The organism is Shewanella sp. KX20019 (assembly GCF_016757755.1).
Lineage (GTDB): Bacteria > Pseudomonadota > Gammaproteobacteria > Enterobacterales > Shewanellaceae > Shewanella.
Genome location: NZ_CP068437.1, coordinates 2,076,173 through 2,133,843 on the forward strand (window position 1 = coordinate 2,076,173; position 57,671 = coordinate 2,133,843).

Below are 57,671 nucleotides of genomic sequence, written 5' to 3' on the forward strand. Positions count from 1 at the left end.
TATGCCAAAAAAGGTCCTGTCACTAAGATGATCCGCATCGCGGTGATTAATTTAGCGGGCGTGCCATCAATCGTCTACGGCGTGTTTGGTTTAGGTTTCTTTGTTTACATGTTTGGTGGCACGATTGACCAACTGTTTTATCCTGAAGCACTACCTGCACCGACTTTTGGCTCACCGGGTGTTATCTGGTCTGCATTAACCTTAGCCATTTTAACGCTGCCAGTCGTGATTGTATCGACAGAGGAGGGCTTGAGCCGCATCCCAATTTCGGTACGCCAAGGTAGCTTGGCACTGGGCGCGACTAAAGCGGAAACCTTGTGGCGGATTATTATCCCAATGGCCAGCCCAGCGATAATGACAGGTTTGATTTTGGCTGTCGCACGCGCAGCAGGCGAGGTTGCTCCCTTGATGTTGGTGGGTGTAGTAAAGCTTGCGCCAACGCTACCAGTTGATTTGAACTTCCCATTTGTGCATTTAGAGCGAAAGTTCATGCACCTAGGTTTCCACATCTATGATGTTGGTTTCCAAAGCCCTAACGTAGAAGCTGCGCGCCCGTTGGTATACGCGACTTCGTTCCTTTTGGTCTCGGTGATCGTGACGTTAAATTTAACGGCCATTGGTGTACGAAACCACTTACGCGAAAAATATCGTTCGCTTGAGCATTAATTGACGATTATCCTAAGTGATAGGAAATAACATGATTTCAATAGATCAATCGGTAATGAAGACTGAAATGCTAGACCTAGAAAACTTAAGCAAAGAAGACACGGCGCTAGAGATCCGTAACTTAAACCTTAAATATGGCGATAAACAGGCACTGTTTGATGTGTCTATGCATATCCCTAAGAAAAAGGTGACGGCTTTTATTGGGCCAAGTGGTTGCGGTAAATCAACCCTATTGCGTTGCATTAACCGCATGAATGACTTAGTTGATAACTGTCATACCAGTGGCGAGATTTTGCTGCATGGGCAAGACATATACGACAAAAAAGTCGATGTCGCTGCATTGCGTCGTAATGTCGGTATGGTATTTCAACGCCCAAACCCATTCCCGAAATCAATTTACGAGAATGTGGTGTATGGCTTACGTCTGCAAGGCGTCAACAATCGTCGTGATCTCGATGATGCCGCAGAACGTTCTTTGCGCGGCGCGGCGATTTGGGACGAAGTTAAAGACAGATTACATGACAATGCCTTTGGCCTCTCTGGTGGACAGCAGCAGCGTCTAGTGATTGCTCGTGCTATTGCCATTGAGCCAGAAGTATTGCTGCTCGATGAACCCACATCAGCACTGGATCCAATCTCTACCTTGACGATTGAAGAGCTGATCACTGAGCTTAAATCCAAATATACCGTGGTTATCGTGACACATAATATGCAGCAGGCCGCTCGCGTGTCTGATCAAACCGCCTTTATGTATATGGGGGAGCTGGTTGAATATGCTGACACCAATACCATATTCACCACGCCACGTAAGAAAAAGACCGAAGATTACATTACCGGTCGTTACGGCTAAATTGAACTGATAGAGGTTTATTACAATGGAAAACATGAACTTAAATAAACATATCTCTGGTCAGTTTAATGCTGAACTGGATGATATTCGTAACCGTGTATTAACGATGGGCGGCCTTGTTGAGCGTCAACTTGAGCAATCTCTAGATGCATTAGCGGCACTTGATTCCGAGCTGGCTCAAAAAGTGATTGAAGGCGACCATAAAGTGAATGGCATGGAAGTGGCCATTGACGAAGAGTGCACCCGTATCATTGCTAAGCGTCAACCCGCCGCCAGTGATTTGCGCTTAGTACTGGCGATCTCTAAAACCATCACCGATTTAGAACGTATCGGTGATGCGTGTGTAAAAATTGCAAAAGCCGCGTTAGATAAACGCTCTAAGAATCAGCAGCCTCTGCTGGTGAGTATCGAGAACATGGGCCGTCATGCGACGCGTACTCTGCACGCAACACTCGATGCGTTAGCGCGCATGGATGCAGATGTCGCACTTGAGCTACATAAAGAGGACGCCAAACTTGATAAAGAGTATGAAGGTATTATTCGTCAGCTGATGACCTATATGATGGCAGATCCTCGCTCTATTCCTGAAGTGCTAGACGTACTTTGGGCTGCGCGTGCAGTAGAGCGTGTCGGCGATCGTTGTCAGAACATCTGTGAATACATTATCTACTACGTCAAAGGTAAGGATGTGCGCCATGTCTCCTATGAAGAGATGGAAAAAGACCTTAAGTTTTAAATGACGAATTTGGCAAGCAAACCTGTAGCTAATATGACTCACTAAATAATGAGATCAGCACCACAGATTGATTGTGGTCGCTGGTTTTTTAATCTAAAAAACAGCTATTTGCTGTTTTTTTTGTATTTGGGATCTAGACGAAAACCTCAAGTCAGGAAATAATATATTATCGTTGATGAATTTTGTGCCGTAAGTCATCAAAGACAAATTCTATTAAATAGCTGGATCAGGCCATAAAGGCAGATTTCAGGTTGAGCTATTCAATGCGATTTGCATATGTTTGTTAATCAAAAGCTGAACTCCTATAGCGTCAGTATATTGATCAATAAGCATTACTTTGGTGAGTACAACTCACGGGCCTAACCACAAAATGATAATCCCGCCAGTGTATTCTTATATTAACCTATAAGCTCCTTATCTCTGGCTGGCCATGTATGCGCTGAGCTAGAAGGAAGCGTGTACTTCATTAATTTCGGTAACTATATGTCGATTAAATCGAGTATTAACCCCCCTGTTTTTTTCTCTTCTGTTTTCCTCATCAGCATAATGGTACTGATCAGTGCTATTTGGCCAACACAAGCACAAGATGTTTTTAAAACTGTGCAATCATGGTTTGAACTGAAATTGGGATGGTTATACATCCTCGGCGTTGCAGTATTTTTAATTTTTATTATCTTTGTCATGGTCAGCCGTTTTGGTGATATAAAGCTTGGACCTGACCATTCCGAACCCGATTATAGCTATAAAAGCTGGATAGCGATGTTATTCTCTGCGGGCATGGGTATTGGTTTAATGTTTTTTGGTGTCGCAGAACCGGTTATGCATTACCTTGCGCCGCCAGATGCCGACCCTCAGACGATACAAGCTGCCAAAGATGCGATGAAGATAACCTTCTTCCATTGGGGGATCCATGCTTGGGCTATTTACGCTGTGGTGGCGCTAAGTCTGGCATATTTCTCTTATCGCCATAAACTTCCACTGCTGCCTCGAAGTGCGCTTTATCCACTCTTTGGTGAGCGTATATACGGTCCCATCGGTCATGCAGTAGACACATTTGCAGTGATCGGTACCATGTTTGGTGTGGCTACATCACTTGGCTTTGGTGTGCTTCAGGTTAACTCGGGTCTTAATTATCTGCTCGGCGTCCCCGTGAATGCGATGGTGCAAGTCGGTCTTATTATTGTGATCTCCATTATCGCAACAGTGTCGGTTTTCTCTGGACTAGATAAAGGCGTTAAACGCTTAAGTGAACTTAACTTAGGTCTAGCGTTGCTATTGATGATATCGGTGTTGATCTTTGGACCAACAGTTGAGTTATTACAAGCCTTTGTACAGAATACCGGCGGTTATTTAAGTGATATCGTTGGCAAGACATTCAACCTTTATGCTTATGAGCAAAAGAACGACTGGATTGGCGGTTGGACGCTACTTTATTGGGGCTGGTGGATCTCATGGTCCCCATTTGTAGGTACCTTTATTGCGCGTGTTTCACGTGGACGAACCATTCGTGAGTTTTTAATTGGTGTGCTTTTGGTGCCATCGGCACTGACTTTCTTATGGATGACCGTGTTTGGAAATACGGCGATAAACGCCATTATGAATCATGGTGCAACTTACCTTGCTGATGCGGTGTCATCTGATGTTTCTGTGGCGCTGTTCGTGTTCTTTGAGCATATGCCATTCTCCACATTACTGTCGACTATCGCGTTGTGTCTAGTGGTGACCTTCTTTGTAACCTCGTCAGACTCAGGTTCGTTAGTGATCGATAACTTGACCTCAGGTGGCGATCATAACGCTCCCGTTTGGCAGCGTATTTTCTGGGCGCTACTGCAAGGTGTAGTAGCATCTGTGTTACTACTGGCGGGTGGCTTACAAGCGTTACAAACTGCGGCTATTGCCAGTGCGTTACCTTTTCTACTTGTGATGCTGTTGATGTGCTTTGGTCTATTCAAAGCGCTGCAAGACGATTGGTTGAAAATCAACAGTGTGCAGTCCCATAACACCAGTGTGCAGTTCTCTAAAACCAACGTAAGCTGGGAAGACCATATTGACGTCTTAGTTTCTCATCCTAGTGAATCGATGGCGCTTGGCTTCTTTGAAGAAGTGGCAAAACCTGCATTAAACAAGGTATGTGATACGTTCAATAGCAAGGGTGTTGCGGCGGAGGTGATGAATTTTGAAAACCGTCTTCGATTCGTCATTGCTAACGAAGAACATGATGACTTTGTTTACGGATTACGGATCCGTGCTTTTAGTATTACAAATCCTATTGAAAGTGAAGTGGCAGAAGGCGACTCTGAGTATTACCGTGTTGAAGTCTTTTTAGAACACGGCAGCCAGCATTACGACGTCATGGGCTTCACTCAAGAGCAAGTATTGGCGGATGTAGTGACCCAGTATGAGAAGTATTTGCACTATCTGCACCTTTCTGGATCTGAGTATTTGGGTGAGGAGATAAAGTAGCCTTAATCATTTAACAGCTGGTGATGGGCACTTAGACTCGATCTTGGTTGCTCATCACTTTTCAATTTTGACTTTATTTTAGATCTGCTTGCGATAGATGACTCAAGCTATTTGAAAAGATGTCGCCAAATTTCCCCCAACATTGGCTTCAATGGTAGTATTGAAACCAATGAGTATTAAATCAACATGAGATAAACTGAATGTCAGTACAATCAGGCCAAAGTAAATTAGATAGAGTGTTAGCAGAAGCTCGGGACTACAAGGCTAAACGCGAGACCGGTTATCGCGAGCAAGCACTTAAGCTCTACCCTTGGGTTTGTGGTCGTTGTACTCGCGAGTTTAACAATGCAAACTTGCGTGAATTAACGGTTCATCATCGTGATCATAATCATGACAACAATCCATCAGACGGGTCGAATTGGGAGTTGTTATGCCTATACTGTCATGACAATGAGCATTCTAAGTTTGAAGAGTTGATCCAATACGGCGCAACCACTGAAACTAAAGTCGATGCGGCAACCTATAATCCATTCGCTGATCTAAAAAGCATGTTAAAGAAATAATCGAGTTTATTCTAAATCGATTAAACATGAAAAAAGCCGCGATGAGCGGCTTTTTAGTTTAAGTCGAACTGTCATCGAAGGCGTTAAGTCTCGCTTCGGCTTTTAATACCAATTGCATTAAGTATCTGTTCATTCAGTGGGAATTCAAAGCGCTGAAGGCAAGTCGGAAACATGAAGCTAATAGTTATTCTATATCGAGAGTTTTCGGCGCAGCATACAGGGCTTTGAAACCCACCCTGCGGGAAGCGCTCATGCATTCCACTTCTGCTTTGCATTGACTTACAAGGGAATAACCATTCTCTCGTCAATGCGCATTGAATTGAAAAGCGTGAGCGCTTCTGAATTGACTACTTACTTAATGCAATTGGTATAACCATTTAGCCCGACTTAAAATGGCGCTATTCTCCCCATCGACCATTTCAGCTTTGCGTTGTTCGAGCTTGGCCCAAATCTGTGCTTTTTTCTCCTCTGCGGCGCTACTCCAACCGACAATTTCGTCAATGTGGCGATAGCATCCCATACAGTAATCATCTTCATTAAGCCCACAGCGAGCCACGCACGGTGATTGCATTTTATTGTGCACCTGTTTGAATTTGCGTCGAAGTGTAATATCAATGGCAGAGAATTTATAGTTAATCTCGAAATACTTAGGTATTTTCAATGCAGTGACGTTGCCGAGTGTTTGCTCTGATATTTAATGAGAAAATTATTAATGCATTGAGTACAAATTAGCTAGAATTGACTGACAGGGTAATCAGCTTTGTTGGTCTTTTAGTGTTGTTACTTTGCCTAAACAGATAGCTGTATCGATTGCTAGAGAATACGCCTGTCTAATATTTGATTTTAGTTGTAGAACGACCCGATAACGAATGCTAGAATCTCGGCACAATTCTTTATTAGTTGAATATATTCAGTATGTTGCATCTTAACGGAGGCTTTATGACGGCGATGTTTCGCTTTTGCTTTATCGTTGTTACTGGGGTGTTGGTTGCAGGGTGTTCCCTGTTGGAGATCAAGTTAGAAAGCGGCATTGATCCCTTGCCTAAAGATCAGTTGAACATGCGCGTTTTTAGCCGCGATTTTAGTACCGTTTTCTATAGCCAGGTGGAAAGTGCTGCCGATTTGATTGAACGAAACAGCGATAGCGTGCCGATTAAATCGAACTCTTTGATGTGGAAAATTAATGCTGAGCAGAATCTGCAACACACCATATTTCAAGCATCGCCTACTGCCGCCATGGTTGATACTTGGGTGTTTACTGCACAGATGGCACAGTTCTTTGAATTCGGCGCAGGTAAAAATGTGTTTGGTGAGCAGCAGCAAACAGCTATCGATGTCAGTAACCATCTGAGAGATCAGTTTGAACGCACGATTAAAAATTTTGCTGTAGCAAGTTTTCAAAAAAACCAGGATTTCGTTACGCAGTATGTAGCTAAGCATCCCATCAAGGATATGTCGTTTACCCGGCAGTCGGCCTTTACTGATTGGCTTGCGTACAATGAACTGAGTGAGTTTGATGCAGTAACGACCTTTGGTACAGTGCCCGAGGTGATGAGTGATATCTCTGACCGCATGGCAATGATAGCCGAGCAGATGCCAAAAATATTGGGCTGGAAAGCCGAACTTTATGCGCTACATTCCAATATTAACGCCGAGGAAGTACAGGCCACCTTGGTGAGTATTAGTGATACCTCTGCCAAATTTCAACAGCTGATGGCGCAAAGTCCACAGATGATGCAGGCATTGGCAGTCGATATGCGCAGAGAGTTAACGCCACTGTTGACGCAGCTAAGTGCAGCAACCGATGACAAACTTAGCCAGTTATCTGTCGAGAGGCAAGCGTTGGAACTGATGGTTAAAAATGAGCGTGTTTCATTAGAAGCCATGGTGAGCAGAGAGCGAGCTGCTGCTGCGGTTGATTTAGAGAAAATCTCAGAGCAAACCGTTAAAGTGGTTTTCGAAGAGGTCAGTAAAACGCTCAAAAGCCTAATACTCTATTTTGTGTTGTTCTTGCTGGTGGTCTTTTTTGCGCCGCTGGGACTGGGTGTATGGTTGGGTAAGAGAATGCAGAGATCAGCAGGCAATTCAATAGACAATAAAGTTTAGTGTTTTTGTCTAGTTTAGGTATCTTTTATTGGCTTGAATGAGCGTTATCGAGTGCTTAGGTTCATGAGTGGTGTTTAATGTTGGAGAGGTGAAAGTGGGAGCTTGATGGGTCAGAGTGAAATTCAATGAATGGGAACTTTGGTGTTTCCTCCTTCCTTGGAGGTCAGATGTGCTTGCGGCGAATCTCAGCAGTATCTGCACATATGCCGACCGCAGTTCATTGGAACCACTAGTGCCTAAAGGTAACTCACATCAGCCCCAAAGTGTGCTAGCAGCTATATCAGCTGTCGCTTTTTTAAAATCTAAAGCCAAATCAAAGTCGTGGCGCTTCGCCCACACCAGAGTCAAGGGTCAAAGCGCTTGTGCCCCTTGACAATCCCTCAGCGCCCCGGCGAAATTTAAACTGCGAAATTTCCAACGGGGAAGATTGCTGTCTGCAAATTTGGCTACTTAAATGTAAATTCTGATGTTCACTGATGTGGAGGTTTATCTAACTTTAAAAATTTTTATTGGTAAGCCTAATGCTGAGAGTTTGAGCTTTTCAAACCCAGTGTAAATGCGGCTGAGGCCTTCGGAAACAGGACGTTTTCGTTGAGCCTACAAGGCCAATTCTATTCCAGACAGAATTTGGCATTTCCTCCGTTCATGGCGGTCAGAGGTACTTGCTGCGAGCCTCAGTAGCGTCTGTACATACGCTTGCCGCAGGCCATTGGAACCACAATTGTTGAAAGTTAACTAATGTGTTGTTTGATAACTATCAAGCTGCGGCCTTACGGCCTAGAACGTCGTGGTGCTTCGCCCATTCTTGTCATTAAGAGTCGAGCCAAAGGATAAAGCGCATGTACCCGCTGTTGATTTCATAAGAGTCAATCCCTTTGCGCCCCGGCGAAATATAAACAGCAAAATTCCAACGGGGGAGATAAGCTTCTCAAGCTTGTGGTAAACTATTTGCCTAAACCTAAAAGGAGACTCTAACTCCTTTTTTTGATCTAGTCGTTAAAGGTTGCAGCCTTCAACGGCACTAAATAGTTAAAACAGAACTTATCAACCAATCATGCCAAAGCACACTTTTTCCATATACCGATCTCCAGTTAAGGCTTTTGCTGCGAACAGTGGAGAGGGCTTTTGAATGTCTAATTTTTTAGCCGAGTTTAGTTGTATCGATACTCTGCTGACTCAAAGCCGAAGCCTGTGGCAGAACCGTAGTTTTGAATGCACAGATCTGCCTTGGAAGGATGATTTTCCGCAATTGGCAAACGTTGTGTGGCAACTTAATGATAATGACCTCGATATGATTGATGCGTCACAATCTCATCTTGTGGATACTTTATTACCGGCCCTTAAAAATGATTTGGCGAATAACAATCAAGACTGGGAGCTTAGCCTGTTGGCGCCTAATCGTGGCAATCTAGCCAATGACAAGCAGCAAACACTAGCCGCTGAAGCATCTTTGAGCTTAGCAGGAGGCATTACTGCTGCTGAACGCCCCCATTTTAGTGCGCATATAAAAGGCCGTAAGTGGCAACAGATCACGGCTTTTATTGAACATTTGCCGGATACTACCTTGCCTGTTCTAGAGTGGTGTGCAGGAAAAGGGCATTTAGGGCGCTTGATCGCAAAAACGACTGGACGCAGTGTGGTGAGTTTGGAGTGGCAACAGAGCCTGTGCGCTGCCGGTCAGCAGTTTGCAGATAAATGGCTATTACCACAACGTTTTGTCTGTGCAGATGCGTTTGCGGGCCAGGATGAGCAGTTAGTGCAGCAACAGTTAGCCGTGGCGCTGCATGCATGCGGCGATCTGCATGTCACTCTGTTAAAGCATGCTGCAGACGCAGGTACCCAGCAGGTAGTGATATCACCGTGCTGTTATCACCTTATTCAAGCTCAACATTACCAGCCACTTTCAATGGCGGCTAAGACAAGTGACTTACTACTGACTCGAGCCGATCTGCAACTGCCTTTGCAACAAAGCATGGTAGCCAGTGCTAAACAGGGCCAATATCGATTGCAAGAGATTGCTTGGCGATTAGGATTTGATTCTTTGCAACGAGAGATGCGTCATGTGGATGAGTATTTACCTATCCCATCGATTAAGCAAAGCCAGTTGAATGGCGAATTTGAAGCTTTCTGTCGTTGGGCAGCGGACTGCAAACAAGTGCCCTTGATTGCAACGATTGACTGGGTGCATTATCACGCCATTGGGCGTGAACGACAGCGACTGACTCGCCGCATTGATTTAGTGGCACACCTTTTTAGAGCGGTATTAGAAAAATGGCTATTAGTTGACCGAGTTTGCTTTTTAGAAGAGTGTGGATACCAGGTTGAGCTGAGTGAATTTTGTGCAAACAGTATAACACCCCGAAATGCACTAATTAGCGCATTTAAATAGAGAAATTACAGATTAATGATTTAATAAGTGCGTAACAAATTGTTTATTAAGTTGTAATTGAGTCAGCTATGATTGAATCTGACGTTAAATAAGTGTCATTTTAATAGCAATGCCGATGATCGAGTGGATTAAAAGATCTCAGTTATGAGGTTTTTTATTGAATCATCAGCTTTTTCTTGCTCAAATGGCTGGTTAATAATAAATAATTATCTACATTGGTCGAAAATTGACCCGTTTAGTGAGCGATAAAATACAGTTTCATGAAATATTCCCGCGTTTTTATCAATAGCATGGCCTACGAATTAGCGCCTGAAGTTGTTTCGACTTCGGAGCTTGAATCTCGTTTAGCGCCGTTATACAAAAAGTTTCGTATTCCGATGGGGCAACTTGCTGCATTGACTGGGATCCATGAACGACGTTGGTGGCCAAAAGGGCACAGGTTGTCTGACGGAGCATTAGCTGCGGCGCACAAGGCGATTGATGAAACCGATGTCCAGATAAGCGATTTAGGTGCGGTGGTTTACACTGGCGTTTGTCGTGATCAACATGAACCCGCAACAGCATGTCGTATCGCCGCTGAGCTTGGCGTATCTAAAGATACGGCGATTTACGATATCAGTAATGCGTGTTTAGGCGTGTTGTCCGGTATTTTAGATATCGCAAACCGTATCGAATTAGGTCAAATCAAAGCCGGCCTTGTCGTTTCATGTGAATCCGCTCGTCACATTGTAGATATCACCATCGACAAAATGCTTGCCGAACCGACAATGCAAAATTTTGCACAGTCGCTAGCCACATTAACGGGTGGTTCTGGTGCGGTAGCGGTTTTATTGACCGATGGAAGCTTAAACCTAAAAGGTGCGCGTCAGCATCAGTTGTTAGGAGCTAGTCATCTGTCAGCGCCGCAACATTACGACTTATGCCAATGGGGGCTTGAAGAAGCGGGTCCTCAGTTATACCGAGAATATATGCGCACTAATGGTGTCGCTTTACTGAAAGAGGGTGTTGAACTCGCGCGCCATACCTGGAGCCATTTCTTAGATCAGCGTAGTTGGTTAGTTGAGCAAGTTGATAAAGTCATTTGTCATCAAGTGGGCTCATCAAACCGCCGTAATGTGCTTCAAGCGTTGAATATTCCGGAAGAAAAAGAGTTTCCAACCTATAAACTACTGGGCAACATGGGCACAGTATCATTGCCTGTTACTGCTGCAATGGCCCACGATCAAGGCTTTTTGAAAAGCGGCGATCAAGTAAGCTTTTTAGGGATTGGTAGTGGCTTAAACTGCATGATGTTAGGCCTTAAGTGGTAAATCTACCGGCCAGTAGCGCTCGTTGCTGGCTACCCTTACGCCTTTATTACGCATCATCGCTTATACATAGCCCAGCATAAAAATTATAGGAAGCGTCATGTTAGACACTCTGCACCCATTTAAACGTAATTATTTAGATAGAAACGGCAATAAACTTCAGTACGTGAATGAAGGTTCTGGCGAACCTGTGGTTATGGTTCACGGAAATCCAAGTTGGTCGTTTTACTATCGTAATCTGATTAGCGCGTTAAGCGGTAAGCATCAATGTATTGTGCCTGACCATATTGGTTGTGGCCTTTCTGATAAGCCTGATGATAGCTGCTATGATTACACCTTAAAAAGCCGCATAGATGACCTTGAAGCACTGCTTGAGCATCTAGACGTTAAAGAGAATATTACTCTAGTCGTCCACGACTGGGGCGGCATGATAGGTATGGGCTATGCAGCTCGTTATCCAGAGCGCATAAAGCGTTTAGTTATTCTCAACACGGGTGCGTTTCATCTTCCTAAGACAAAACCTTTCCCATGGGCACTTTCAATCTGCCGCAATACCTTTGTTGGTACTTGCTTAGTGCGTGGCTTTAATGCTTTTGCATCGGCAGCATCTTATGTAGGTGTAAAGCGTAAGCCTATGCATAAAGACATTCGTGCAGCTTACGTTGCACCATTTAACTCTTGGGCCAATCGTATCTCTACCTTACGTTTTGTGCAGGATATTCCGTTAAAGCCAGGCGATCGTAATTACGACATGGTGTCAGATATTGCCGCAAGCCTAGATAAGTTTGCCAAAGTACCTACCGTCATTTGCTGGGGACTGCAGGATTTCGTATTTGATAAGCACTTTTTAGCTGAATGGAAACAACGAATGCCTCATGCTCAAGTGCATGAGTTTGCAGATTGTGGCCACTATATTCTGGAAGATGCCTCTGATGAAGTCATTGCGCATATCAGCACTTTTATTGATGAAAATAGTATTGAAGTAGTACAAGACTCGGTGGCGTAAATATCATGACAAGTCCGCTTGAGAGTAAGCACGTTGCTGCAAACCTTTGTCGCCATCTTGTCGACGCTGCCAACAACATTCCTGACTCTCTTGCGGTTGCTGTACAACACTCAAGTGGTCAGGCTGTTGAGTGCTTAAGCTATGAAGAGATGGACTTTCAAACGCTTAATGCAAAAAGTGACCAAATCGCTGCCGCACTGATAAAATTTGGCCTCACGCCGGGCATGAAAGCCGTGCTGATGGTGACCCCCAGTATCGACTTCTTCTGTTTGACCTTTGCCCTGTTTAAAGCGGGCATTATTCCTATTTTGGTCGATCCTGGGATGGGGGTTAAAAACCTCAAACAGTGTTTTATTGAAGCCGACCCCGATGTGTTTATTGGCATCCCTAAAGCACATATTGCCAGACGATTATTTGGTTGGGGCAAGCACAGCGTTAAACACCTGATCACTGTCGGTGGCGGCAAGCTGGTAAATAAGTTCACCGGCGCGATAAACCTCGAGAAAATCGTTAGTAAGGTCAGTGACGACCAAGCTTTTAAACTGCAGTGGTTGGCAGATGATGCCATGGCGGCCATTTTGTTTACCAGCGGCAGTACCGGCACACCCAAAGGCGTGGTTTACTCTCACAAAATGTTTGAAGCGCAAATTAGTGCCCTTAAGCATGACTATGCCATTAAACCAGGTGAGCGTGACTTAGCCACTTTTCCGCTATTTTCATTATTTGGCCCCGCGTTGGGGATGGCGTCTATTGTGCCAGATATGGATGCCAGTAAGCCTATCACCGCTAATCCCGATTTTATCTTTGCTGCGATTGAAAAGTACCAATGTAGCAATATGTTTGTTAACCCGGCATTGATAGAACGATTGGGCCAAGCGGGAAGTCATAGCAAGCATCACTTAAGCAGCATTAAGCGAGTGATCTCGGCGGGCGCGCCTGCCACTATCTCATCGATTAAGCGTTTTAGCAGCATGCTCAATGATGATGTTGAGGTGCTCAACTCATACGGTGCGACAGAATCCTTACCGTTAAGTAAAATCGGTAGCCAAGCACTGTTTAATACCATCGATGTGACAGATAACGGCGGTGGTATTTGTGTTGGCACTGCTATTGGCGGCGTTGAGCTCGCCATTATTGATATCGATGAACAACCGATCAAAGAATGGTCTGAGAAATTAAAGCTTTCGGCCAATCAAATTGGTGAAATTGTAGTAAAAGGGCCGATGGTCAGCCGTACTTATTATCACAGAGAAACTGCGACCTTAGCTGCCAAAATTAACGATGGCACTGCAACTCGCCACCGAATGGGTGACTTGGGTTACCTTGATGATAAGGGCTTATTGTGGATGTGCGGCCGCAAGGCACACCGTGTCGATGCGATAACGGCCGATAACAGCATGCAGCGTTACTACTCTATCCCATGTGAGCGAATTTTTAATACCCACCCCGAGATAAAGCGCAGTGCGCTGGTGGGCGTGGTGATTGCGGGTAAGCTAACACCGCTGGTCTGTATCGAGCTTAATCAGGCTGTGGCTTGTTCAAAGTCGGCTATCTTGTATGCGCAGCTGCGAGAGCTTGCTGGGCAACATAGCCAAACGCAGGGGATTGAGCGCTTCTTAATTCATGCTGACTTCCCGGTTGATATTCGTCATAACGCCAAAATATTTAGAGAGAAACTGGCCGTTTGGGCGCAGAAACAGATCAAGGAATAGTTGATTGTGTTTGACAATAATTCGTTAGTCCCCCCTTTAACTGATTTTGCCGCGCTAGAACAAGCGGCGCTGCTCAATTTAAAATCCCATGCATCACACGCGTTTGTTACAGGCGCAGGCGGTTTTTTAGGTAAAGCCATTTGTGAGCGCTTGTTGGCCGTTGGGATCGAAGTGACAGGCTTTGCTCGTGGTGATTATCCCTCGCTTTCAGCAATGGGCGTTAACATGATAAAGGGCGACCTTGCTGATGAGGCGGCAGTGTGTGCGGCCATGCAAGGCTGCGATATTGTATTTCATGTAGCCTCCAAAGCAGGTGTTTGGGGCAGTAAGCTGAGCTATTTCTCGCCTAACGTTGATGGGGCTCGTTATATCATCAACGCGTGTAAACAATCTAATATCAGCAAGCTTATCTATACCAGTACGCCTAGCGTGACGTTTGCAGGTCTTGATGAAAATGGCTGTGATGAATCGGCGCCTTATGCAGAGCATTATCTGAACTTTTATGGTGAATCAAAAGCCGTTGCTGAAAAGATGATGATAGCCGCTAGCGGTGATAAAACTGCGGCAGGGCAAGTGTTGCAAACAGTGTCGTTACGACCGCACCTTATTTGGGGCCCTGGGGATCCGCATTTAGTGCCACGGGTACTGGAGCGTGCTCAAGCCGGGCGCTTAAAGTTGGTGGGTAAGAAAGACAAACTGGTCGATACCATTTATGTTGGCAACGCCGCTTTTGCGCATATCCTGGCAGCTGAGCGATTATGCGCTGCAAGTGCGCAAAGTTTGCAGGCACCGTGTGCAGGCAAAGCTTACTATTTGAGTAATGACGAACCCATTACCATGGCTGAGATGCTCAATAAAATCCTCGATTGTAAAGGGTTACCCAATGTCAGTAAGCGGGTACCCACCTCTATAGCCTATGGTGTTGGGGTGGTACTGGAAACCATTTACCGTTTGTTGGCTAAATCGGAAGAACCAATAATGACCCGCTTTGTGGCAAGACAGCTCTCGACCAGTCACTACTTTGATATCAGTGCCGCTAAACGCGATCTTGGTTACAGCGCTATTGTGAGTATTGATGAAGGTATGCAACGACTCAAAAAGTCGCTAAGTTAGAGCTAACTGCGTCATTAAAATTTAGATTGAAACTCAAGGAGTGGAGTTATGCAAACAGCCAGCTGTAATTGTGGAAAATTATCTCTATCTGTTAGCGGTGAGCCTATTCGAGTATCAGTGTGTCATTGCCATGCTTGCCAAAAGCGCACCGGCAGTGCCTTTGGGGTTCAAGCACGTTATGCATTAAACCAAGTCGCTTTTAATGGGGAGAGTCATCACTATCAACGTGTAGGTGATGAAGGCGCAGTGATCACTTTTCAATTTTGTCCCAATTGTGGCGGTAACCTGTGGTTTACCATGGATCTCATGCCAGATGTGGTGGCGATCCCACTGGGTAACTTTGCCGATGACGACGTATCAAAACAGCAGTTAGCCGCGCCAACCGTCTCTGTTTATCAAGAACGTTGCCACGATTGGGTAAAGCTTGAAGGCATAGAAGAGGTATATGATTAATTTGTTGGCGCATTTTTGTTATCTTTAATTGTACGGAGTAGAAATGAAACCATTAGAGAGCAAGATGATGTTATTTTTCTCCGCATGGCTATTACTAGCATTTCCGCTGAGCGCAGCACACAACCCTTTTATTGGCAGCTGGTCACTGGTGTCGGGTAAGTACCTCGATGGCAAGGGAGAGTGGGTAAATTACGGTGACTTAAAACTGAGTGCAATTAAGGTGATTTCTGCTAGCCACTTTAGTTTCACCACCATGAAAAATATAGGTACTGAAGCCGAACCAAAATCAGAGTTTTGGGCTGCAGGTACTGGCCGCTATAAATATACCGAAACTGAATATACCGAGTATCCAGAGTTCAATTCGTTTGGTGTAAAACCTAATACCCCATTTACCTTCTTTTATGAGATCTCTGAGGATAAGTGGCAAACGAGGCGTATTGAAGATGGCGTACTGAAAGAGCAAGAGTTATGGATAAAATTGGACTGAGTCGCATCGATTGAATGAATAAGGAAATACAACATGAGTCGTAAACCAGAGCGAGATATTGAGAAAGGCTACACCAATGCTGAATTTGCTGCAAAATTAAGGCGTTTGGCTGATTCGTTAGAGTCAGGTGAAAAGTTTGAAATACAGATAGCGGGGTAAGGGTCTATGTTCCGGTTCGTGCCGAATATACCGTCGAACACGAACGTAGTGATGACGAAGAGGAGATAGAGTTTCAAATAAAGTGGTCGCCAAAATAACTGTTATACAGTTTTTAAAGTCTCGATAATGTAAGTTTTGTATTGAGGAGGAACTCTTCGATAACGTTGCTTTTAGTTTATCTAGATTACTGAATCTACGGTATAGCTGTCTCGCTATTTTTGTGTGAGCGGCTAAATTCCGAAGCAGTAAAATTCCCCTTATTTATATCCCTTCAATTTGGATCTCTGAGTAAATACATTTAGCAATCTCGCTAGGTATTTTAAGCAGTAATTTCTAAACTAAAGTCTGGAAGGAGACATGAAACGTGAATGCTTTAGGCATTAGGCTGCAAGTTGCCGTCAAATAACGTAAAATAGATGTACATTATTCGAATGAAAGTTGTTCTAAATGAGGATCAATGAATACTAGAAAAGATAAATACAGTATTGATAATACTGACTATACAGTCGGACAAGATAATATTCAAAAATGGGGTTTTGATGTACACAATCCTGTTTTTGGGATCAGCGCAGCCTTAATTGGACTCTTCTTAATCGCTATATTGCTGGTCGACCCTGAAACATCTAAGTCCGTATTAGACGGCATAAAATGGCAGATCATCGGCGCTTTTGATGGTTTATTTATGTGGTCCGCCAATATTTTTGTGCTGTTTTGTTTGGCTATGATTGTCTCTCCCTATGGAAAAATACGTTTAGGCGGTGCTGAAGCAAAAACCGATTACTCGATGATGTCATGGGTGGCAATGTTATTTGCTGCTGGCATGGGTATTGGATTAATGTTTTGGGGAGTGGCTGAACCCGTTGCCTACTTTACCGGCTGGTACGAAACACCGCTTAATGTAGAGCCTAACACGGCTGAAGCGGCTAAGCTGGCGCTTGGCGCGACAATGTTCCACTGGGGACTTCACCCATGGGCAATTTATGGTGTGGTGTCACTGTCGTTAGCATTTTTCGCTTACAATAAAGGCCTACCACTTTCCATGCGTTCGGTTTTTTACCCTATCTTAGGCGATCGTACTTGGGGCTGGCCAGGGCATGTTGTTGACATTTTAGCGGTGCTTGCAACATTGTTTGGTCTTGCGACTTCTCTTGGATTAGGTGCTCAACAAGCTGCGAGTGGTTTTCACCATGTGTTCGGCATTGATAACGGCTTAATGCTGCAAATAGCCATCATATTTATAGTGACTTTACTGGCCATTGTGTCGGTCATCCGTGGTATAGATGGCGGTGTAAAGATCATCAGTAATGTCAATATGCTATTGGCGCTGGCGTTAGTGTTGTTTGTTATCTTGGTTAGTTTTGCAGTATCCATGGGAACCATTCCAGTCACTGTCATGGGGTACATTGAAAATATAATTCCATTAAGCAATCCAATTGGCCGAGAAGATGAAGCTTGGATGCATGGTTGGACTGTTTTCTATTGGGCTTGGTGGATATCATGGTCTCCTTTTGTCGGCATGTTTATTGCACGTATTTCACGTGGACGTACTATTCGTGAGTTCATGACGGCAGTATTGATTGTGCCTACTGTGGTAACGACTCTGTGGATGTCAGTATTTGGTGGAGTAGCGATTGATCAAATTGTTAATAAAGTCGGAACGCTTGGCGAAAAAGGGTTAACCGAAGTGCCACTTGCAATGTTCCAGATGTTTGATGCATTGCCAATGGGCAGCATTTTGTCTCTACTTGCTATTGTATTGGTGCTGGTCTTCTTTGTGACTTCATCAGACTCGGGTTCACTGGTTATCGATAGCATCACCTCTGGTGGTAAAGTCGATGCACCTGTACCTCAGCGTGTATTCTGGGCATTTATCGAAGGCGCGATTGCTGCAGGTCTTGTTTGGGTGGGGGGCTCAGAAGCCATTGAAGCCTTGCAAGCGGGTGCGATTTCAACTGCCTTGCCATTTACCATTATTTTATTGGTGATGTGCGTCAGTTTGATAATGGGGCTACGAACAGAAAAACGTCCTCGTTAATCTGCTGAACCGTTAGCTAAAAAATAGGGCCGAGTGACGCAGTATTTATAGACTGCGCCACTCGGCTTTTTTATTGCTCACTTTAAATAATGCCAATCGTTATAATCAAGATTTTAAATCTAAGGCTACAACCAAAGCTTCTTGATAGGCGTGTCTGGGCTAAAGTGATGATGAATTTGCGCTTGTAATAACTCAGCGGTAGCAATGGCGTCGGTCAAGGCGTCGTGTGGCGGATAGGTTGGTAGATTATAACGGCTACGACTATTGGCCAGTCGAATCGATTCTGTACGGGGAGTTCTAAACCAGTCTATAAATTTTTTCGGACGGGCCTGTTGAATATCAGCTTCAATTTGCATGGTGTCAATAACGGGAAAAACAATGCCTTCGTTGATTAAGCTTCTAAGCGCCGCATCAAAGAAATCACGTTCAATTCTACGGTAATGCACTACTACAATTTTACCTGCCAGTTCATCTAATAGCTGTTCTAAGATCCGCAGCAGATCCGGTGCACCTTTCAGATCAGAGTGAGTTATACCATGGATGATGATTGAATCTTCTTGCAGCTTATCTTCTGGTGTTATGAACCAGTGTTTAGCCTGTCTACAAGCTATTCTTTGCAGGGTAAATGGGACTAAACCAATGCTTATAATGCTATTTTGATTTGCATCTAGACCTGTTGTTTCAAAGTCTAAGGCGACAAAATCAATATCTTTAAGTTTAATTTCTTCATGGTAGGTACTGGCATCATAAAAGTTAGTCAGGCGGCTATCTTTACTTTCTTGCGCTTTAATTTGCAAAAATGCTTGCCAATTTAATACATCTTGATTACTGAAATCACGCATTGTTTACCCTTGCATGCTGTTGGCACTGTAGCGAAATTTTAAAAAGTTTTGCGCACTGCTCAATACCAAAAAGGCATCTTTTAGGTTACGCCTTTCAAAATCAGACATGTTCTCTGGCTCAATATTATTATCTGGTTCTTGGTTAGACTCGATGTCTAACCCTTGATGGCGAATACGAACCAAAGAGATAAATTCCATCGCATGTTGCAGATCTTTACCTTTTGAGGGCGGTAGGATCCCCGCTTCAATAATGTCTTCTAAGCGATCAAATGAGTTCTGCGATTGTGAACCAATAGCCAAGGCATGCACACGAATGAGATCTGCTAGCGGCGCTGTACCACGTCTTTTTAAATTGATGGAGTTATTATGACGACCATCTTTTTCCATCACAAAGTCCTTAAAAAAGCCAAGGGGTGGGGTACGGTTTAGTGCGTTTCTAGCAAGGCAAGCTAAGAAGCGGTTGTTCTTTTTGGCTTTTCTCAGGATAAAAGCGTTCAGTTGTTCTGCCCATTTTTGTCTACCATACACACCGTAGAGATCAAAAAAGATAGAACTGTTTAGTAGTGCTTGTGGGTTTGGGTTATCAATCCAGTCAGCGAAGCACTCCTCCCATTGGGATTGTGTTTTTCGGAACTCTGGGTTAGTCGCCATGATGTCACCGGTGCAATAGGTATAGCCACACGCTGCTAAGCCATCGCACACGTAAGTGGCAAGCTCTCTAAAGTAATCGCCATGCAGAGACTCTTGGTACTGGTTATCGAGAATAATCGCGTTGTCTTGGTCGGTAACAATCAGCTGTTCATCACGTGCCATAGAACCTAATGCTAAGAAACAGTAGGGCACCGGTGGCTCACCCAGCTTCTCCTCTGCTAATTCGAGCAAGCGCTGTTTAAAGCTACGTCCAATTTCTGACATGGCACGACCGACCATGTGTGAGTTGGCATCTTCATTGATCATGCGCACAAAACAGTCTTTGAGTTGATGCGACAGCATGATTAAATCTTCAATACTGTTCTGCTGAAAAATACTGCTGACAATCAATAAGCTGTTCTGAGACTCATAACGAATGATATCGGTGACTTCAATTAAGCCAATCGGCTGTTTGTTTTTTAATATGGGCAGGTGGAGCACGTTATAGCGCAGCATTAACAGCATGGCTTCAAAAATATAGGCGTTGTGATCCAGCGAGATAAGCTCAGTCGACATGATCTCATCTACTCGGGTGTTAACATCTAAGCCTTGTGCGACCACTTTTGCGCACAGATCGCGCTCTGTAATGATGCCTACAAAGCTATTACCGCCTTCATCGGCGAGGTTTGGATCATTGATGAGTGCGGCCGAGACATTCTCTTCGGACATGATTTTTGCCACGTTTTGAATCGTGGTACTGGTGGGGAGCATCACAGGCTCACCACTGAGTAAGGTCTTTACCTTTGAAGTAGTCAGAGAGTTGGCATCGTCGCTATTATCTTCTACGGCTTGCTGTAATCGAATACTGCCTTCGACTTCAACAAAGTCGGCAAAGGCGTCATAGCGTTCACAAAAATCTTCAAAGATAGTTGCTGGAATGCAGTATAACAGGGTGTCTTTAAGTGACTTAGTAGGGAAGCGCACTTTATTATTAGTCAGTAGCCCCATCTGCCCAAATAATCCCCCTTGGTCGAGGCGATTATAGAGCTCACCAGTACGGCGATATATTTCAACGGCACCACTGCGGATCATAAACAGATCGTGTATTTTATCGGTAAAGCTGATGATCATATTGTCAGCTCGGTAGTACGAGATCTCGACACTTTTTGATATTTCGATTAACGCTTCTTCAGGCAGTTGATCGAAAGGGGGGTATTGGCGGATAAAGTTACGAATTTCAAGTAGCTCGACTTCCATGATTCGCTCGATATTGATGATGGTTGGAATATATTATTAATATTATATGGCATCTACGGCATATATACCCGCTCTACCTGAAGATGCAGGGTTTAGTGGGATTTTAGCTCGGTTATTGCTGTTTAACTAACACCCTCCTTGATGCTTGCATTAGGCTAAAAGCAATAAGCCTGCCTACACTAATCCGCCTAGAATTGAGCTAACACTTTATTTACAATAAAGATTAAATTAACTAAATGATGATTGAAATTCGGCAGGGTGATGTTTATGCTTCAGCAGCACTGAATACGATATAAAGACCATGCGAATAAAAGGAAAATTGATGAACTCTCCACAACGTTACCCTATAGGTTCACCAGGACAGAAATGGAACGATGCTGACAAATCCGCTTGGCTTGCTATGCAGTCTGTTAAGCGCTCATATCAAGAGCAAGTACTCAGTAAAGTGCTAGCGTTAGGTGAGCAATTTACCTTGGAGCAATATGGGGCGCTGTCGTGTGATGAGGCTCGTTATCCCTTATACGCACTAAAGAGCCGTGATTGGCAGTCAAGCAAACCCATTATTTTGGTCACTGGTGGCGTACATGGTTACGAGACTAGCGGCGTACAGGGGGCTATTCGTTTTATGGAGACAAAAGCACTCGCTTACGCCGAGCATTTTAATATTGTGCTTATCCCCTGTGTAAGCCCTTGGGGCTATGAGACCATTAACCGCTGGAATCCTAGTGCTATTGATCCAAATCGCTCCTTCTATCAAGATAGCCCTGCTGAAGAGTCTGCCGCTTTACTGGCGTACTTAGCCCCGATTAATGCTGATATTTTTGCGCATATCGATCTACACGAAACTACCGATAGCGACAATAGCGAGTTCAGACCCGCGTTAGCGGCAAGAGATGCTGTGGTGCATGATAACTGGAATATTCCCGACGGATTCTATCTCGTTGGAGATACAATTAATCCGCAAACAGCATTTCAAAAGGCGATGATTTCGGAAGTGGAGCTAGTGACGCATATTGCCCCTGCCGATGACGGTGGCAAGTTGATTGGTGTTGAATTGGCGCAGTTTGGCGTGATCAATTACGCCACTAAGGCGTTGGGGTTGTGTGCAGGGTTAAGTGGCGCAAAATATGTCTCTACTACCGAAGTCTATCCCGATAGTCCGCTGGTGGACGGTGAGAACTGTATTATCGCACAAGTTGCTGCCATCACCGGTGGATTGGATTACTTATTGAGTTTATAGAGACATAAAATGGAACATCAACTGATCGAGACTGTGGTGAGTGCTGCGGATTTTGTGCGCTTAAGGGATATTGCAGGCTTATCGCCACGGACTTTTGCGGCGGCACAGCAAGGCCTACCCAATAGCTTGTTTGGCGTACAGATTTGTATCGCAGGGCAAACAATTGCTATGGGACGTGTAGTCGGTGATGGCGCTCTGAATTTTGAGATTGTCGATATCGCGGTTGATCCTGCCTACCAAGGTCAAGGGTTTGGACGGGTTATCATGCAGCGCATTATGGATTACTTGGATAGAGCTGCTTTCAAAGGAGCTTACATTACCTTGATGGCTGATGTACCAGAGCTTTACAGCAAGTTTGGTTTCAAATTAAGCCGCCCGGCGAGTGAAGGGATGTTTATCATTAAATAATGCTAACAGGCAACAACAAGGCTAGCTGTTAACAATAGCTCTATCATTAGTTTAAATAGCAGTTGATGAACAGTGCTTTAAACCTATGTAACATCTTGAATGTAATCTACTATTCAAGATGTTGTGGTTTTATTAGTTTTTGGGCTGGTAGGCAATAGTCTTAAATTCTCTTATCTGCAGAGGCAAGCATGAGTTGATACAGCGCTAGAGCAGCAGGTCCTGTTTTTGCGCCTTTAGGTAGGGTCAGATGCAAAGGGACTTGATATCGATTCGAATGCTCAACGTTAAGGATCAACATCTCTTTATCATTATGTTTATCGATAATGTGTTTCGGTAAACGGCAATAACCTAATCCCTGTTTGGTTGCTTGCCAGGCATGATCAAAATTATCGACTGTAATGCGCTGGCTAGACTTTAGCCAGCCAGCATCTTGTTTGGTTTCATCCCCTAAGTCACGGAGGACAATTTGCCGACTGGCATTTAAATCCGCTAAGCACGGATTAAGTTTTTTCGCTAAAGGGTGATGTAGGCTCACAACGGGCAACATGCTTACCATACCAAAGGTGTCTGACGGATGATTGGTGATCGGCAAGGTGATAATGGAAATATCGCTACTTTCTGTGCGCACCATGCTGGTTGTTTTTGACAGTGATGTTTCAACGACTTGAATCGATGTGGTGTTGTTTCTCGCTAAAAATTCAGCCATAGGTTGATACAACCATTGCCTGTCGCATAGGTGATCAATGCCAATTACTATTTCAGACTCCAGGCCACGTGTGAGTTGATTACTCATATCTTCAAGCACTTTGGCTTGCTCTAACATCGAGTGAGCCCTTCGCAGTAGTGACTTGCCATCTTCAGTAAGTACCGCTCTACGCGCTTCAACTTTCAGCAGCTGCACGCCGAGTTGTCTTTCAAGCTTCTTTATCGCGTATATAAGCGTTGTATGGCTTTTGTTGAGCTTAGATGCAGCGGCTTGAATGCTACCGCACCTATCGATTTCAACTAGTGTTAGCCACTGCTCTAAGGTTGTTTTTAATCTCATCGGTCTAATTTACTCACATATATACACAGTATTATGAACTTTTCTGTCAATTTTTTATAGGTATTATGGCATACACCGCAAGGGAGCAGAGCATGCTCATTGCTAATTATTGACAATTTATTTGGAGAACGATGATGAAAAAATTACTACAGGTTGATTTTGACTATACAGGCCCATTTGGCGAAGAGATGGCAAAGCAGTTATCAGGCCTTGCTGAATCGATAAATAATGAGCCAGGAATGATTTGGAAGATCTGGACTGAAGACCAAACTGCTCAACTGGGTGGTGGCATCTATCTTTTTGAAGATGAGACCACCGCAGCGGCATATTTGAAAATGCATGTTGCACGTTTAACTAAGATGGGAATAGAGAATATCCGAGGCCAAATATTTACCGTAAACCCATTACTTTCCAGCATAAACAATGCGCCTATCACTTAAGCTGGTAATGGAGACAATATTATGATGAGCAACAGAACATTTTTAACGGCCCATGGGGCCATTTATGCGGTATTCGCATTGGCTTTATTCTTTATCCCGGCCTTAATGTGGCCGATGTATGGAGTGGACATCAATGACCAGTACGCCTATTTCCTATCTCAGCATACTAGTATTTTCTTAGGCGGTATTGCTGTCATCTGCTGGATGCTAAGAGATATTGAAGCAGGCATTATCGCGAACAAACTCTTTAGCGCATTATTGATCACTAACTTATTAGGTGTTGTTATCACTGTTTATGCGGGCATTACTGGGATCTTCGTCGGGCTTGGCTGGAGCGACCCTGCATTCTTTGCTTTAATGTCAGTGTTTAGTTATTTACAGTTTAAGAAAGGCTAGTACTTGCAGTAAATGCGATAGGTATTGAAGATAAAAACAGCAACTCAATGTTGCTGTTTTTCTATCTAAGCTTCCGATGCGATGACGGCTTTAATACCGTGGGGGTGAACTTTAACGCACAGACCATTTTTCTTAAAGGCGATGGTTGGATTAGCGAGTCGTTCTTTATCGCCCTTTGGTGAACTTTGCTTCACCTTAATATCGGTTTCACCAGCGATGATACCTGCCAATGCAGGTACTGCATTAATAAGTTGCTGGCTCAATGGTCCACAATCAATAGCATCGCACTTAAATACCAGTTCAACATGCTCCCAGCCCTCTTGTGGATATGTTTTCTCACCAGGATAGGGCAGTTCAACGCAATCAATAGCGCTGTTATTTAACATTAGTGGCGAATCAAGCTCAATAATGAGTATGGGTCTGCCATTGATCATGTTGTCAGAGATAATGTTACCGTGTTTTACAAATTGACTGCGGAGCTCATCTGCACCTTGCGGCGTATTGACACGTAAAGCGCAGTGGTCGCATTCCAGATTAAGTTTGTCTAAACCCAGTTCAGTGATGAAGGCGGCAATTGCCTGACTGAAACTCGGCCAACTTTGGTTTAATTGTTCGTATGTCATAAGGGGTCCTGATAACAGCCCGCCAGAGTCGATAACAGAATCGACGCTTAAGGCCAGATCTCGATGGGAGTACCAGCGTCAATGGCACGCCATAATTCATCCATTTCCGTATTGGTCACAGCGATACAACCATCGGTCCAATTGTAATTTTGCGCCTCTTTTGGACTAAGGTTGGAGTTGGGGTTCTCACCATGGATCATGATATGTCCTCCCGGCTGAATACCTAAAGCATCCGCACGTAATTTGTCTTCATCATTAGGGTAGGAGATATGAATTGAGCGATAGTAGGCACTGTCTAACTTTTTGTAATCCAGTAGGTAACGACCTTCAGGTGTGCGTTGGTCGCCCTCTGTTAGTTTATGCCCTACCGGATTATCGCCCATCGCTATTCGATAGGTTTTAAATATTTCACCTTGGCTTAATAAGGATAAACTCGCTGTTGATTTGGTGACGATGACTAAGTCGGCTTTGTTGCTAGCCAGTGCTAGACTCGGAATTAGGCTACACAGAAGCAGTGTTAGTTTTAATATCGAGAAACAGAAAAAACGCATGTATAACCCTGAGCGTAATGCCCTTAGCTTGTGAATCATTTAGCTTATGTTACCTGAAAAACATCTAATTGTTGATGTATCGGCTTAAGATTATTTTTGAGCTCTGGTTGTTTGCGTGTCACACTATACCCATCCCACCTGAAGACGCAGAATTTCAGAGGGAATTTACAGTACTTTATTGCAAGGAACAGCGGTTAAAATGGTAAAAGAAACGGACACGGAAAGTTTATTTAAGCTTAAGCTTCGTCGAATAATTTTTGGCACCGACACTCCAGCGGGTCGCTTCTTCGATATCAGTTTGATTGTCTGTATTATCCTGAGTGTCATGCTCGTTTTTCTTGATACCGTTGCCCATATCCATGACAAATATGGTGACATTATCATTATATTGGAGTGGTGCTTTACCGCTATCTTTACAGCGGAATATCTACTGCGTTTGTATTGCTCTGCCAGCCCTTTGAGCTACGCTAAAAGCTTCTATGGGGTAGTTGACCTATTATCTGTGCTTCCCACTTACTTAGCCTTAGTTTTTCCTGGTGCAAATTTCACCATGGTGATCCGCGTGCTAAGACTGTTTAGAATATTTAGAGTGTTCAAATTATTACGCTACTTAAGTGAAGGTAATATACTGCTACGAGCTATGATGCAATCGAGTCGTAAAGTGTTTATCTTTTTCTTTTCGGTTAGTTTAATCGTCGTAGTGTTAAGTTCAATCATGTATGTTGTCGAAGGCCCAAATAATGGCTTTAGTTCTATTCCAAAATCCATTTACTGGACCATAGTGACGATTACTACTGTGGGCTATGGCGATATTACCCCCGCGACGAACTTAGGGCAGGCCATTGCTGCATTTACTATGTTACTAGGCTACTCCATTATTGCTATCCCAACCGGTATTTTAACCGCCGAAATATCGCAAGAGATAGGGAAGCACAGAGATCTACGCCGTTGCAGTAATTGTTTGAAGGTCGGTCACGAAAGCGGCGCATTGTATTGTGATAAATGTGGTAGTGAACTTGAAACGGACATTTAGTGTTGCTTGAGTTAAGCAGATTTCGCCGATGACACTCAAATAAAGTTGCCTTAGATTAGAATGATAACGCATTAAAATTAACCACAGATTAAGAGGTTTTATGGCTGTTGCCAAGTTTGTACAAGGATCGATTCTGCGTCATATACTAGTGATGAGTTCAACGGCCGCCGTTGGCATATCGGCGCTGTTTGTGGTCGATTTAATGGATATCTTTTTCCTAAGTTTATTAGGTGAGCAGGAGCTTGCCGCAGCCGTGGGTTATGCTGGCACTATCTCATTTTTTACCACCTCTATTGGTATTGGATTATCCATTGCATTAGGCGCATTAGTGTCCCGCGCTATTGGCGCAAAAGAAACAGAAAAAGCCAAGCGGTTATTGCTTAATAGCGCGGTGGTGACACTACTCATCAGCGTCGTTGTTGCTATCTGTGTGTTCGTTTTTATTCCTGAGCTACTGGCTTTGGTGGGCGCAACAGGAAAAACTGCCGAGTTAGCCGCGGGTTACCTCTATATTTTGGTGCCTTCATTGCCGTTAATTTGTTTAGCTATGGCGCTCGGCAGTGCGTTAAGAGCCGTTGGCGATGCAAAGCTGTCGATGATCTCAACCTTGGTTGGTGGTGGCGTTAACGCCGTTTTTGACCCTATATTTATCTTTATGTTTGCTATGGGCATAGAAGGTGCCGCCGTTGCTTCAGTTTTAGCGCGTTTAGCGGTATTGGTCGTGGCTGCGAAAGGGGTTATTGTTAAGCACAATCTATTTGGTCGCTTTAATAAAGAGCATTTTATTGCCGACTTGACGCCAATTTTTGCGATAGCTGGGCCTGCAATGCTAACCAATGTTGCCACTCCAATAGGTAATGCTGTTGTGACCCGTGCGATTGCAGATTTTGGTGACAGTTATGTGGCAGGTTGGGCCGTTTTAGGGCGCTTGATCCCGGTATCATTCGGTATGATTTTCGCACTTTCTGGCGCTGTAGGCCCGATTGTTGGACAAAATTATGGTGCGATGGAGTTTGGCCGGGTGAAAGAGTCATTAACCCGTGCTATCCAGTTCTGTTGTGTCTATGTATTAGTGGTTTCGGTACTATTGTTTTTCAGCCGCAATTTCATCGTGAGTGTGTTTGACATGAAAGGTGATGCAGCTGAGTTAATACTGTTTTTCTGCAGTTATATCGCGGTATTTTTCATCTTCTCAGGGGTATTGTTTGTTGCCAATGCGTCGTTTAATAACTTAGGTAAGGCGAAGTATTCGACACTGTTTAATGTGGGTAAAGCAACGATAGGGACTATCCCATTTGTGTATTTCGGGGCTCTGTGGGGCGGCGTTTACGGAGTACTTATTGGTCAGGCGGTTGGTTCCATTATCTTCGGTGTGCTTGGTGTGCTGGTGGCTTATCGCTTAGTAGAGAGTGTAAGAGGGGCTGAAAGACAGATTGGCACCAATGGCGTGCCTAAAACGGCTGTAATCGAGGTCACAAGTGAGTTTGATGAGGAGCTGAGCTTAAGCAGCCAAAGCCCATTGTCTTCTTCATGTGCAAATATGGCCATGGTGACAGAAGAGCAAGATTGCGAAGCAAGTAATGAAATCGCTGAGCTTATTGGTGTGAAAGGCGAAGGGCCATCAAACAAATAAGCTCAATAATGACTGCTCAATAACATTACTTAAACAGCTGGCTAATTAGCTAGCTGGAGTTGTGTCTACATCGCTAGCATCGATAGAAACTTCAGCCTCGGTAGCAGTTTTTGCTGCAAGTTCTTCAGCTTCAAGTTTAGCTAAGTTCTCAGCGCGTTCGGCCTTAGATACGTATTTTTTGATCGTAGGCGGAGTGTGCTTATTTAGACGAGCCTTGGCACGCTTAGCCGTCATTTTGATCATTTTCTGTTTTTTGTTCATGTGTTCTCTACGATACGTCAATCTAAGACAAGCTTAGCGCAATGCGCGCAGCTTGAAATCGGAAGCGGATTTTACCCTAAAGCTAACCGCTACGCCACTGTACTATCCCCAATTCCTCTACTATAGGGCTAATTTTTAGATATTCAATAGGTATTCAGCATGCATCTATGTATGTTTTCTAGTGGATAGAAGCGCTTCGAGTTTAGCCTGTTTCACCCTGTTGTCGCCATTTTGTGAGCAGTGATTAAACGACATCGTTGTGACCTTGCTAAAATAAACAAACTATTACGGCTGAAACCGCGAAGCAAGATCTAAGGCGGTTACCGATACATTTGAGTAGAGACTAAATGCAAACGATTACTTTTTTTGAACGTTTTGAAGATGACATTCTCGCAGGTCGAAAGACAGTGACTTTAAGAGATAAAAGCGAGTCTTACTTTGAAGCAGGGCAAACGGTCAATGTGGCTAATTTAGACTGCGGTACATGTTACGGCCAGTTACACATCACCAGTGTCGCTTGGGTTAAGTTTGATGACTTAAATGAGCTGCATGCAAAGCAAGAGAATATGTCGCTAAACGAGTTAAAAAGCTTAATCCGCGAGATCTACCCAGAGATAGAAGCGCTTTATCAAATCAATTTTCAATTGTTATAACCGTTTAATGACCTCATCTTAGCTGCATAGATGAGGTCGAGCTAGGTGCATACGTTATTCGAAAACGTAATTTTTGAATAACGATAAACCATGCAAATCTTGTATTGAGCAAGTAGACTTAGTGTTATTCAAGTGAATAACACTAAGTTAATGCCGATGACAGACTCCAAAAGTGAAGCTAGAACAGCCACTCAAGTGCGAGAGAGCCTTCTTGGCGCTGCTCGCAGCTGTTTTCTCTCCTCAAACTACGACAAGGTGAGTATTCGCCAAATAGCCGATGAAGCCGGCGTAAACATGGCGATGATCCGTTACTATTTTGGCAATAAGCTCGGCTTGTTTGAAGCCATGATGATAGAGCATATTGAGCCTGTATTAGCTCGTAGCAAGCAGTTGCAAAGTGTTGATCCTAAATTTAGAGTCGCGGATATCATCAACGACTTTCACCAGACCATGAGTCAGACACCCGATTTCCCGCGCTTTTTGTTTAGATTAATGAATTCAGACGGTTCAATAGAGGCCAAAGAGGTGGTATTTCGTTTATTTACTCCGCTGGCAAACCTAATTCCTATGCCGAAACCATTGTTAGAGAAGTGCTCAGGTACTGATCCTATGCTGGTTAAAATGTCGATGATGAGTCTAATGATATTTCCCTACATCATTCCGGCACCTATGGCCGAACTGCATGGTTTTAAGCTCGACAAAGAGTTCTACACAAATTTGACACAACACAATATAAAACTGCTAGAGCAAGGTTTATTTGGAGAGCAAGAGTGATGGATGTAATTAAAGGTAAGCGTTGGTACTTTTTTCCTGCTGTTGCTGTGGGAGTTGTCACGTTATTTGCAGTCATAATGTTTAAGGGGCATCCGCCCTTAGAGGTGCAGTCAGAGCCGAGTAAATTGGTTGATGTTATCCCACTAAATAAAAGCTCTATCGTCGCTCAAGTCGATGCGTTTGGTCGGGTAACACCAAAGGTGCAGTGGCAACTGCTGCCTGAAGTCGGTGGCAAAATAATTTATAAGCACCCTGATCTAGCGGTTGGAAAAATGATCCCCGAAGGCACATTACTATTATCGATAGATCCGCTCGACTATCAGATCCGTTTAGCGCAAGCCCAAGCCGATCGTAAAGCATTAGAGGGTCAATTGATTGGTAAAGCATTGCAACTTGAGAATCTTAAGTTATCACTTGATATTGAGATCAATCGATTAGAGCTGGTTAAATCTGATCTCAAACGTAAAGAGAGTTTAAGAAAGCAGAATTTAATCTCTCAATCTGAACTTGATGGAGAGCGTCAAAATGTGCTGGCTCAGAAGCAAAAGATCCAAGATTTAAACAACAATATCAATTTAATGCCAAATGAGACTGATGTACTACAAGCTCAATTATTGCAAGCAGTTGCAAGAGAGGAAGAGTCGCAAAGTCAGCTTGATAAAACTGAAATTCGTCAACCGTTTGAAGGTCGTGTTTCCGAGGTTAATGTCGAGAACAGTCAAGTTGTTTCACCGCAACAAGTATTGGCTAGAATCAATGGCACCGAGATCATGGAGGTAGAGGCGCAGTTATCACTCGCGGATCTCATGACATTAATGAAAACGATCGATAAACCCGCTATTTTCAACAAGCAACTCCCCAATGCTGAAGCGCTTGGATTAACTGCTGAGATCACTCTTAAAAGTGCTGCTTATGTCTTTAAATGGCCTGCCAAAATAAGCCGTATTGGTGAAACGGTTGATCCTACACTGGCAACCGTCAGTGTGGTTTTACAAGTTGAACAACAATATCGAGATCTCAAGATTGGCCAGTCACCGCCGTTAGTCAACGGCATGTTCGTCAGTGCGCGTATTAAAGGCGCGGCAAAAGACTACTGGATGGTATCTGAGCGTGCCTTGCATGGCGACAAGCTGTATTTAATGGACGGTGATAATAGATTGCAACTAATTGATGTACAGGTTTTATTTCGTCAGGAGGGGCAGGCTGCAGTGCAAGGCGAACTTAATGAGAATATGCAGCTTGTATTGACCGATATTATTCCTGCAGTCGCTGGATTGGCGTTGCGTAGTCATACAACCGATGGTGATGATTCAAGTAAAAATGGGGAGCCAGCGTTGTGATTGCCTTTTTTGTCCGTCATCCAACGGCAACCCACTTGTTGATGTTGGCGCTTATCATTCTTGGGATAAAAGCTTTACCCGAGTTAAAGCGTGAAACATTTCCTGAATTTTCGCCAAATTACATCAGTGCTCGAGTGGTGTTACCTGGCGCCTCACCACAAGACGTTGAAGAGAATCTTTGCTTACGAATGGAAGATGCGATCGACAGTCTTGGGAGTATTGTTGAAACCAAATGTGACGCATTAGAGGGCGTTGCCCAGATGACGTTAAAGCTGGATGATAAAGCTGATTTAGGGCGCTACCTAGTTGATGTTCAAACCAAGATATCATCAATAAAAGATTTTCCGGCGGAGATTGAACCGCCCATTGTTGAGGAGTTTAATTTTAATGAGCCGATCATCGATATCGCACTGTCAGCATCAACGAGTAAACCGGAGCTGAAAGCCTATGCTGAAGATTTTAAACGGCGATTAAAGCTTGATACCAGTATCCGTCAGGTTGAAATCGCAGGATTTTCTCAACATCAGCTACTGGTCGAGATCTCGCTTGATGCACTCAAGCGTTTAGGAATGACTGTGGCCGATGTTGCCAGTCAGATTGAACAACAAAATGTGCAGTTGCCTAGTGGTACGCTGGAGACCGTCAGTAAGAATATTTTAATAAGATTTGATCAGCGAGAAGTTGAAGTCGATAAACTCGCTGATATCGTGATCCGCTCTAATGCCGATGGCGGAGTGGTACGTTTGCGAGATGTCGCCAAACTGACCGATAGGTTTGAGTTAGATGAAGATCATGTGCGTTTTGATGGCGAACCCGCAGCAATTTTGACCGTGTTTAAAAATAAATCACAGGACTCTCTGCGCCTAAAAGAGGAGGTGATGGACTTTTTAGAGGCAGAAAAGTTACGCATACCAGATGGGGTCAATATCAGTACGTCCAATGATATGAGCTCGTTACTGTGGGATCGTCTTACCATGCTGCTCAAAAATGGCTGGCAAGGAGTGTTGCTGGTCTTTCTATGTATGTGGTTGTTTTTTAGCTTTCGCTATTCGTTTTGGGTGGCTATGGGTCTACCTGTTGCCTTTATGGGCAGCCTATTTTTTATGGCTCAAGTGGGTTTGACTATTAACATTATGACTCTGGTGGCCTTTCTGATGGCTATCGGGATCATGATGGATGATGCCATCGTTATAGCCGAATCGATTGCATCGCATATAGAGCGAGGGCTAGATAAAACAGAAGCGGTGATCCAAGGGGTTAAGCGAGTGTTGCCAGGGGTTATCTCCTCCTTTTTAACCACAGTGTTTATCTTTTCGAGTATCGCTTTTATGGAAGGCGATATGGGTAAGGTACTCAGAGTTGTTCCACAAACATTGTTGCTTATTTTAACAGTTAGTTTGGTAGAGGCGTTTTTGGTTCTGCCGAATCATTTGGCCCATGCTGCGAAAGGGAAGGATCGTGAAACCAGTCGCTTTAAAGCCGAGTTTAATCGCCGTTTCGAGCACTTTAGAACCGTCAACCTCGTTGCCGCCGTGGAGTGGGTTATTGCTTGGCGCTATGCATTTATGGGCGCGGTCATTAGTTTGTTGTTGCTATCGGTATCGTTAGCGGCGGGTGGAATGGTTAAGTTTATTGCATTTCCGGAGCTTGATGGCGATGTTGTTGAGGCGCGAATTATTTTGCCACCAGGCTCTACACTCGCACAAACAGACCGTGTGGTTGCTAAGATAGTCAGCGCTGCGCAGCTGCTAAATGAAAAGTACAGCAAAAACGAAGATGGTCAGCAGTTAATACAGCATATTACGCAGCGGTTTAACTTTAATAGCGATGCCAATGAGAGCGGGGCACATGTCGCGACGGTTAAGGTTGACCTTCTCAGTGCAGAAGTTCGGAGAACACTGATTAACACCTTTATCCGCGAATGGGAGCAAGGTGTGGGTGAGTTAGCAGATCCCATCGCTATAGTGTACAAGCAGCCGTCAATGGGGCCAGCGGGCCGCGCGATAGACATACGCCTTCGTGGAGATGACTTGCATCAGCTTAAATTGGCGTCAATTGATGTGCAGCAGTATATTGGCGGTTTCAATGGCGTATCGGGTGTGATGGACAGCATGCGCCCTGGCAAGTCTGAAATCTTAATGACGTTAAAGCCCGGTGCTGAAGCTTTTGGGGTCAATGGCATGATGCTAGCGAGCCAATTGCGCGGTGCTTATTTTCATCACACCGCTGAATATATTCAAGTGGGACCTGAGAGTATACGGATTGATGTGCAGCTCGATAAGAGTGATGCAGCAAAACTAGAGAATCTGGCCAACTTTCCGATCACTCTGAATGCTACTGGTGAACAAGTGCCACTATCAGCAGTGGCTGATTTTGCTTGGCAGCGTAATTACGTCAAAATTTCACGTTTAGACGGCATGCGCTTTGTGACCATCACTGGTGAAGTCGATACTCACCTTGCCAATGCAGGGGAGATTAACAACGCATTTCAAGAGGAACTACTGCCCCAATTACTTAAGCGCTACCCTGAGGTGCGGGTGAGTTTTGAAGGTGAAGTCAAGGAAAGTGCAACCACGCAAAACTCTATGGTTTCAGGATTCATTCTGGGGCTATTGGGGGTATTTGCTATTTTGAGTTTGCAGTTTAAAAGCTACCTTGAGCCACTCGTGGTGATGGCCGTGATCCCGCTTGGGCTTATTGGTGTTTTCTGGGGCCATTTGCTGCTGGGCTTTTCCATGAGTATGCCATCGATAATGGGCTTTGTTGCATTGGCCGGTGTGGTGGTGAATGACTCTATATTGCTAGTGCAATATATTCGATTTCATGTAGAGGAGGGACAATCTGTGCATGAAGCTGTAGTGAGTGCTAGTAAAGAGCGCTTTAGAGCGGTGTTTATTACGTCGCTGACTACAGCGGCAGGTATGTTGCCCTTGCTACTTGAAACCAGTATTCAGGCGCAAGTATTACAGCCTTTAGTCATCTCTATGGTATTTGGTATTTTTGCCTCGACCGCGCTGGTGTTATTTATGGTGCCGGCCTGTTACGCAATACTCGAAGATTTTGGCAAAGTGAGTTTTAGTAATAAAAATAATGAGCTAAAAGCATAAAACTGTATAGCACAGCATGAAGGGCTTCAATTGAAGCCCTTTAGTGTTTGAGTCTAAATCAGCTTAGATGCTGAACTCAACATACAAAACGTTAACATGTTGGTAGCGGAGCCGGGTCGATTACGAGTCGAATCTGGCTATATCCTTCTCTGTAGCACCCTCTTTGCACTCGCCTCTAATACTGCCACGGTCATATTGAATGGAGCGGCTGATCTCGATATAACCCTCTCGGCAATAACCTGTCATTGCGATTGTCTGGCTAAGTCCATGCTCAATTTTCTGAGTCCAAGCGGTTAAATCCGGTGCCTGATAACGCTTTTTTGAGCGTTTCTTTTGTGATGCTCGTTGTTCATGGGGAAGCGGAATTTGCTGAGCATTACTACTTTGCACCAGCTTAGCGCGATAGGTGAATAACTTTAAGCCATTATTTTTAATATCAGTTTTAAATGAATCAGTGAGCTGACCAACGAACTCTTCAGGCACTATTTCGCTAGTACCACTGCAGGCGGATAGTAATAAAATTAACAGTAGCGGGTATTTTTTCATTATTGTTTTTATGTTAATAATTGGTTTCTGTAGCTCAGCATAACGTATATTTAATCAAGTTAGCAGGGCTTTAAACTGTTTTACATTAGGCTTTCCACATTAGGTCGCTGGAAGGTGAGATCTACTGATACGGAATTTTTCGTCACACTAGTTAAGAGTATTGATCTAAGCCTCAATGTCACAGGGCTGCCCTCATTGTCTTATTGGCGTTTTTATAGGCTGTTCAGGCTTTTGCTGCAGTTTAGGTTTTCGACTGAGGGTATCTAGTGCAACTGTCACTTAGACTGAGCCACGTTAACTGACTGTCGGTGTGAATATGGTAGCTGGGTTGAACTGTGTTTGGCGTATCAAGGGAGACAATGGCTAAGGTGAGGTAATCGGGATAACGAGTATCTCTAAAGGTTAATGCTGAGCCGCAGTGGTGGCAAAAACCACGTCGAACACATTCTGACGATTGAAACTCAGTGACAGAGCCCGATAACCAATTGACCTCCTCGATATTGAAATCCATCCAAGCACCTAATACCAATTGCATTAAGTATGTAGTCAATTCAGAAGCGCTCACGCTTTTCAATTCAATGCGCATTGACGAGAGAATGGTTATTCCCTTGTAAGTCAATGCAAAGCAGAAGTGGAATGCATGAGCGCTTCCCGCAGGGTGGCTGACGTTTAAAGCAAATGGCAAAGCCCTGTATGCTGCGCCGAAAACTCTCGATATAGAATAACTATTAGCTTCATGTTTCCGACTTGCCTTCAGCGCTTTGAATTCCCACTGAATGAACAGATACTTAATGCAATTGGTATAACACCGAACCTGTGCTCTGCTGACATTGGCGACAGTGACAAAAATCTGCTGCAAAGGGTTTTGCAGTTAACTGATAGCGTATTGCGCCGCAAAGGCATCCGCCTCGTTGTAGGATATCTGTTGCCATCAATCGCCCCCATTGCTCATTATCATCGGTATGCTAGCGCTTACCATATCGCGATTTATGAGGCTTGTCACATTCAAACAGCTTTATTATTACCGCGCAAAATGGCGATGAATGCAGACGTATCATACCGTTACATCCTCCTAGCGCATTTTTACTGTTTTGTAATCTGCATAGTACGGGTTAACACCATGACATGGCTCACATATATCAATATTTCTGTTAATAACTTGTTGTGATTAATGGTGGTTTTGGCAGACTGAAGTTGTAGCCCCAAAGGAGTGAGTATGGCTTCAATGATGCAGTTATTAAAGGCGATGCTAAATAGCTTTAAAGATCTTATCCCCATTATTTTGGTGGTCAGCTTTTTTGAGATATTTGTTCTACATCAAGCGCCAGATAATCTTTTTTCTATTCTAATCGGTCTTCTTTTCATTATAGTTGGACTCACTTTCTTTGTGTTTGGCCTTGAAATGGGACTGTTTCCGATAGGCGAGTCTCTCGCGCAAGCGCTAGCAAGGAAGGGCAGTGTATTTTGGCTGGTGCTGTTCTCATTTTCGTTAGGTTTTGGTACCACACTAGCCGAACCCGCGCTCACCGCTGTGGCTAATGAAGCTGCTGAAGTAGCAGCTACAGCGGGCGCCATAGAGCAAAACACGGCTTCAATGGATAAGTATGCGATGGGGCTCCGGCTCACCGTGGCACTGTCAGTTGGGCTGGCCATTTTACTCGGCGTGGTAAGGATCTTAAAAGGCTGGCCAATTCATTACATTATTATAGGTGGTTACATCTTAGTGATGGTGCTGACCTCTTTTGCACCGGAAAACATCATTGGCATCGCTTATGATTCTGGCGGCGTTACCACTTCGACTATCACTGTGCCTTTAGTCACCGCCTTGGGCGTGGGGCTCGCAAGTGTGATTAAGGGGCGTAACCCCATGCTAGATGGATTTGGCCTCATTGCCTTCGCCAGTTTGATGCCGATGATATTTGTACTTATCTATGGAATGGTGGTGTTGTAATGGAGATGTTGAGCAAAGTACTAGAGACCCTGTTGTTAACTGCACGTGACGTTATTCCAATTGCCGTCATCTTGTTTGGCTTTCAACTCGGAGTATTAAAAAGGCCAATCGCCAATTGGCGCAGAGTTGCCGTAGGCTTTGTTTATGTCATTCTAGGCTTAAGCTTCTTCTTAGTTGGGCTTGAGCTAGCGCTATTTCCCATTGGGGAGGCGATGGCAGAGCAGCTTACCTCTGCATCGTTCATTCATGCCGACGACCCGTCTGTCAGCGTTAACGTTTGGCAAGATTACTATTGGGTATATATTTTTGCTGCCGCGATAGGGTTTAGCACTACGATTGCTGAGCCTTCACTAATCGCCGTGGCGATTAAAGCTAATGAAGTCTCTGGTGGCAGTATTAGCATTCAAGGATTGCGGATCTCTGTCGCTATCGGAGTCGCTTTTGGCATCTCACTTGGCTGCTTTCGAATAGTGGTAGGTGATCCTATTCATTACTACATCATGGCAGGCTACATTATTGTGGTTATCCAAACCTTTTATGCGCCAAAAATGATCGTGCCGCTGGCCTATGACTCCGGCGGCGTGACCACATCAACAGTTACCGTACCGTTAGTTGCCGCACTTGGCTTAGGCTTGGCGACCAATGTTGATGGTCGTAACCCATTAATTGATGGGTTTGGACTTATTGCCTTCGCCAGTTTATTTCCGATGATCACCGTAATGGGTTATGCCCAGTTGGTTGAATATAAAAATAGAACTCAAAAGGAGCGAAATAATGCGCTTTAAACTCATCATTGTTTTCATCGATGACGCATGCACAGACTCGATTCTCGATGCTGCTCGCAGTAAAGGTGCTACGGGTGCCACTGTGATTAATCATGCTCGTGGTGAGGGGTTAAAAAAACAGAAGACTTTCATGGGATTGTCGCTCGATATCCAGCGCGATGTCGTTCTACTGCTGGTGGAAGAGCACCTTAGCCGCACCATTTTGGAAACGGTCAACAAGGTAGGTGGCTTCGATAGTGATTCAGGTAAAGGTATTGCTATCCAAATAGATGTAGAAGATGCCGTTGGTGTTGCGCACCAAGTACAACAGTTGAGCCATGATATTGAGGATCAGATATGAAGAAGCCAATTTTAGTCAGAAACCATGATGTGATGTGCCAAGATTACGCCATGGTCGATGGTCTGCAGACAGTTGCAGAAGCTATCGAGCAAGCGGTTTCACATAAAGTGAATGTGTTGTTCGTGAATAAACGCCACGATGATGACGAATACGGCATGGTGTTGATGAGTGATATAGCTAAAAAGGTATTAGCGCTAGATAAAGCCCCAGAGCGAGTTAATATCTACGAGATCATGGTTAAGCCAGTACTGGCTGTCGATGGAAAGATGGACGTTCGATATTGTGCTCGTTTATTTGACCGCTTCGGAATTACCAAGGCGCCAGTAGTAGAACTGGGAAAAATTGTTGGGCTGGTGAGTTATCACGATATTGTGCTTAAAGGGATGATCAACAAAGGCGTCTAATGACGTTCATGTCGTTGTGTGAAGGTAGGGATTCTCTCCCTACCACAAACCAACCTTATGTTACTTTTTTATTGTAATGGCTTAAATATCTCACTGCGACATAAATAACAATGATGGTTGCAATGATTAGCTCAAACTTTGCTGTCAATAATAAGTTAATTGAAAGGCTGTTTTCGCCGTAAGTACTCATGATCCAAGTGACCGTTTTGAATAAAGCTGTTGCGCCAATAACCATCGGAAAGGTGAATGCGGCATAACCTGGACTGAAGGGTAGTTTCAATAAATTAAAGAAGGCAAGGTAGATAATACTGGTCATTAGTAATGCTAAGGTCAGTAATACACCGACAATAATGATTGATGGCTGCTCTGATATCGTGAGGTAACCTGCTAACGAGAGACTTGCAGGTGCTGCCAGTATTGCAATAGTTGGCTTTGCTGCGTCAGGTATAGGTTCACAGAAAATAAGTCTGTACAGCATAATGGGTAACATGACGAGGTAACTTAGCATGCCAAAGTTAAGAATCGCGTTGGCAATCCAATGATTTTGCACCTGGAATAGTTCACTTTGTGGGAATGATACCGCCGCCACAATGATGCCAATCGGCGGTACAAACCAACTTGGAACCATATGGCTAAGTTTAAAATCGACCGCTCTATTGTAGATAAACACAGAGAGAAAGATAAGATGAATAACGATAGCACAAAGCCATAATGTTAATGCTAGGCTGTGGCTATATTGTCCGATAGCAGCTGAAATCACCATTAACCCCATTGCAAAAGTAGGGATCACACTACCAATCACAGGGTGAGATAATTCGGTGATAAGTACTTTAGGGTGCAAAACAAACTTAGCAACCAACATAAGTAAAAGAACAGATGCAATAGCGGCACCAATAAGTTGCGCGCTCCCCCCAATGCTCGGTGACATACTTTCCCAAGCCCAGCCCAGACTTGCAATGGCTAATGCAAGTCCTCCCATAGGGCTTGGTAAACGGGACACTCTGTGCCTTAGTGTGTTATTTGTTACAGTCATTATGTTTCTCCAACATCCAATCTCTATGGACGTATTTTAGAATGACCCGTTAGTAATTAATATTGAAGTCGTCTTAATGTTGACTTCAATAAAATTTAATCTTGATTTAAAAACAAATACTAAGGCTTTAGCTTACAGCGCAGCAAAGTGTGTCCTAGGCCAATGCCATCAATATCCTCGTCGATAAAAAGTCCGGCTTGGCTGATGAGCTTTAGCAAGGTCTTACTGTGATACATACGACTATTACCGTTGGCAATCGCAGTAAAATAGAGAGAGGTTGCATTGACACAAAAGGCGCCAGCTTCGAAGGGTTGGCGATCCCAGAAGGTCTCCAAAATACACAGCTCACTGTCTCTACGCATAACAGATGCTGCTCGTTGCAAAATACTGAGAATTTCAGTTTCGGAAAAGCAATCTAAAAACTGGCTCATCCAATACAGGTCGCCATGTTCACAAAATGGCTTGGCCTCATCGAGCAGATCCGTCGCGAAAGCTGTTACGCGCTTTGCAACACCGGCATTGTGAGCATTTTCCATCGCCACTTTTAGTTGCCCTGGCAAGTCCATTATGGTGATGGTTACTTGGCTATTGAAACCTGTACACGCTAATGCCCATTTACCAGTGTTACCACCCACATCAATGATATGCTTTGGTTTTGCTTTAAAAATCAGAGGTAATAGAGATTCAAATGCGTGATCTGAGTAGAAATGATCAAACTCAAACCAACTCTTCTTTATCTCGTCGGGTAATAGACTTAAACCGGGATAGATAGTCTGCCAGTCACCCAGCGATGCTAACCCTTTAGGTTTGCCTTCTAGAAGTGAAGCTTCCAATTCAAACAGGCCTTGATAGCACACATCATGGGTAAAGTTTAAGTTGGTTCTTGCCATATCGTCATGCAGTAGGAAATGACCTATTTTATCGAGTACATAGGCATCATCGTTGAGATATAACAGACCCATGCTTAGTCCCATATCAACTAACACGCCAACGGCATACTCAGACAATTCGGACTGCCTTGCTAAAGCGTTTACACTACAGCCTTTTGCACCACAATCAGAAATAAGCTGTAATAGGTTAAATTTTAGTAGGCAGCGTGCAACCTGAAAGCTGATTGGAGCGAAAGCAATTTTTTGCGCTTCAAACTTGGCGTCAAAAGCACTGATTGAAAGTGGGGAACGATAAAAAGGCATAAGTTAAACCTGACAAGGGTAGTACAGAATTAGTGGACAGGTATCTTACATGTTACAGTCTTAACATTGTTTGAACTGGATCTAGCTTCAGGCTGTTTAGGGCTAGTCCAATGGAGTTAATCGCTGGGTATAGACTCTTGTTTTTATTAGTTTAAAGGATCAATCATGCTCGTACCTTTGACCTACGTAGGTCGCCAAGCCAGTCGTAGTGATGGTCAGTCTCGGCGCGTCGAGATCTTAGAGGCGACGTTAAGGTTAATCGTAAAAGAGGGAGTTCGCGGCGTGCGTCATAGAGCTGTGGCGGCAGAAGCTGGAGTTCCTTTAGCTTCAACAACCTATTACTTCAAAGATATTAAAGATTTGATTAGTGATGCACTCACTTTTTTTGCTGAAAAAACCCTATGGATGAATAAGGCGTTAGAAGATCAAAGCTACCAGTTGCTAAATAGTATGGCTGAAGTGAGTCCAAGCTTACCTAAGGTGGAGTTACAGGCATTAATCGTTGCACGTTTAAGTGAGTTTATATGTGCACATATAAAAGAGCAGCTAACTCATCCTGACGATCGGATATTGGAGAATGCTTTTCATGAGGAAGCGTTACGTAATCAGCAACTTGCCTCGTCAATTATCCTACTTGATGAAACATTTCTACAAAGCATAAAAACATTTTTTAGTGCACTTGGCTCGAAAACTTCCTACGAAGATGCACATCAGATTCTGGCTATTATTCGATTACTAGAGTATCAATTTTCACTCAGAAAAAGAGTAGATGATAGTGTGCTAAAAAGTGTGGTAGAAACCACCGTTAACCATATTATCAGCGCAATAAAAAACCCAAGCTAATGCTTGGGTTTTGTTCAGTAAGCTTATCGTTTACTGCACGTTTTCAGCGTCACTAAATTCGCCTTGGAACAGCACTGAAGAAAGATAGCGCTCTGCTGCTGATGGCAGTACAACAACAATATTCTTACCTTCAAACTCTGGTAATGCAGCGATGCGATTCGCAGCAACAACAGCAGCACCAGATGAGATCCCAACCAAGATCCCCTCTTCTTGCATAAGACGGTGTGCCATTTTAATCGAATCTTCATTGGAAACGGCTTCAACACGGTCAATAAGTTCAAGATCTAAGTTGCCTGGAATGAATCCAGCACCGATACCTTGAATTTTATGGGGGCCAGGTTGTACCGTTTGCCCTGCAAGCGTTTGCGCGATGACAGGTGAATCAACTGGCTCAACAGCAACAGAGGTAATTGCCTTACCTTGGGTGTTCTTAATATAACGGCTCACACCAGTAATTGTCCCACCCGTACCAACACCTGCTACGATAACATCGACTTCTCCGTCGGTATCATTCCAAATTTCAGGTCCGGTCGTTTTCTCGTGAATTTCCGGGTTTGCAGGGTTATTAAACTGCTGCAATAGTACGTACTTTTCAGGTGCTGACTGGCGGATATCTTCGGCTTTATCGATAGCGCCCTTCATGCCTTTGGCACCTTCAGTCAACACTAGGTTAGCACCCAGTGCTTTAAGCAGTTTACGACGCTCTAAACTCATGGTATTAGGCATGGTTAACGTCAGCTTATAGCCTCTTGCTGCAGCAACATAAGCAAGCGCAATACCGGTGTTGCCCGATGTCGGTTCGATAAGTTCTTTGTCTTGAGTCAATATGCCTTTCTTCTCGGCATCCCAAATCATATTCGAACCTATGCGGCACTTGACACTAAAGCTTGGGTTACGTGCTTCAATTTTAGCAAGAACATTCCCATTGCTAACACGGTTTAAACGGACAAGTGGTGTGTTGCCAATTGTTTGTGAATTATCTTCAAAAATTTTGCTCATGGGCTGCTTGCTCCTTAAAATGCATTGCTAAAGCATAATCGTCTTTTGCGGCAATAGAAGTGATTGTTTGTTCTTCGTTATTCCTTTTAGTTATTAAAGCGATTACTGTTATATGTATTCAATAGTATTTCTATAGGATTCAATTGTTAATCTAAGGTTAACGTGGTGGTAGTATAAGCCTCTGAGCAAATTCTCCACCCTATGTGACTGGAAAGTATAGATGAAAAAATCACACACTGATGAAGCGATAGATCCCAAGTCATTAGTCACGCCCTACGCCTTTAAAATTGCCCCTAACGTACTTTACAAACCACTAGCAAGCCCTTTAAAGCGCGCATTAGCGATTATTGTTGATGGGTTACTTGTGGCTGCTTTGGCAGAAAATGCGGGTTGGATCTTTGTATTTATGGTTGCGATAACCGTGGTGATCCACAAAAGAAGCCGCACAGTGGGCAGGGCAATAAAATGGGCGCTTTACGCTTTGATGTTGGTGGGAATGGTATTTGCGTTGCTAAACTATCAAGAGGAGAGCCGCGATAGCGTACAGCAGAACGGACATGTCCAGACGATAGACCCTCAAGGAGATTCTGGTTCTGAAACGTTGCAAACATTGACAGAATTAAGTAATTACTTGCCAGAAATAATTTTTGCGAGTCAGTGCCAAGACTATGAATGCGCTCTACAAGGTGTAGCTGCGGTTAAAGATGGGTTAACACATTCCAACTTATCGGCGAATGAGCAGGGGCGGATATTACAAGAATTGATCGATGACCTGCCTTTATCGAAGCAAGAAATAGATAAATTGAACGCTGAGTTAATTAATATTCCCACCAAAGAGCTTCCTGCAGAGTTACCTATAGAGGGTAGTGACGAACCTACAGCAACAAAAATACGCATCGAGCCCAGTGTGAAGGATGAATTTAGCGACATTGATAAAATTGATTGGGACGATGTAGGCAGTGATAGTGATTCAGCATCGACTGGTGAGCCAACCTCAAGTCCGTTAGCGTGGTTAGTCGGCTTTTTAAATGATATGGGCTTAGGTTTTGGTTGGGCCGCTTTTTATTTTACCGTGTTTACCGCTTGGTTTGATGGTCAAACACTGGGTAAGAAACTGCTAGGGATAAGTGTCATTCAGCTCGATGGTTCTAAAATTACTCTATGGGCAGCCTTTGGTCGATATGGCGGTTATGCCGCAGGATTTACTACCGGTTTATTAGGATTCATCCAAATATTCTGCGATGCTAATAGGCAAGCTATCCAAGATAAAATTTCAGCTACTGTTGTCATTGATTTAAGAAAGACACCGCTAGAACATCCTGCACAGGCAACTAGCGTAAATGTATTGAATGCATCGACTAATACAAAAGTTGCATAAAGTTAACGTAATTTATACCGTTTCGGGCAACTAAGCGTTAAGCTGCTCACAGAATTGAAAAATGTGTCGTATGGCATAAGTGCAGTTTTCCCTTTCTACATGGAAACTTAATGATTGAAGAGGTTTTCGATAAAGACCGATTAAGTTTTGTGGAGAAGGAGTAGGGATTTAAGGAGAGTTAAGTTGCGGATCTTAGTCGTTGAAGATAGCCTAGTTGTATCTAGGGTAATGCGCCATTTATTAACCCAAGAATTAGATTGTGAAGTCGATGTCGCCCCCGATATGGCTAGCGCGAAAAAGCTATTGTTAGACAACGAGTACTTTGTTGCGGTGACGGATCTCAATCTGCCTGATGCTCAGGAGGGGGAGATAGTAAAGTTTGTGCTAGCGAAACAGATCCCTTGTATCGTATTAACCGGAAGCTGGGATCCCCAACAAAGGTCGCGACTCTTACAATTAGGCATCGTCGATTATGTGCTAAAAGAAAACCGTTTTAGTTATGAATATACAGCTAAATTGGTAAAGCGCTTACAGCGTAACCAAAGCGTTAAAGTGCTGGTGGCTGACGACTCAGTTGTTAGTCGTAAGTTTATTCGTAGTCTATTAGAGCAACACCTTTTTCAGGTTATTGAAGCTGATGATGGCGTGGCAGCGCTCGATACCCTCAATGATAATCCTGATATAAAGCTGCTTATTACCGATTACAATATGCCACGATTGGATGGATTCGGACTGATCATTAAGGTTAGAGAACAATTCAGTCGAGAAGATATGGCGATTATTGGTTTATCGAGTGACAGTGATGAAAGCTTATCGGCTCGGTTTATTAAAAATGGGGCTAATGATTTTTTACAAAAGCCCTTTGTTCATGAAGAGTTTCATTGTCGTGTGCTCAATACGCTAGATGCTCTCGATATGATGGCGAAACTTTGGGAGCAAGCAAACTTAGATTATCTTACTAACGTATTTAATCGACGTTACTTCTTTAGTCTGTACGAAGACAAACTGCCTGTTATCGCCCGAAATCAAGGAGTGCTGTCTTTAGGATTAATGGATATCGACTTTTTCAAAAAAGTGAATGATACCTATGGCCATGATGTTGGTGATGAAGTTCTCATCGAGTTTGCGGCGCGATTAACGCAATCTTTTTCACAGCATTTTACCGTGGCTAGATTTGGTGGTGAAGAGTTTGTTATCGGTTTCAAAGGGCTGAGTCTGGAGAAAGCATTTTCGTTATTAGACAGATTTAGAATGCAGATGGAAAGCAAGCCTGTAGTGACCAGCAAGGGCGATTTGACGATTACCGTCAGTACTGGCGTTGTTGGCTTTATAGCGGGAGAAAGTGTTGACGAGATGCTTCAACGCGCAGATCTTGCCCTATATGAAGCGAAAGGTGCTGGACGAAACTTGGTGTGTATAGGGTAAGTAAGGGCTTAAACGATATTGTTTAAGCCCTCTAATATAACAGTTAGTGATGCTAAAGGATCCAGGCGTAACTCATTTTCATAAAGTAGGTTTCTTCGGTTTTCATTAATGAATCAATCGAATCATCTGACTTTAAGCCATCAGAGTAGCCCAAATAAAATACGCTTTGTGGATTAAGCTTATAACCGTAAAGGATCTCGTTACCCAAGTTTTGCTGCTGCTTATTGGGCGAGCCATAACGGTAAAGGTTAGGGTCTCTTTCAATATGGGTGTAGACACTGGAGACGCGAATAAAATTATGGATATCGATATACCAGCTTAATCTAACATCACTTAAATTTGCGCTAAACAAGCGTCCGTCATCGACATCCATTGTTCGGTATACATGAGACACATCGAGTTTGACGGCATCGGTGACGTTCCATTGAATGCCAGGATTAAGCAGAAATTTAGTGCCTAACTGATCATTAGAGAAATCGATGCTATCACCATAGTTAATATCGACCTCTAGGAATAATGTGCGAGTGGGTTTCATGTTGGCGTAAAACCAGCCCATAGTTTCGTCAAATGTCTGGCTGTTATTTTTAACCGCTAGCCTCGCGCTATCATGTCGCCTACCAACGCGCTGACGATTGACTAACCCAAATGCGGTGTAACTTTGCCACACGCCTTCAAATTCAAGTTTCCCTTCGGCTTCCTGCTCCAGTTTTTCACCCGCCTGGTTGTGGCTTATATCCCAGTCACCACTGACTCTAATTTTGTTGAAGCTGCTGTCTTGAGGATACCAAGTGTAGCCACCGCCAACGACAAACTTACTAAAGTCTACTTTTTCAATAAAGCCTAAGTCGGCTCTAAAATCCTCCGCTACAGACTGATATTGCGCTACAGCGTTCCAATTACGGGTTTCGTGTTCATACTTTGCTAAATACATATCACCATGAATAGCATCGGTGCTATTGGTGCGTAAAACACGTTCGTTTATGCCACAGTCAGTTAAATCACAATCGGTTTCCGGCAAGCAATCACTGTTACTGCATAAGGTCTGTGAAAAACCAAGCGGATATTGGGTCTCAGAGACCACATATTGCCCTGTAAACGTGTCTTGCGCTGTGGGCTGGTACTTAACGTCAACACTGGTGACATAGTTATGATAGTCATCACTGCTTTTAGCTGTTACCAAGGCACCCATCGATAACTCTTTGCCAACGTCGTAGCGATAACGGCCTGCAAAGTTCTGACTTTTCTCATCAATGCTGGCGATATCCGAGCTTAGATTACCTGGCACTAAAAAATTCGTGGTGGTGTCGTTAGTCGCGAGTGTTGCAAAGGTATGCTCACCGACTTTACTGGTGAGCTTCAATCCATAGTCGGGAGAGACGATGTTTCGGGTGTGTAACAGGTTTAACTGAGTATCGAAATAGTCTTTATTATCGAGGAAAAATGCGCGCTTTTCTGGGTAAAATAGCGCGAAAGTACTGTTAATATCGAGCTGGCCAGCATCTGCTTCCACTTGAGAGAAATCAGGGTTAATGGTTGCACTTAATAAGGTACTTGGTGTAATACCCCAGCGAATATCCAAGCTTGGCTCTATGTTGTTTTCACTTTCCCAATCACTATTTAGTGCATGTGGCCGCTGGCTATTTCGATTAAAAACAACAGAGGGTGTGATCTGTAAATCGTTACCTTGTTCTAGATTCGACATCCCGCTCATCACGCCTAATTGACACAACTGACAACTGTTGTTTCTGTCAATTGGGTGGCTTGAGATCCGGTGTTGCTCGTTTCGAGGGTAGAATCTAACCAGTTCAACGCCCCATTTCTGCTCGGCGGTATTATCAAAGTTGAGCACTCTAAAAGGCAGCTGTATTTCGACTTGATAACCAGTGTCTGTGCGCTTAGAAGCTGCGTACCAAATGCCATCCCATGCATCGCTTTCACTGCCTGTTAGCTCATTCTCAATCGAGTCCATCTGTACGCCATAGGCGTTGACAAAGAACTGATATGCTAATCGAGCATCGTTAAATGTATCAAGCTTTATACCAACGAGATCATCACCCCAAACGCTGTCGCGATCACTCAGGTTTGCTCTGATCTGTGCTGGATTTGGGTCGTAAGCAGTAAACGCCAAGAATAGGCTAGTATCGGTCGAATAGATCTTAACCTCGGTTTTCACTGCTGCGGTTGTGTTTTCCCCTGGACTGGTTTCGATGCTAATTTGAGTCGAAGCGGCGTTTTCCCACTGCGGTTCGTTAAACTCTCCATCGACCTCAATGTCACCGGTAAGTGACGGAATTTGAATATTGAATTGACTTTCTTGGCCTGCATTAGCATTAAAGGTGTTAGTTGAGGCGGCGATAAGTAGTGTAGTAGCAAAGAGAGCGGCTTTATTCATTTGTTATTATTTACTGAAAGCGAATCGTTTAGGTGTGTGAATTGTAAATGAATTGTGTGTGAAAAAGGTATGCTATTTGTTACAAATGTTGTCGAGGGGACTAGGCTGGGGGAAACGAGACTGTTTAACCGTTAGGCCACGAATGCTCATGGCCTAACGTCGCTTCATAGCGAGTTATTCTGGTGCGATAGTATTGTTTCTATAGGCTTCACGATATTTATCGACCCACATAGAAGTAGCACCACAAATTGCCACTGGCATGACAACGAAATTGAGGATTGGGATCATTGAAAATAGCGTGACGGCAGCACCAAAGCTGAAGCTACTACCTTTGGTTTGATTTAGAGCAAATTTCATCTCAGAAAAAGGCACCTTATGATTGTCGAAAGGGTAGTCACAGTACTGAATGGCCATCATCCATGCACTAAAGAGAAACCATAAAACAGGCGCTAGCGTTTGGCCAACAAAAGGCAGCAAAAACAGCAGCAAGAAAACAATGGCCCTGGGGAGATAATACTTAAGTTTTATCCATTCTCGGCCAAGAATTCGTGGTAAATCTTTGATTAAATCGATTCCACCACCGGTATTAAGCGGTTTTCCCGTCAATAGCTGTTCTACCTTTTCCGCAAGCAAGCCGTTAAACGGCGCAGCAAGCCAGTTCATCACCGAGCTAAACACAAAGGACAGCACCACCAATAATGTTAGTACCGCCAGCGGCCATAAAAGGAAATTCAACCAACTTAGGTATTCAGGGAGTTGACCCGATAACCAGGTAAAAATTTGCTCTAACTGCCCTATGGCGAAATAGATCAAGCCTGCAAAGAGTATTAAGTTGATAGAAAGTGGAATAAATACAAAACGTCTCAGTCCAGGTCGTTTTATTAAACTAAAGCCTTCTAAGAAGTAATTAACGCCGCTTTTTTTTGTTACTTGATTGGTTTTATTCATAGAATTCTTTCATAGCTAAGATTACGCATTGGGTCGATTGTGTGTCAGTCGGCTGTTATCCGCAAGTGAAAAGCCGTTAATCATCAATAAAAAACGTTACAAAATGCTGTTAGCTTTGGTAAAGTTAGCATCGGAATAAATCCCTCAAATTTAGTCGCTAAATAACTTAGCGTGGAAGTGACCTTAACGGCATCATGAGACTTAAACAGATAAAACTTGCCGGATTCAAGTCATTCGTCGATCCAACTAAAATCCCCTTACCCAGCCCCTTGAGTGCCATTATTGGTCCAAATGGTTGTGGGAAATCAAATATTATTGATGCGGTGCGCTGGGTACTGGGTGAAAGCTCAGCTAAACATCTGCGTGGCGACTCGATGGCAGACGTTATTTTTAACGGCTCAACAGCCAGAAGGCCTGTATCTGTCGCAGGCGTAGAGCTATTGTTTGATAATCAAGACAATCGATTAGCAGGTCAATATGCCAGTTATCAAGAGATAGCGATAAAAAGGCAAGTGAGCCGAGATGGCGACTCTAGTTACTTTCTCAATAATCAAAAGTGTCGTCGTAAAGATATTACTGATCTCTTTATGGGGACAGGACTGGGCCCTCGAAGTTATGCCATTATTGAGCAGGGCACGATCTCTCGCCTAATTGAATCAAAACCGCAGGAGCTGAGGGTATTCATCGAAGAAGCTGCGGGAATATCTCGATATAAAGAGCGTCGACGTGAAACTGAAAACCGTATTAGGCACACGCGTGAAAACTTATCACGCCTTGGTGATATTCGTGCAGAACTCGCTAAGCAGTTAGAGAGGCTAGCTGAACAAGCTGAAACAGCCAAGCAATACCGAGAGTTAAAGCAATCAGAACGTCAATGTGAGTCGGAGTTGGTGGTATCACGTTACCATGAACTTAATCAGCAAACGGATGTTCTCAACCTTCAGATCGGCAAGTTAGAAGTGCAGCAAGCCAGCTTATTAGCAGAGAAACAGACGCTTGAATTGAGTTTGACGGAATTAAATTTAAAATTAAATGAATTAGATAACCGCGAGCATGAACAAGTTGAAGCCTTTTACTTGTCCAAGACACATATTGCTAAACTTGAGCAATCACTGAAACATCGTCAGCAGCAAAATGATAGCTTAAATCAACGACTGCAAGAGATCACCGACCAAATAGAGCTTCACCAAGCGGGCCTTAATAGCGATAGTCTTACGCAGATTAATCTGCAACAGCAGCAGCAAAAATCTCTTCCTGAAATGGATAACTTACAGCGTCAGGTGGCTAACGGATCCGCACAACTTGCCACAGCGAGCCAACAGCACAATGACGTTTCTGAGTCGTTTCAGTTGCATAGCGAAGCAGAAGCTAAATCGCATTTAGCCGTCGAGATGAATCGAAGTAAACTCAATCACTGTTCAAATGAGCTTACTCAAAAGCAAAAGCTCGTTGCAAGGCTAACGGAAAAAGCGCAACAACTGAGCGAACAGCTTGCTGGACTAAAGGCGAGCCCGTTAACGGCTCAGTGCGATACGCTGATGCTCGATAGCGAGGGCGAACAAGAGGTTTATGATGAGCTAAGTTTCAATATAGAAACTCGTCAAAGCGCAAGCGACGCTCTTAAAATTGAACTTGAATCGATAAAAGTTAAATTGGCTGATGAAAAGGGACGTTTATCGGTTATTTCGCAGCTATTGCCTAAGGAAAATGACAACGAGTGCACTCAGCTATGGCAAGTCATTGAGGTGACGCCAGGCTGGGAAGTTGCAGTCGATTTGTTACTCTCCAATGTACTTAATTCTCCAGTATTACTTGACGATGCAGTTCAGATTAGTAATGGTTTTAAGCCTAACCCAATGGCTAACCATGTCATCAGTACGCCGGTGAATTTGCAGCCTTGGTTAAGCCAAGTTAGCTGGCTAGAAACGAAGGACGAAGCGTTACAACAACGTGTGAAACTTGCTAGCAATGAAATGTTCGCTACCGCCGATGGCTATCTGGTAGGGGGAGATTTTGTTGTTAAAAAAACATCAGGTTCTAGCTCGTTGGTGCAACTTAAAAATGAATACACTGCGCTTACCAATGCCGTCACTGACACAGAAAAAAAATTAAGCTTGTTAACAGATGCATTGTCTAAGCAAGCGCAAGAGCTACAGCCCTTGGTGGCTTCTCAGCAGCAAAAGTATCTACATATCCAAGCACAAAAAGTCACTTTAGCCGGTTTGCAGTCGCAAGTTAAAGCGTTGTTACAGGCAATTAATGATACCAATGAACGGCATAAGCAGTTACTGCAAGAACTCTCTGATACGCGGCTAGAGCTGGAGCAGTTATCAGCCGAAAAGGGGAAGTTACAAAACGACGCACAAGTGTTGCAGCGTACTTTTGAGCAAGCCTTACGAAGCAAGCAAACAGCCGAATCAGACAAACTTGCGGCTGCGACTTTGTTGAAAGAGCTGAATGGGTCTCTCAACAGCTCAGAAATTGCGCTTAAAGCCCGACTTAATAGTGAACAAGCCATACAAACCCAAGTCGCTTTAATCGAGCAAAAGGTTAATCATCAAAAGCACCGACTTGCAGAGCTTGAACACAATGAAAAGCAAGTTCTTGAGCAATTGAGCTTTAAAGAGAGCGGTAGTGTCAATAACAAGGCTCTGCCAATAAAAAGCCAGTTAGCGCAAGCATTGGAAGTTCAACAAGTTCAACAGCAAGCATTGAGTGATATCAGACAGCAGCAGGCAGGACTTCAAGAACTGTGCGATAGTGCAGGAACGAATAAAAAACAACAGCTTGCGAAGATAGAAGACTTGACTCAAAACATGAGCACGTTAAAGTTACGTCGTGAGGGGTTAAAAGGGCAGATCGATAGCCAATTTAGCTTGATAAGTGATCAAGGCATCGATGTTGAGCAGGTATTGTTAAAACTCGATGTTGATCGTAGTACCTTATGGCGTCAAAAAGAGTTGGAACGTTTACGCGCTAGAATAGTGCATTTAGGGGCTATAAACCTCGCGGCTATTGAAGAGTTTGAACAGCAAAATGAACGTAAAAGCTATTTAGATAGTCAAGATGAAGACCTGAATTCTGCATTGAGTAGTTTGGAAGAAGCTATTCGAAAAATTGATACCGAAACCAAAAGTCGATTTAAAGATACTTTCGATAAGGTTAATAAAGATTTAGGGATTTTGTTTCCGAAAGTATTTGGTGGGGGGAGCGCATATTTAGCGTTAACAGATGACGACCTTTTGGAAACTGGGGTCACGATTATGGCGCGACCACCGGGTAAAAAGAATAGTACAATCCACCTTCTTTCGGGTGGAGAAAAAGCGTTAACCGCATTATCATTAGTTTTTGCTATCTTTAGACTAAATCCAGCCCCTTTTTGCATGTTGGACGAAGTTGATGCACCTTTGGATGATGCCAATGTAGAACGATTTTGTCGTTTAGTAAAAGAGATGTCCCAAAGCGTACAATTTATATATATTAGTCATAACAAGATCACCATGGAATTGGCCGATCAACTTATCGGTGTGACTATGCATGAGCCCGGCGTTTCACGCATTGTGGCGGTAGATATCGATGAAGCGGTGGCGTTAGCTGACGCTGGATAAACATAGGAATTACAGGGTAACCAATGGAAAATTTGCAAGTGGTGTTGCTTCTTTTAGGTGCGGTAGCGATTATTGCCGTACTCGTGCATGGTTTTTGGTCCATACGAAAGCAGCAGCCTAAAGGGTTCAAACAAAGCCCAATGACAGATATCAATCGAGAACGTAGAGATGCTCAAGGTTTCGATAATGATGGTATCGGTGAAGTGAGAGTCGTGCAGGCTCGCGTTGATGGTTCTGCTGATATAGAGCAGGGTATTGCTCCATTAGTGACTGACGTTGATGTAACAGAAACCGTCGAAACGGTATTTGAATCGAATGCTGATGAAACCTTTAGTTTAAGTGAAGCGCCCACTCAAAAAGCCGCTCGTACCGCAAAAAATACTCGCGTTGAGCCTTCATTGTCAGTAGACGACACTGATGTGGTTGTCGAAGCGTCGCCGATTCAGCCGTCATTATTTGCTGCTGAAGAAGCCGTTTTAAGCGATGAGGCTGCCCAAGAAAGCTATGTTGCTGAAGAAGTAGAGCAGGAGCAACCTTTAGGTGAGCCTCAAGATGTGTTGGTATTGCATGTGGTGGCTAAAGAGGGTGAAGAGCTTAATGGCGCAGAATTGTTACCTTGCTTACTGACATTGAACTTTAAATTTGGTGAGATGAATATATTCCATCGTCATGAAGACAATGCAGGCAAAGAGAAGGTACTGTTTTCAATGGCGAACATGGTTAAGCCTGGTGTATTTGATCCTGACAGCATGGAGCAGTTCTCCACACAAGGTGTAGTGTTGTTTATGACGCTACCTTGCTATGGTGAAGCTATGAGAAACTTTTCGATTATGCTTAATTCTGCGCATCAAATTGCTGATGATCTTAACGGTGTAGTACTTGATGGTGGTCGCGATGAGTGGCTCGATAGTACTAAACAAAATTATATTCAACGAATTAAAGCGCAGGGTTAACTCAGAACAACTTATTTGTTAAACCGGTTTTTAAAAGGTCGCTTAGGCGGCCTTTATTATGTGGACAAAATGTATGAAAGCGAATGAACTAGAAATTGCAGAACTCACTGCGCAACTTAATCAGCACAATTACCATTACTATGTTGATGATAATCCCACGATCCCAGATGCTGAGTACGATAGGCTGCTTAAGCGTCTAAAAGAGTTGGAGATAGCACATCCTGAATTGGCGAGTAGCGACTCTCCGACCCAGCGTGTGGGTGGTGAGGCTTTGGCGAAGTTTGCGCAAATTACTCATCTAAAGCCGATGTTGAGTTTAGACAATGTGTTTGATGAAGCTGAATTTAGCGCATTTCATTCCAGAATCACCGATAAAGTGGGTACAGAACTCAGCTATTGCTGTGAGCCAAAGCTTGATGGCTTAGCGGTCAGTATTGTTTATAGAGACGGCATATTTGAACGTGCAGCAACTCGGGGCGATGGTCAAACCGGCGAAAACATTACTGAGAACGTACGGACTATTAAGTCTATACCGCTAAAGCTACGTGGCGATAAATTCCCACCGTTAGTTGAGGTGCGTGGTGAAGTGATAATGCCGCACAAGGCATTTGATGAACTTAATAAGCGCGCATTAGCCAAAGGCGACAAACTGTTTGTTAACCCCCGAAATGCCGCCGCTGGCAGCCTACGTCAGTTAGACAGTAAAATTACCGCCAGTCGGTCATTAGGTTTTTATGCTTACGCATTAGGGGTCGTGGAGCCAGAAACTTGGGCGCTTGCCGATAGCCATTATGGCCAGCTAGAACAGCTTCGCTCATGGGGCGTGCCCGTTAGCCAAGAGGTCAAAGTCTGTGAGTCGGTTGCTGAAGTGATGGAGTATTACCATGATATTCAACAGCGCCGCAGTAGCTTAGCATTTGAAATTGACGGTGTGGTCATCAAGGTTAATCAGATTGCACATCAACTCAGTCTGGGCTTTGTTGCTAAAGCGCCACGCTGGGCAACCGCGTTTAAGTTTCCAGCGCAAGAGGAGATGACGCTACTTGAAGGGGTCGATTTTCAAGTGGGTCGCACCGGTGCTGTAACGCCAGTAGCCCGACTTAAACCGGTATTTGTTGGCGGCGTGACCGTATCAAATGCCACATTGCATAATGCCGATGAAATAGCGCGGCTTGGGGTTAAAATGGGCGATACGATAATTATTCGCCGCGCGGGTGATGTTATCCCACAAATTGTTGCCGTGGTTGCTGATAAACGCCCTGAAAACGCAGAAGAAATAGAATTTCCAACACAATGCCCTGTATGTCAAAGCCTAGTGGAACGCATTGAAGGTGAGGCCGTAGCCCGTTGCACCGGTGGACTATTTTGTGAAGCACAACGGAAAGAAGCCATTAAACATTTTGCCTCTAGAAAGGCGCTCGATATCGACGGTATGGGCGATAAAGTTGTTGAGCAACTCATCGATAAAGAGTTGGTCGAAAGCCCAGCCGATCTATTTAGGCTCACAGCCTCTGCGATGACCATGCTTGAGCGTATGGGGATGAAGTCAGCCACTAAATTAGTGGCAGCCATCGATGTGGCAAAACAGACAACCTTCTCCCGCTTCCTATATGCATTAGGGATAAGAGAGGTGGGTGAAGCGACAGCGGCTAACCTTGCTGCCTATTTTAAGACATTAGCCGCTCTTAAGGCATCAAATGCAGAAGAGTTTATTAAAGTCGATGATGTTGGCGCTATCGTCGCGGCACATCTTGAGCACTTTTTTGCACAACCTCATAACTTAGAGGTTATTGATAAGCTCATCGATGCTGGCATTTATTGGCCTGAGATCGAAGAGGTAGCTGAAGCGGACTTATCGCTAAAAGGGCAAACATGGGTATTAACCGGGACATTAACCCAGCTCAACCGCAACGATGCTAAAGCACAGCTACAAGCACTCGGTGCCAAGGTGGCGGGCAGTGTATCGAAGAATACTGATTGTTTGGTTGCCGGCGCAGCGGCAGGTTCTAAGCTAACCAAAGCACAAGAGCTAGGCGTAAAAGTGATCGATGAAGAAGCATTGATTGCAATCTTGTCTTAACAACAGTCACGGTAAACAAAAGCTCCTTTTTAAGGAGCTTTTTGTTTTCTGCTCATTGAAATTTTTAACTCTGACACCATATCTACTTTATGGGTAGTGACCCTTCACAAGGTGATTGTATGAGGTGCTACGACCGATTTTAACTCAAAGGAGATGATTTGAATTTTAGCAATATTACCTGGCTTGACGATAAAGGCCATATCAAACCTCCGCTGATGCTATACCTGATATTGGTGTTTTTGGCGCGTGGTTGGTGCATATTAGTGGCGTCTTTAACCCAAGCAAGTGATAGGGCTGGTCTGGTCGCGTTGGTTTACCCGCAAAAGTCCGACTTTTTAATGGCATTAATGGCAGGGGCTGGAGCCTTAGTCGTCTACGCGGCCATTATTGCTGAAAGGAAACGTCAACCTCAGTGGGTACGGCCACTATTTCCTTATATGAAATGGTTGTTACTGGCACTATTGTGTATCGATGCAAGTTTACTGATCCAGCGGATACTGCATGCACACTATGTTTATAGCTGGAGCGTCGGATTAGACTCGCTATTTCTGTTTTGGAGCACGCTTTATATTTTCAACTCGAAGAGGTTGAGGCATTATTTTTCTGATTGGAAAGCACAAGTTTAGATATTTCACCTGCTAATATTCACTTCATTACCTCTTTCTTGACACTATGACTAACCGTTAAATTGAATCGGTTAGTTCAACTGAATTAACTTAGCCATGACCTCTGCTTTTTTAGTTAGATAAGAATGTTGGTCTTTGCATTAGTGTCAAGCTAATGAAATAAAAGATAAAAAAAAGACGCTGTATAATTACAGCGTCAAAAGAATCTGCAATATCGACAGCATTCGATATGATGATCCGGGGATGTTAACAAAAAACCTTTTTCAGTTAAGTAATAAGCAGAACTCGATTACTACTCGCCTTCATAAAGGACAATTGACAGTTAGCCTTTGAAACGAATAGTCGGGGCTATCAATTTCAAAGAACAGCGTTAGTATACAATAATCACGGTTGTATACAATATCCATTACTGCGATTGTTGCAAAAGTGTGAAATGATTACGCTATAAGTTATAACTGAATTGAGTTAAGAATAAATTGCTAACATTCAAAAGAGTGGTTGCTAATGCATTCGTTTCTACGGTTGATCAAATATTGGGCAATCTTCTATTCCATTGTAAATGAACTGCGGTTTATCAATCGCAGCTGTCATAAAATTGACTTCTAACTGTTATTATGACGGGAAAGCTATTATTATCTGGGCATAAGTAAAATCGATATCCAAATACTTTAGCGTCAATTTAATCACTACTAAAGCCGTTGGTTCTAAACACCTATTCAAGAGTGAGACGCTTTATTGAGCGAGTGCATTTTCACTGGAGCAATCAGTAATGTCCAAGGACGTTAAATTACCTTTGTCACAATTAAGCGTTGGATTAACCATTAAGTTACCGCTGTTATGGACTAATCATCCGTTTGTGTTTAATCAATTCGTGATTGAAACCGCAGCGCAGATAGAGTTGATTAAAAGCTTAAATATCTCTTATGTGTATTTAATCGCTGGCAAAGCACTAGAAGCTACGCTTGCTGCACAGCCGGCAGTCGCTGCGGTAGAGAAGTCCGCAGAAGAGTACGCAAAAGAGCGGCTTTTAGCTCTGCGAAAATCATTAAGGGTTAGCCAGCAACGATTTCAAAAGTGCGGTATTGAATGTCGCACAGCATTTTCAAAAATAACTGCTGAACCTGAAGGGGCCTACCGTTCTGCAGCGACTCTAGTTGAAATCCTTATGGATCATCTTAAAGAAACGCCAACACCACATCTTGCCTTAGTCAGTAGTGGTGAAGAGAGCGCGATTACTGAGCATGGCGTATCTGTTGCGGTATTATCGATGATGCTTGGGAGTTTGCTCGGTTGCACTGATTCTGAATTACGCGATATGGCGATGGGGGCATTGTTCCATGACATTGGCAAACGGAAAGTGCCTGATGTTATCCGGCGGAAAAAGTCGAATTTGTCTGATCATGAAGTTAACTTCTTAAAGATGCACCCAAAGTTTGGCTATGACATGATGACTAGACAGAATCTATTTCCTGAAGCTGTGCTCGATATCGTTTTACATCATCATGAATGGGCTGATGGCAGCGGCTATCCTAATGGACTGAAAGGTTCAGCTATATCAATCACAACGCAGATTGTTGCGCTTGCCAATGATTTTGAGATGTTGCTAAAAGGGGGCGGGGGGCGTTCTCCTCAAGTTGCTTTAGGGTACCTCTTTAAAAATCGAGCCGGAAAACATGAACCTAGGTTGATTTCAGCGCTGGTTAAAGTGCTTGGGATCTATCCTCCTGGTACGCTGGTGTTGCTATCAAACTCTCAAGTGGCAAAAGTGCTGGTAACAACATCTATAGTGAAGCAACCCCACGTGCTAGCATGTGATGAAAGCGGTGACAATTCGTCGCTACGTTATTTAATTAACGAAGATGTGTCGATTGAGAAAGTGATAAAAATTG

Annotated in this window: 52 protein-coding genes (2 of these 52 running past the window's edge); 37 read left to right on the top strand and 15 right to left on the bottom strand. The window is 43.8% G+C overall.

All coding sequences use genetic code 11. The annotated features are described in order from the left end of the window. From pstA to JK628_RS09155, 5 genes are all read left to right on the top strand, one after another. Window positions 1–666 carry the 3' portion of a phosphate ABC transporter permease PstA gene (pstA, locus tag JK628_RS09135; RefSeq protein WP_202289175.1) on the top strand. 987 nt of this gene lie to the left of the window's left edge, so only the last 666 of its 1,653 coding nucleotides appear in the window; the start codon falls outside the window, past its left edge; its stop codon occupies window positions 664–666. 31 nt (window positions 667–697) lie between these two features. Then, on the top strand, window positions 698–1,516 hold the full coding sequence (gene pstB, locus JK628_RS09140) for a phosphate ABC transporter ATP-binding protein PstB (RefSeq protein WP_202289176.1): 819 nt from the start codon (window positions 698–700) through the stop codon (window positions 1,514–1,516). Window positions 1,517–1,541: 25 nt separating this feature from the next. Beyond that, the gene (gene phoU / locus JK628_RS09145) at window positions 1,542–2,252 is read left to right on the top strand and encodes a phosphate signaling complex protein PhoU (protein WP_202289177.1); all 711 of its coding nucleotides are present in this window, start codon (window positions 1,542–1,544) and stop codon (window positions 2,250–2,252) included. A gap of 483 nt (window positions 2,253–2,735) precedes the next feature. Further along, window positions 2,736–4,715 carry a BCCT family transporter gene (locus JK628_RS09150; protein WP_202289178.1) on the top strand — a complete coding sequence of 660 codons (1,980 nt, stop codon included), beginning with the start codon at window positions 2,736–2,738 and terminating at the stop codon, window positions 4,713–4,715. 200 nt (window positions 4,716–4,915) lie between these two features. After that, window positions 4,916–5,278: a YajD family HNH nuclease gene (locus JK628_RS09155; RefSeq protein ID WP_202289179.1), complete on the top strand. Its 363-nt coding sequence runs from the start codon at window positions 4,916–4,918 to the stop codon at window positions 5,276–5,278. Window positions 5,279–5,633: 355 nt separating this feature from the next. Here JK628_RS09155 and JK628_RS09160 read toward each other — a convergent pair whose 3' ends face one another. Next, entirely contained in the window at window positions 5,634–5,849 is a 216-nt protein-coding gene (locus JK628_RS09160; RefSeq protein ID WP_202289180.1) for a DUF1289 domain-containing protein, read from the bottom strand. A gap of 368 nt (window positions 5,850–6,217) precedes the next feature. Here JK628_RS09160 and JK628_RS09165 point away from each other — a divergent pair, with 368 nt between their 5' ends. The 10 genes from JK628_RS09165 to JK628_RS09210 all read left to right on the top strand — a co-directional run bounded on the left by JK628_RS09165 (window position 6,218) and on the right by JK628_RS09210 (window position 18,045). Beyond that, window positions 6,218–7,384: a chemotaxis protein gene (locus JK628_RS09165; protein WP_202289181.1), complete on the top strand. Its 1,167-nt coding sequence runs from the start codon at window positions 6,218–6,220 to the stop codon at window positions 7,382–7,384. A 1,129-nt stretch (window positions 7,385–8,513) separates the two neighbouring features. Then, window positions 8,514–9,773 carry a methyltransferase gene (locus JK628_RS09170; protein ID WP_202289182.1) on the top strand — a complete coding sequence of 420 codons (1,260 nt, stop codon included), beginning with the start codon at window positions 8,514–8,516 and terminating at the stop codon, window positions 9,771–9,773. Window positions 9,774–10,033: 260 nt separating this feature from the next. Then, entirely contained in the window at window positions 10,034–11,083 is a 1,050-nt protein-coding gene (locus JK628_RS09175; protein ID WP_202289183.1) for a 3-oxoacyl-ACP synthase III, read from the top strand. A gap of 97 nt (window positions 11,084–11,180) precedes the next feature. Continuing rightward, window positions 11,181–12,086: an alpha/beta fold hydrolase gene (locus JK628_RS09180; RefSeq protein WP_202289184.1), complete on the top strand. Its 906-nt coding sequence runs from the start codon at window positions 11,181–11,183 to the stop codon at window positions 12,084–12,086. Window positions 12,087–12,091: 5 nt separating this feature from the next. Beyond that, the gene (gene oleC / locus JK628_RS09185; RefSeq protein WP_202289185.1) at window positions 12,092–13,798 is read left to right on the top strand and encodes an olefin beta-lactone synthetase; all 1,707 of its coding nucleotides are present in this window, start codon (window positions 12,092–12,094) and stop codon (window positions 13,796–13,798) included. Between the two features lie 6 nt (window positions 13,799–13,804). Next, complete coding sequence (gene oleD / locus JK628_RS09190; RefSeq protein ID WP_237524175.1) at window positions 13,805–14,911, top strand: 2-alkyl-3-oxoalkanoate reductase; 1,107 nt, start codon at window positions 13,805–13,807, stop codon at window positions 14,909–14,911. A gap of 48 nt (window positions 14,912–14,959) precedes the next feature. Continuing rightward, window positions 14,960–15,364 carry a GFA family protein gene (locus JK628_RS09195; protein ID WP_202289186.1) on the top strand — a complete coding sequence of 135 codons (405 nt, stop codon included), beginning with the start codon at window positions 14,960–14,962 and terminating at the stop codon, window positions 15,362–15,364. 43 nt (window positions 15,365–15,407) lie between these two features. Further along, window positions 15,408–15,851 (top strand): hypothetical protein, encoded by a 444-nt coding sequence (locus tag JK628_RS09200; protein ID WP_202289187.1) that lies wholly within the window; start codon window positions 15,408–15,410, stop codon window positions 15,849–15,851. A gap of 33 nt (window positions 15,852–15,884) precedes the next feature. Further along, entirely contained in the window at window positions 15,885–16,010 is a 126-nt protein-coding gene (locus JK628_RS23450) for a hypothetical protein (protein WP_272931652.1), read from the top strand. 457 nt (window positions 16,011–16,467) lie between these two features. Continuing rightward, window positions 16,468–18,045, top strand: a complete 1,578-nt coding sequence (locus JK628_RS09210) for a BCCT family transporter (protein WP_202289188.1) — start codon at window positions 16,468–16,470, stop codon at window positions 18,043–18,045. Window positions 18,046–18,170: 125 nt separating this feature from the next. Here the strand turns inward: JK628_RS09210 and JK628_RS09215 are convergent, their stop codons facing one another. Beyond that, entirely contained in the window at window positions 18,171–18,887 is a 717-nt protein-coding gene (locus JK628_RS09215) for a 3'-5' exonuclease (protein WP_202289189.1), read from the bottom strand. A gap of 3 nt (window positions 18,888–18,890) precedes the next feature. After that, window positions 18,891–20,774, bottom strand: coding sequence for a DUF294 nucleotidyltransferase-like domain-containing protein (locus JK628_RS09220; RefSeq protein WP_202289190.1), 1,884 nt, complete (start codon window positions 20,772–20,774; stop codon window positions 18,891–18,893). Between the two features lie 322 nt (window positions 20,775–21,096). Between JK628_RS09220 and JK628_RS09225 the strand changes: the two genes are divergently transcribed. Beyond that, on the top strand, window positions 21,097–22,014 hold the full coding sequence (locus JK628_RS09225; RefSeq protein WP_202289191.1) for a M14 family metallopeptidase: 918 nt from the start codon (window positions 21,097–21,099) through the stop codon (window positions 22,012–22,014). 9 nt (window positions 22,015–22,023) lie between these two features. After that, window positions 22,024–22,422 (top strand): GNAT family N-acetyltransferase, encoded by a 399-nt coding sequence (locus tag JK628_RS09230; RefSeq protein ID WP_202289192.1) that lies wholly within the window; start codon window positions 22,024–22,026, stop codon window positions 22,420–22,422. A 160-nt stretch (window positions 22,423–22,582) separates the two neighbouring features. Here the strand turns inward: JK628_RS09230 and JK628_RS09235 are convergent, their stop codons facing one another. Further along, window positions 22,583–23,467 carry a LysR family transcriptional regulator gene (locus tag JK628_RS09235; RefSeq protein WP_202289193.1) on the bottom strand — a complete coding sequence of 295 codons (885 nt, stop codon included), beginning with the start codon at window positions 23,465–23,467 and terminating at the stop codon, window positions 22,583–22,585. Window positions 23,468–23,598: 131 nt separating this feature from the next. On the opposite strand from JK628_RS09235, the gene JK628_RS09240 reads away from it, so the two are divergent. Together JK628_RS09240 and JK628_RS09245 are read left to right on the top strand one after the other, a co-directional pair. Next, on the top strand, window positions 23,599–23,907 hold the full coding sequence (locus JK628_RS09240; protein WP_202289194.1) for a monooxygenase: 309 nt from the start codon (window positions 23,599–23,601) through the stop codon (window positions 23,905–23,907). A gap of 21 nt (window positions 23,908–23,928) precedes the next feature. Beyond that, complete coding sequence (locus JK628_RS09245) at window positions 23,929–24,303, top strand: hypothetical protein (protein WP_237524176.1); 375 nt, start codon at window positions 23,929–23,931, stop codon at window positions 24,301–24,303. 65 nt (window positions 24,304–24,368) lie between these two features. Here JK628_RS09245 and JK628_RS09250 read toward each other — a convergent pair whose 3' ends face one another. Further along, entirely contained in the window at window positions 24,369–24,926 is a 558-nt protein-coding gene (locus JK628_RS09250) for a VOC family protein (RefSeq protein ID WP_202289195.1), read from the bottom strand. Between the two features lie 47 nt (window positions 24,927–24,973). Beyond that, window positions 24,974–25,477 (bottom strand): L,D-transpeptidase family protein, encoded by a 504-nt coding sequence (locus JK628_RS09255; RefSeq protein WP_202289196.1) that lies wholly within the window; start codon window positions 25,475–25,477, stop codon window positions 24,974–24,976. A gap of 199 nt (window positions 25,478–25,676) precedes the next feature. Between JK628_RS09255 and JK628_RS09260 the strand changes: the two genes are divergently transcribed. Together JK628_RS09260 and JK628_RS09265 are read left to right on the top strand one after the other, a co-directional pair. Next, window positions 25,677–26,510, top strand: coding sequence for an ion transporter (locus JK628_RS09260; RefSeq protein ID WP_202289197.1), 834 nt, complete (start codon window positions 25,677–25,679; stop codon window positions 26,508–26,510). 100 nt (window positions 26,511–26,610) lie between these two features. Continuing rightward, window positions 26,611–28,143: an MATE family efflux transporter gene (locus JK628_RS09265; RefSeq protein WP_202289198.1), complete on the top strand. Its 1,533-nt coding sequence runs from the start codon at window positions 26,611–26,613 to the stop codon at window positions 28,141–28,143. Window positions 28,144–28,188: 45 nt separating this feature from the next. Here JK628_RS09265 and JK628_RS09270 read toward each other — a convergent pair whose 3' ends face one another. Beyond that, complete coding sequence (locus JK628_RS09270; protein WP_202289199.1) at window positions 28,189–28,404, bottom strand: DUF2986 domain-containing protein; 216 nt, start codon at window positions 28,402–28,404, stop codon at window positions 28,189–28,191. A 347-nt stretch (window positions 28,405–28,751) separates the two neighbouring features. Here JK628_RS09270 and yqfB point away from each other — a divergent pair, with 347 nt between their 5' ends. From yqfB to JK628_RS09290, 4 genes are all read left to right on the top strand, one after another. Continuing rightward, a complete protein-coding gene (yqfB, locus tag JK628_RS09275; protein WP_202289200.1) occupies window positions 28,752–29,057 on the top strand; it encodes a N(4)-acetylcytidine aminohydrolase in 306 nt (101 codons plus the stop codon). Window positions 29,058–29,189: 132 nt separating this feature from the next. After that, the gene (locus JK628_RS09280) at window positions 29,190–29,831 is read left to right on the top strand and encodes a TetR/AcrR family transcriptional regulator (protein WP_237524177.1); all 642 of its coding nucleotides are present in this window, start codon (window positions 29,190–29,192) and stop codon (window positions 29,829–29,831) included. Continuing rightward, window positions 29,831–31,171, top strand: a complete 1,341-nt coding sequence (locus JK628_RS09285) for an efflux RND transporter periplasmic adaptor subunit (RefSeq protein WP_202289201.1) — start codon at window positions 29,831–29,833, stop codon at window positions 31,169–31,171. The genes JK628_RS09280 and JK628_RS09285 overlap by 1 nt, the downstream gene beginning before the upstream one ends. Continuing rightward, the gene (locus tag JK628_RS09290; protein ID WP_202289202.1) at window positions 31,168–34,278 is read left to right on the top strand and encodes an efflux RND transporter permease subunit; all 3,111 of its coding nucleotides are present in this window, start codon (window positions 31,168–31,170) and stop codon (window positions 34,276–34,278) included. Before JK628_RS09285 ends, JK628_RS09290 begins: the two co-directional genes overlap by 4 nt. A 120-nt stretch (window positions 34,279–34,398) precedes the next feature. Here the strand turns inward: JK628_RS09290 and JK628_RS09295 are convergent, their stop codons facing one another. The 3 genes from JK628_RS09295 to JK628_RS09305 form a co-directional block, all read right to left on the bottom strand. After that, complete coding sequence (locus JK628_RS09295) at window positions 34,399–34,824, bottom strand: hypothetical protein (protein ID WP_202289203.1); 426 nt, start codon at window positions 34,822–34,824, stop codon at window positions 34,399–34,401. Window positions 34,825–35,065: 241 nt separating this feature from the next. Beyond that, entirely contained in the window at window positions 35,066–35,509 is a 444-nt protein-coding gene (locus JK628_RS09300; RefSeq protein ID WP_237524178.1) for a GFA family protein, read from the bottom strand. 103 nt (window positions 35,510–35,612) lie between these two features. Then, window positions 35,613–35,756, bottom strand: a complete 144-nt coding sequence (locus JK628_RS09305) for a GFA family protein (RefSeq protein WP_443019999.1) — start codon at window positions 35,754–35,756, stop codon at window positions 35,613–35,615. A 284-nt stretch (window positions 35,757–36,040) separates the two neighbouring features. Between JK628_RS09305 and JK628_RS09310 the strand changes: the two genes are divergently transcribed. Genes JK628_RS09310 through JK628_RS09325 form a run of 4 tightly spaced genes read left to right on the top strand, consistent with a single transcriptional unit; the run spans window position 36,041 to window position 38,304 of the window. After that, on the top strand, window positions 36,041–36,775 hold the full coding sequence (locus JK628_RS09310) for a DUF1538 domain-containing protein (RefSeq protein WP_202289204.1): 735 nt from the start codon (window positions 36,041–36,043) through the stop codon (window positions 36,773–36,775). Next, complete coding sequence (locus JK628_RS09315) at window positions 36,775–37,560, top strand: DUF1538 domain-containing protein (protein WP_202289205.1); 786 nt, start codon at window positions 36,775–36,777, stop codon at window positions 37,558–37,560. The genes JK628_RS09310 and JK628_RS09315 overlap by 1 nt, the downstream gene beginning before the upstream one ends. Then, window positions 37,550–37,900, top strand: coding sequence for a P-II family nitrogen regulator (locus JK628_RS09320; RefSeq protein ID WP_202289206.1), 351 nt, complete (start codon window positions 37,550–37,552; stop codon window positions 37,898–37,900). Before JK628_RS09315 ends, JK628_RS09320 begins: the two co-directional genes overlap by 11 nt. Beyond that, window positions 37,897–38,304: a CBS domain-containing protein gene (locus tag JK628_RS09325; protein WP_202289207.1), complete on the top strand. Its 408-nt coding sequence runs from the start codon at window positions 37,897–37,899 to the stop codon at window positions 38,302–38,304. Before JK628_RS09320 ends, JK628_RS09325 begins: the two co-directional genes overlap by 4 nt. Before the next feature lie 55 nt (window positions 38,305–38,359). Here the strand turns inward: JK628_RS09325 and JK628_RS09330 are convergent, their stop codons facing one another. Then, the gene (locus JK628_RS09330; RefSeq protein ID WP_202289208.1) at window positions 38,360–39,337 is read right to left on the bottom strand and encodes a TDT family transporter; all 978 of its coding nucleotides are present in this window, start codon (window positions 39,335–39,337) and stop codon (window positions 38,360–38,362) included. A 119-nt stretch (window positions 39,338–39,456) separates the two neighbouring features. Then, window positions 39,457–40,530 carry a methyltransferase gene (locus tag JK628_RS09335; RefSeq protein ID WP_202289209.1) on the bottom strand — a complete coding sequence of 358 codons (1,074 nt, stop codon included), beginning with the start codon at window positions 40,528–40,530 and terminating at the stop codon, window positions 39,457–39,459. A gap of 165 nt (window positions 40,531–40,695) precedes the next feature. Here JK628_RS09335 and JK628_RS09340 point away from each other — a divergent pair, with 165 nt between their 5' ends. Continuing rightward, on the top strand, window positions 40,696–41,373 hold the full coding sequence (locus JK628_RS09340) for a TetR/AcrR family transcriptional regulator (RefSeq protein ID WP_202289210.1): 678 nt from the start codon (window positions 40,696–40,698) through the stop codon (window positions 41,371–41,373). 30 nt (window positions 41,374–41,403) lie between these two features. Here JK628_RS09340 and cysK read toward each other — a convergent pair whose 3' ends face one another. After that, a complete protein-coding gene (cysK, locus tag JK628_RS09345; protein WP_202289211.1) occupies window positions 41,404–42,372 on the bottom strand; it encodes a cysteine synthase A in 969 nt (322 codons plus the stop codon). 220 nt (window positions 42,373–42,592) lie between these two features. On the opposite strand from cysK, the gene JK628_RS09350 reads away from it, so the two are divergent. Beyond that, window positions 42,593–43,750, top strand: coding sequence for an RDD family protein (locus JK628_RS09350; RefSeq protein WP_202289212.1), 1,158 nt, complete (start codon window positions 42,593–42,595; stop codon window positions 43,748–43,750). A gap of 183 nt (window positions 43,751–43,933) precedes the next feature. Continuing rightward, window positions 43,934–45,175 (top strand): GGDEF domain-containing response regulator, encoded by a 1,242-nt coding sequence (locus JK628_RS09355; protein ID WP_202289213.1) that lies wholly within the window; start codon window positions 43,934–43,936, stop codon window positions 45,173–45,175. A 52-nt stretch (window positions 45,176–45,227) separates the two neighbouring features. Here the strand turns inward: JK628_RS09355 and JK628_RS09360 are convergent, their stop codons facing one another. Together JK628_RS09360 and cysZ are read right to left on the bottom strand one after the other, a co-directional pair. Further along, window positions 45,228–47,567, bottom strand: a complete 2,340-nt coding sequence (locus JK628_RS09360; protein ID WP_202289214.1) for a carbohydrate binding family 9 domain-containing protein — start codon at window positions 47,565–47,567, stop codon at window positions 45,228–45,230. Window positions 47,568–47,741: 174 nt separating this feature from the next. Next, window positions 47,742–48,515, bottom strand: a complete 774-nt coding sequence (gene cysZ, locus JK628_RS09365; protein WP_202289215.1) for a sulfate transporter CysZ — start codon at window positions 48,513–48,515, stop codon at window positions 47,742–47,744. 194 nt (window positions 48,516–48,709) lie between these two features. On the opposite strand from cysZ, the gene JK628_RS09370 reads away from it, so the two are divergent. The 5 genes from JK628_RS09370 to JK628_RS09390 all read left to right on the top strand — a co-directional run. Beyond that, complete coding sequence (locus JK628_RS09370; protein ID WP_202289216.1) at window positions 48,710–52,123, top strand: chromosome segregation protein SMC; 3,414 nt, start codon at window positions 48,710–48,712, stop codon at window positions 52,121–52,123. A gap of 23 nt (window positions 52,124–52,146) precedes the next feature. Continuing rightward, entirely contained in the window at window positions 52,147–53,076 is a 930-nt protein-coding gene (zipA, locus tag JK628_RS09375; protein WP_202289217.1) for a cell division protein ZipA, read from the top strand. A 73-nt stretch (window positions 53,077–53,149) separates the two neighbouring features. After that, window positions 53,150–55,156, top strand: a complete 2,007-nt coding sequence (gene ligA / locus JK628_RS09380; RefSeq protein WP_202289218.1) for an NAD-dependent DNA ligase LigA — start codon at window positions 53,150–53,152, stop codon at window positions 55,154–55,156. Window positions 55,157–55,314: 158 nt separating this feature from the next. Further along, window positions 55,315–55,782, top strand: coding sequence for a DUF2919 domain-containing protein (locus JK628_RS09385; RefSeq protein ID WP_202289219.1), 468 nt, complete (start codon window positions 55,315–55,317; stop codon window positions 55,780–55,782). Between the two features lie 769 nt (window positions 55,783–56,551). Beyond that, a protein-coding gene (locus JK628_RS09390) for an HD-GYP domain-containing protein (protein ID WP_202289220.1) crosses the window boundary here: on the top strand, window positions 56,552–57,671 show its 5' portion. Its footprint extends 74 nt past the window's final position; only the first 1,120 of its 1,194 coding nucleotides appear in the window; its start codon is at window positions 56,552–56,554; the stop codon falls past the right edge of the window.

What these genes read in the sequence shown, in the direction of transcription:
- JK628_RS09230 (WP_202289192.1), top strand. Translation starts at nt 22,024, where the DNA reads ATGGAACATCAACTGATCGAGACTGTGGTGAGTGCTGCGGATTTTGTG.
- phoU (WP_202289177.1), top strand. Translation starts at nt 1,542, where the DNA reads ATGGAAAACATGAACTTAAATAAACATATCTCTGGTCAGTTTAATGCT.
- yqfB (WP_202289200.1), top strand. Translation starts at nt 28,752, where the DNA reads ATGCAAACGATTACTTTTTTTGAACGTTTTGAAGATGACATTCTCGCA.
- JK628_RS09265 (WP_202289198.1), top strand. Translation starts at nt 26,611, where the DNA reads ATGGCTGTTGCCAAGTTTGTACAAGGATCGATTCTGCGTCATATACTA.
- JK628_RS09295 (WP_202289203.1), bottom strand. Translation starts at nt 34,824, where the DNA reads ATGAAAAAATACCCGCTACTGTTAATTTTATTACTATCCGCCTGCAGT.
- JK628_RS09315 (WP_202289205.1), top strand. Translation starts at nt 36,775, where the DNA reads ATGGAGATGTTGAGCAAAGTACTAGAGACCCTGTTGTTAACTGCACGT.
- zipA (WP_202289217.1), top strand. Translation starts at nt 52,147, where the DNA reads ATGGAAAATTTGCAAGTGGTGTTGCTTCTTTTAGGTGCGGTAGCGATT.
- JK628_RS09325 (WP_202289207.1), top strand. Translation starts at nt 37,897, where the DNA reads ATGAAGAAGCCAATTTTAGTCAGAAACCATGATGTGATGTGCCAAGAT.
- JK628_RS09335 (WP_202289209.1), bottom strand. Translation starts at nt 40,530, where the DNA reads ATGCCTTTTTATCGTTCCCCACTTTCAATCAGTGCTTTTGACGCCAAG.
- JK628_RS09250 (WP_202289195.1), bottom strand. Translation starts at nt 24,926, where the DNA reads ATGACATACGAACAATTAAACCAAAGTTGGCCGAGTTTCAGTCAGGCA.
- JK628_RS09370 (WP_202289216.1), top strand. Translation starts at nt 48,710, where the DNA reads ATGAGACTTAAACAGATAAAACTTGCCGGATTCAAGTCATTCGTCGAT.
- JK628_RS09310 (WP_202289204.1), top strand. Translation starts at nt 36,041, where the DNA reads ATGGCTTCAATGATGCAGTTATTAAAGGCGATGCTAAATAGCTTTAAA.
- JK628_RS09285 (WP_202289201.1), top strand. Translation starts at nt 29,831, where the DNA reads ATGGATGTAATTAAAGGTAAGCGTTGGTACTTTTTTCCTGCTGTTGCT.
- JK628_RS09235 (WP_202289193.1), bottom strand. Translation starts at nt 23,467, where the DNA reads ATGAGATTAAAAACAACCTTAGAGCAGTGGCTAACACTAGTTGAAATC.
- JK628_RS23450 (WP_272931652.1), top strand. Translation starts at nt 15,885, where the DNA reads ATGAGTCGTAAACCAGAGCGAGATATTGAGAAAGGCTACACCAATGCT.
- JK628_RS09240 (WP_202289194.1), top strand. Translation starts at nt 23,599, where the DNA reads ATGATGAAAAAATTACTACAGGTTGATTTTGACTATACAGGCCCATTT.
- pstB (WP_202289176.1), top strand. Translation starts at nt 698, where the DNA reads ATGATTTCAATAGATCAATCGGTAATGAAGACTGAAATGCTAGACCTA.
- JK628_RS09330 (WP_202289208.1), bottom strand. Translation starts at nt 39,337, where the DNA reads ATGACTGTAACAAATAACACACTAAGGCACAGAGTGTCCCGTTTACCA.
- JK628_RS09195 (WP_202289186.1), top strand. Translation starts at nt 14,960, where the DNA reads ATGCAAACAGCCAGCTGTAATTGTGGAAAATTATCTCTATCTGTTAGC.
- ligA (WP_202289218.1), top strand. Translation starts at nt 53,150, where the DNA reads ATGAAAGCGAATGAACTAGAAATTGCAGAACTCACTGCGCAACTTAAT.
- JK628_RS09245 (WP_237524176.1), top strand. Translation starts at nt 23,929, where the DNA reads ATGATGAGCAACAGAACATTTTTAACGGCCCATGGGGCCATTTATGCG.
- JK628_RS09260 (WP_202289197.1), top strand. Translation starts at nt 25,677, where the DNA reads ATGGTAAAAGAAACGGACACGGAAAGTTTATTTAAGCTTAAGCTTCGT.
- JK628_RS09220 (WP_202289190.1), bottom strand. Translation starts at nt 20,774, where the DNA reads ATGGAAGTCGAGCTACTTGAAATTCGTAACTTTATCCGCCAATACCCC.
- JK628_RS09180 (WP_202289184.1), top strand. Translation starts at nt 11,181, where the DNA reads ATGTTAGACACTCTGCACCCATTTAAACGTAATTATTTAGATAGAAAC.
- oleC (WP_202289185.1), top strand. Translation starts at nt 12,092, where the DNA reads ATGACAAGTCCGCTTGAGAGTAAGCACGTTGCTGCAAACCTTTGTCGC.
- JK628_RS09200 (WP_202289187.1), top strand. Translation starts at nt 15,408, where the DNA reads ATGAAACCATTAGAGAGCAAGATGATGTTATTTTTCTCCGCATGGCTA.
- JK628_RS09225 (WP_202289191.1), top strand. Translation starts at nt 21,097, where the DNA reads ATGAACTCTCCACAACGTTACCCTATAGGTTCACCAGGACAGAAATGG.
- JK628_RS09320 (WP_202289206.1), top strand. Translation starts at nt 37,550, where the DNA reads ATGCGCTTTAAACTCATCATTGTTTTCATCGATGACGCATGCACAGAC.
- JK628_RS09255 (WP_202289196.1), bottom strand. Translation starts at nt 25,477, where the DNA reads ATGCGTTTTTTCTGTTTCTCGATATTAAAACTAACACTGCTTCTGTGT.
- JK628_RS09340 (WP_202289210.1), top strand. Translation starts at nt 40,696, where the DNA reads ATGCTCGTACCTTTGACCTACGTAGGTCGCCAAGCCAGTCGTAGTGAT.
- JK628_RS09150 (WP_202289178.1), top strand. Translation starts at nt 2,736, where the DNA reads ATGTCGATTAAATCGAGTATTAACCCCCCTGTTTTTTTCTCTTCTGTT.
- JK628_RS09215 (WP_202289189.1), bottom strand. Translation starts at nt 18,887, where the DNA reads ATGCGTGATTTCAGTAATCAAGATGTATTAAATTGGCAAGCATTTTTG.
- JK628_RS09305 (WP_443019999.1), bottom strand. Translation starts at nt 35,756, where the DNA reads ATGGCAACAGATATCCTACAACGAGGCGGATGCCTTTGCGGCGCAATA.
- JK628_RS09270 (WP_202289199.1), bottom strand. Translation starts at nt 28,404, where the DNA reads ATGAACAAAAAACAGAAAATGATCAAAATGACGGCTAAGCGTGCCAAG.
- JK628_RS09360 (WP_202289214.1), bottom strand. Translation starts at nt 47,567, where the DNA reads ATGAATAAAGCCGCTCTCTTTGCTACTACACTACTTATCGCCGCCTCA.
- JK628_RS09155 (WP_202289179.1), top strand. Translation starts at nt 4,916, where the DNA reads ATGTCAGTACAATCAGGCCAAAGTAAATTAGATAGAGTGTTAGCAGAA.
- JK628_RS09175 (WP_202289183.1), top strand. Translation starts at nt 10,034, where the DNA reads ATGAAATATTCCCGCGTTTTTATCAATAGCATGGCCTACGAATTAGCG.
- JK628_RS09165 (WP_202289181.1), top strand. Translation starts at nt 6,218, where the DNA reads ATGACGGCGATGTTTCGCTTTTGCTTTATCGTTGTTACTGGGGTGTTG.
- JK628_RS09350 (WP_202289212.1), top strand. Translation starts at nt 42,593, where the DNA reads ATGAAAAAATCACACACTGATGAAGCGATAGATCCCAAGTCATTAGTC.
- JK628_RS09160 (WP_202289180.1), bottom strand. Translation starts at nt 5,849, where the DNA reads ATGCAATCACCGTGCGTGGCTCGCTGTGGGCTTAATGAAGATGATTAC.
- JK628_RS09210 (WP_202289188.1), top strand. Translation starts at nt 16,468, where the DNA reads ATGAATACTAGAAAAGATAAATACAGTATTGATAATACTGACTATACA.
- JK628_RS09170 (WP_202289182.1), top strand. Translation starts at nt 8,514, where the DNA reads ATGTCTAATTTTTTAGCCGAGTTTAGTTGTATCGATACTCTGCTGACT.
- cysK (WP_202289211.1), bottom strand. Translation starts at nt 42,372, where the DNA reads ATGAGCAAAATTTTTGAAGATAATTCACAAACAATTGGCAACACACCA.
- cysZ (WP_202289215.1), bottom strand. Translation starts at nt 48,515, where the DNA reads ATGAATAAAACCAATCAAGTAACAAAAAAAAGCGGCGTTAATTACTTC.